Below are 57346 nucleotides of genomic sequence, written 5' to 3'. Positions count from 1 at the left end.
GCGGCGGCCTGCCGCAGCTGCGGCAGGAGCGCCTCCACCGCGGGCGCGGTGGGCAGGTCCGCGACGGACCGCTGCGGGTTGCGGGTGGCCCCGTGCGAGTGGCAACTGTCCACCACCGCCACCACGTGGCAGCCTGTGGCGGCGACCGCGCCGAGCAGGAGCAGGAGTTCCTTGTCGTACAGGTCGGGGACGCCGCCGTGGCGGCTGTCGTGGCAGAGCAGCGTCTGCAGCTTCTCGCCCGGCTCGAGGTGCCACAGCTGGGGCGGTACCGCCGCCCGGGAGCCGTGCCCACTGAACCAGAACAGCGCGGTGTCGCCCGGCCCGGCCTGGCCGAGATGCGTACGCAGCCCGTCGACCACCGCCTCGCGGGTGGCCTGCTCGTGCAGCAGCACCTCGATCGCCGGGCCCCGCTGCGCCGGGACGCGGCCCCGGAGGAACTCCGCCGCCTGCGCCACGTCGTTGCCGCAGCCCTGCAACGGGGTGACCGCCCGGTACCGGTCGATGCCGACCAACAGCGCGAAGAGCCGCCCGTTCACCCGCCCTCCCCGTGGGGCACGTGCAGCCAGCCGTGCTCGACGAACCGCTTCTCCGGCAGGTCGATGGTGACCGGCGTGAACCGGTCCGGCAGTGGGGGCACCCGCGAGTGCCGGATGACGTCCTGGTAGAGCACGTCCGGCACGCCCAGGACGAAGTCGACCTGCGGATTGTCGGTCAGGGCGGCCCGCAGGGGCGGGCTGTCCAGGATGCGGTGCACCGCGATCGCCGCGTCACCGACCCACCCGCCGTCCGCCGGCTTCATCAGGCCGCGGTGCAACGCGACCCGCAGGCGCATCCGCTCCGCCTGGCGCAGGCCGTCGTTGGTGCGCCGCAGCGCCGCCGCGAGACCGCCGACGAGCCGGGGGATGACGGTCGACTCGTCGACGCCGACCGGCAACACGCAGAACTCACCGTCGCCCTGCGGTTGCACGGCCACCGCCGCCTCGTCGACGCCGGCCGCGCGGCGCGCGTCGGCCAACGCCCGGACCAGCCAGGACTGGGTGCGTTCGGCCAGATGGTGGGGACGCCGGCTGTAGCCCGCCACGTCGGCGGCAAGGCAGAGCCGGACCGCTGCGGCGGTGGGTTCGGCCCGGTCGGGCAGCTCCTCGTGGAACGGCACCGCTTCGCGCACGGTGGCCAGGCGAACGCCGCCGGGGTGTCGCCGGCCCGGCCGGACCTGGACCCGTACGCCGAGCCGGCCGGTGAGCACGGTGGTGGCGGCGGGCACCTCGATCAGGGCATGCATGCCGTAGGCCAGGGGCAGCCCGGTGCCCTCGTAGTTCCACCCGAAGCGGTGGCGCTGGGCACCGAACGACCAGGCGCGGGGCCTTCCCGCCCGGGGGGCCAGCCGGGTGAGCCAGCCGGGACGGGCACCGGCGGCGGTGGCCGCCCGGTCGGCGGCGACGGTGGCCGCCCGGGGCGGGTCGGCGTCGAAGGTCAACCCGAGGGCGCCGCCGTCGGCGTCGAGCCGAACGGCACGGGCGGCCTCGTCGGTGAGGGTGACCTCGAACCGGACCGAGGTGTGCCGGCCCCCGTCCGGCAGCGGGTCCAGGTCGAAGGCGAAGAGCACACCGTAGTACCGCTGCTCGGTGGCCCGCGCCCGGAGCCGCAGGGGAGCGGGCAGCTCGTCGGCCGGCACCGGGAAGACCAGGGGGCGGCCCAGGCTGACCGCACCCGGATCGACGCCGACGTCGGGTACGCCGTCGCGGGACCCGCCGGGGCACAGCGGCGCCCGTGCCAGTACGTCGGCCGGGCGCAGCGGCGGGTCGATCAACACCGGGAGGCCCCCGTCCGGCGTCGCCCGCGCGGCCGCGCCCCAGCGTTCTCCAGTGCAGTGTGCAAGCGATTCGCCCCCGTCTTCCCGCAGTTCTCGCCCCAACGGCAACATCGGTTGCCGCACCCGGGCGCGCGCATTCGGTCGACCCGCCGACGGATACGCAAATGCTCGGTTCCCGCGCGGTGCCCGATCATCGCCGACGTTCCGGCCGTCGCGACCGCAGTGTCCGTCAATTGACACACCGGCACGTCGCAGTCGCATCGAATCACCCATCCCCGGCCACCCGTTGCCATGGTCGACCCGAACACCCGAGGGAATCCCGGAATTATCCGGGATCCCGCGGCCCGACCCGTGCGACGCTCCACCACAGAGCGCGCGGTTAGGAGTGACATGAGGGTCCGGTCGACAGCGGCGACCGCGTCCGTCCGGTGGACACCGGCCGGGCGCCCCACCACCGACGCATTGCGGCCGGGTCACCGGTACCGCAGACTTGCCGGGTCAGTCGGCGTCGAGGGTGCCCGCGAGGTGGGAGTGGACGGTGCCAGGTCGCGCCCGCGCACATGGCCGTCGAACGGCTTCCTCGGGCGGCTACCCGAGGAGACCCGGCAGGTGCTGCTCGGTCGGGGCAGCCCCGTCCGGTTCGAGCCGGGCGAACGGCTCCTCGCCGAGGGGGCCACGAGCAGTCACGTGGTGCTGCTGACCGGCGGCCTGGTCAAGGTCACCAGCCTGGCGGAGACCTTCGAGGCGCTCCTGGCCGTCCGCACGGCCGGTGACATCGTGGGCGAGACGGCGGCCCTGGCCGAGCATCCCCGCCGCATGGCCACCGTCACCGCCTGCGGTGTGGTCACCGGCAGGCTGCTCACCGCCGAGGCGTTCCGGCACGTCCTCGCCCGGCACCCCGAGGCGGCCCGCCTGGTCACCACCATCGTCGCCGAGCGGCTGCGCTGGGCCAACCGGCGGCGCACCGACTTCCTCGCGTACCCGGCGGAGGTGCGACTGGCCCGGGCACTGATCGAGATCGCCGATCGGTACGGCACGCGGGCCGGCGACGACGGCGTCGACATAGGGCTCTCGCTCAGCCAGCCGGAACTCGCCACCCTGGTCGGTGTCGCACCGGCGACGGTCCACAAGGCACTGCGGGCACTGCGCGAGGCGGGGGTGCTCCGCTGGGGATACCGCCAGATCACGATCGCCGATCCGACAGCCCTGGCCCGGGTGGCTCAGCACGCCGGGCCCACGACCGGGGACGAGCCCGCCACCTGACGGTCCGCCGACAGGAAACGAGTCGGCGGCCGGTATCCGATCGGCCGACTCTTCGACACATTCGGTCGACGCGACGTCCGGCCCCTGCCGGCAACCATCCACAGCAGCGGAATATCACCGCGCCAAATACCTCTGCGCCACGGGGCGCGAATTCACGTCACGCACACGGGACTCGGGTCGGCTCCTCACCATCGACGATTCCGGGCTCGCGGATCAATACCGATGGGCATTCACCAGCACATCGAAACCGGGGGAGCCATGTCCGAACTGAGAGCGGTAGAGAACATTCTGCGGCAGCAACGGCGCGACCTCGTCGCCATCAGCAACGCCGTCGGCGAGGTCGGCCTGCAGGTCAACGACATCGGGATCAAGCAGCGGATCACCCAGGACCAACTGGCGACGCTCCACGGGGCTGTGCTTCGCCTCGAACAGCAGGCACAGCGCACCAAGAACCTGCACAGCGCCGAGGCCAGGGTCGGTCAGCTCAAGAACGACATCGAGCAGCAGTTCGGCCACCACAAGGTGGTCCGCCGCACGGCGGTCGGCATGCTCCGCGCCTTCGACCAGGGGCTGGTCCGGGAGGAGACCGTTCGGGCGGTCAGCGAGGAGTTGCTGGTGCAGAACTCCCGCTACTGGCTGGCGCCCGTGCTGGTGACGCTGGCCGCCTGGGCCGGCGACGACCCGCAACTGTGCGTCCGCGCGGTGGAGGAGGCCTACCAGCACTCCCCCGAGCGGACCGCGTTGTTCATGGCGCTGGTGTTGCGCCGGCAGGATCGCGGGCCGGCCGCCGTACGGTGGCTGCGGCACTACCTCGACGCCCAGGACCCGGCAGCCCTGGGCCGGGAGTTCCCGGTCATCCTGGAGGCCACCGCCCAGGGTGCGTTCGGCCCCGCCGGGCTGGCCCTGGTCCAGGAGCGGCTCGACGGGTGGCGTCGGCTCCTGCTCGACGACGAGGCGGTGATCTCCGCCCAGGTGCGGCGTTGGCGGATCGAGTTGACCAGCCACGTCCGCGTCGACGGGCTGGACGAGGACTTCCCCAGGCTGGCCGAGGCGTCGCCGCAGTGGCCGCAGCTGCGGTTGATGCTGTCGCACGCCCAGGCGCACGGGTCGATCCTCGACCGGTACACCCCGGTGCTGGCCGCGGAGGCCACCCCGAGCAGCCGGATCGAGGATGCCGTGGACGAGCTGCTCGACCAACTGGTCACCGAGTACGACCGGGAGGAGCTGCCGTTGCGCCGGCAGCTGGCCGAGCAGGAGGCCATCGTCCAGGCCGACGGCGACCTGGCCGCGGCGGAGCAGGTCGCCCGCGCCCAGGTCGACGTCCTCGACGACACCCGCGACTACCTCAGCCTGCAGACCGACTGTGCCCTCGCCCCGCACACCCTGGCCGTCTCCGCACAGACCCAGCGGCTGGCGATGGCGGCCTGCCACGACTGGATCGGCGAGGCCCACGCGGGGTTCACCAACGACTATCGGATCGCCGCGCCGACGACCGTCGAGGTGGCCGTCGACCCGGGTGCGCTCAGCGGAGTGGCCGCGTTCCGGCCGCCCTCCTGGACGGGCTCCTTCGACCGGCCGATGGGCACCCTGGAACGCTCGCTCGACGCCCACTGGAACCGCTACGGTCGGCCCTTCGTCGACGGTCTCGCCTTCGACTGGGGCAAGAGCCTGATCGGGCCGCTGGTGGTGCTCTTCGTCGTGCTGCTGATCGGGCTTGCCGTCGGTGGCGCGGGGATCGGCCTGCTCGCCACCGCCCTGACCGGCGGCGTCTGGGCGGTGGTCCTCAAGGGTCGGGCGGAGGCCGCCGCCGCCGAGCAGGAGCGGGTCCGGAGGCTCATCGACGACGCCCGGGACGAGGCACTGCGCGGGCTGCGGGCCGCCGGCATGGAACTCGAAGCCTGGCGGGACCGGTTCACCGCCGCCGACAGCGACGCGAGCCGGGTCACCGCCCTGATCGCCGACCTGGCCACGGCGGGTGGGCCGGGAGCACCGCACGAACGTCGCGCGGTGGGCCGGACCGACAAGGGGGAGTGAAATGATCGACCGTGACGACGTTCCGGAGCCCCGACCCTGGGCCCGGCCAGCGTCCCCGCCGCCCGCCACCGACCGCCGGCGGCAGGTCGTCGAAGAGCTGCCCGACTGGGAGCCGCTGCCGCCCGGCGAGATCCTCGTGCGCCGGCCGCACCGGGCCGACCCGTGAACAGCCACGGCGACGACCTGCAGACCTGGGTGACGTTCCTACGCCGCTGGCGCACCGAGCAGTCGGCCGCCCCCGGCGGGCTGCCGAAGCTGGTCGAGGCGGCCCTGCCCGCCGACGGTTGGGCCCGCTTCGTGGCCATGCTCACCGGCGCGCTGGACCAGCGGCTGAAGCTCTGGGCGGACGGACTGCTGGCAGCCATGGCGGCCGCCGGGGACGAGTTCGAGTGGGCGCGAGCCCTGGTGCAGGGCCGCCGGGGACTGGCGTCGATCCGGGCGGTGGCCGGCAGCCCCGGGCTGCCCGAGCCGCTCGCCCGACACCTGCTCGGCCTCGTCGACGCCCAGATCGAGCTGGTCCAGCGGGCGCTGGAGGACGGTGTCGAGCAGCTGCGTCGGCAGGGCGGTGACGGCCCGCTGGTGCACACAAGGATGCGCACGGTGCGGGAGAACCCGCTGACCGCGTCCACCGCCCCGGGTTCCGGCCCGGTCGACGAGTGGGCCACCGACCCCGCCGGACCGGCTCGCCGCCGGATCATCGTCGCCGGCCCGGCGACCCCCGACTGAGGAAGCGATCATGTCCCGTTACCTGGAGGCCCGCAGGGACCTCGACAGTTACGTCGCCGCCCGGGTGCCGCTCATCAGCGTGCGGACCGTCGAGCCGCTGCGCGCCGTCCGGCTGCTGCGGGAGGTCGCCGGCAGCGCACGCCGCGCCGGCCTGCCGTTCTGGCTGCACACCAGGGCGGCCGGGCTGCGGGACCTACGCACCAACGCCCAGGTGCAGGAGGAGCGTTCGCTGGTGGCCGCGATGGACTTCGCCGCCGCCCAACTGTCCCGGCGGGCCCAGGCGACGATCGTCTTCGTCGAACCCGACGATCTGACGGCCGACTCCCCGGCCACCCGGCACATCGCGGAACTCGCGCGGCTCGCCGACGCCCGCTCCGGCAGCATCGTCCTGGTCACCGACACGCCGCTGTGGAGTGGCCTGCAACGTCTCGGGATGAGCATCGTCCTGGACCTGCCCGACGCCCCTGAGATGTACGGCATCGTCACCGACTTCCTCAGGGAGCAGCAGGGCGCGGTCACCATCGACTGGACCGACGCCGACGCCCGGCGTGCCGCCGAGTTCCTGGTCGGGGTTCCCGAGGGCACCGCGATCAACGTGCTGGCCACGATGGCCGCCAGCGGACACCTGCGCCGCGACGACGTGGCCCGGATGGCGGAGTTCAAGGACAAGCACTTCGGCGATCTCGCCGGCCTGGAACGGGTGCACGTCGACTCGGCTGACAGTGAACTCGGTGGGCTGACCAGCCTGCGGGCCTGGCTGCGTCGCAAGCACCAGGTGATGCTCGCCGACCTGAGCGAGACCCGGCTGCGTCCGCCGCGCGGGGTGCTGCTGGTCGGCGTGCCCGGCTGCGGGAAGTCCCGTTGCGCCAAGGCCGTCGCGGCCCAGTGGCGGATGCCGCTGTACCGGCTCGACTTCGCGACCATCCTCGGCATGTACGTCGGACAGTCCGAGACCCGGCTGCGGGAGGCGCTGGAGATGGCCGACCGGACGGCTCCCTGCGTGCTCTGGATCGACGAGATCGAGAAGGGGCTCGCCGGTCAGTACGACTCCACCGGGGTGAGCCGGCGTCTGGTCGGGCAGTTCCTGTACTGGTTGCAGGAATCCCGGTCCCGGGTCTTCGTCGTGGCCACCTCCAACGACGTGCGCTCGTTGCCGCCGGAGCTGCTCCGCAAGGGCCGCTTCGACGAGCTCTTCTTCGTCGACCTGCCCGACGACACCGACCGGGCGGAGATCATCCGGCTCTACTACCGACGCTACCTCGACACCGAACCGGACGGCGACCTGCTCCCCCGGCTGGTCGTCCTCTCCGACGGGTTCGCCGGCTCCGACATCGAGTCGGCCATGAACGAGGTGGGCACCGAGATGCTGCTGCGGGGCGACCGGTCCTGCCCACCGACCGAGTTCGTCGTCGACACCTTCGTCAACACCATCCCGCTGAGCCGCACCCAGCCGGAACAGATCGCGGAGATCCGCAGCTGGGGTCGGGACCGGGCGGTGCCGGCCGGCGCCCCGGTCACGGCCGCCACGTCCGACGGCGAGCCCCGCCGGCGGGTACTGGTGCCGGGCGACGCGTGATCGGGAGGCGAGGATGAGCGACGAGCGGCAGGGCGCGGAGAGGCCGATCTGGAACCTGCGGGAGCTGGTCGGCGACCTGGCCGACCAGATCCCGCAGCCGCCGCCCGGCCGCACCCGCCCCGAAGCACCGGCCCCCGCCTCCGCAGCCGCCGGCGCGGCGATCCGGGCCACGAGCGCCGAAGCGCCCGCCCGCACCGCTCCCGCCGAGCGGGACGAGCCCTCGGATCGGGACGAGCCGCTGGACCCGGCGGCCTTCGGGGGTCTGCCGGTGGTGCCGGTCGACCCGGCCACCGCACCGGAGCCTGTTCCCTGGCGTCCCCTCGAACCGCCGACCGGTAACCCGCAGCGGCCGGCAGGTGCCGCACTCCGGAAGGCGGCCGGGCTGGTCCTGGTCGTCCTGCTGCTCCTCGTCGGTACGGCCTACGGGGCGTACCGGATGGATCCGGGTGCCGCCGACGGAAGCACCTACGACGGGCCGGGGTCGTCTCCCGACCCGTACAGCGCGCCCAGCGCCCCGGGCGGCGACCCGCTCCCGTCGGCCGAAGGCTCCCTCGACACCGGCACCCCGACCACGACCCCGGCTCCCGAGGACCCCGAGGCGGCGGCCCTGACGGAGCTGAGCCGGCTCCACGAGCAGGATCTGCCCACCATCAGCCTCGATGGCCGGTACGTCGCCCAGCTCGCCTCGAAGAGCGTGGGCATCGTCGACCCCGAGCAGTGGGCGGCGAACGGCTCGCACACCTTCTACGCCACCGACATCCTCGCCGAGCACCAGCAGCTCCGCACGGAACTCGGCGGTGAGGCCCGGGTGATCCTCCTGCTCAGCACCGACTACGGTCGGCAACAACTGTACGAGGGGAAGCCCCTCTGGCTCACCTTCGCCGTCGTGCCGGCCGAGTCGAAGGACGGGGTCGACGCCTGGTGCCGGGCACAGTTCCCTCAGCTGGACGGGGCGGAGTTGCCGAACCGCTGCGTGCCCCGGCGGCTGCGCCCGCCGGGCACCTGATCGCCGCTGGCGGGGAGCGGACCCTTGGTGACGCGTCCGGTACCTCGCGCCGCCCGGCGGGGGCCGCAGCGTCCGGCGGGGCCTCAGCGTCCGGCGGGTGCGCGCTCCTTCGACGGGGGCAGGTCGCCGGGGCCGCGGACCAGGTACAGGCCCACGAGCAGGAGGTAGGCGACCAGGCTGAGCACCGGGTCGACGAAGACCACCGCGAAGGCGACCAGGTAGAGCAGCGGCCCGAGCAGGAACCGGCGGGCCACTGCCCGGGCCAGCCGGGGGTCCAGGTCCGGGTGCAGCAGGTTGCGCCGCCGCGCCCACCACCAGCTCAGGTTGAAGAAGAGCGCCTCGCCGAGCACCGTGCCCACGTAGAGGGCGGCGGTGAGCCGCTGGTCGCCGACCGGGCCGCGCAGGTTGTCCGAGAGCAGGTTCGCGGCGAACGGGATGGCCGCGACGAAGAGCAGCAGGAGCAGGTTCAGCACCAGCAGCAACTGGTCGACGCGGACCACGTACCGCCACATGTTGTGGTGGGTGAGCCACACCTGGCCGACGATCGCGAAGGTGATCACGTACGCCAGGTACGACGGCCACTCGTGGAACAGCGCGCCCGCCAGGTCCGGCCCGGTGGGGTTCTGCGGGGCGAACTGGAGCAGCTCGACCGCCATCAGGGTCAGCACGATGGCGATCACGGCGTCGCTGAACGCCTCCACCCGGGAGGCGTCGCGGGCCATCTCGCTGCGCCGCCCGTACCGGTAGCCGGCCGCCTCGTCCGCACCACCGGTCACGACGCCAACCCGCCGGTCACGACTCCGCCCCGCCCGTCACGACTCCATGGTCACCTGCGGGCGGGGCGGAACGGGAAGGAACGGGGCAGAAGGGGCGGAATGGGGCGGAACGCCGGGTCAGGGCGTCGGGGCGGACGCGTCCGCGCGGTGCGCCCGGACCTTGTGCCCGACGCTGGTCAGGCAGCGCCCGCTGGGCAGGTCGAACTTCCAGCCGTGCAGCTGGCAGGTGAGCTGGTCGCCCTCGACGATGCCGAACCGGGTCAGGTCCGCCTTCAGGTGCGGGCAGCGGCGCTGCACCACCCAGTCGCCGAGGGTGATGTCCTCGGCGTCGCTGGTGCGCTCGTGCTCGTCGTACCAGCCCTCGGCGTACTGGAGGCGCTCGGTGGACAGGCACTTGAAGAAGGCGTACACGAACTCGTTGTACTGGCCGATCCGGGCCGCCGAGAACCGGCAGGACAGGAAGAGCGAGTTGACCCAGTCGACCTCGCCGATGTGCAGCAGGTGCTCCACGAGGGCCCGCTCGGTGCGGAACCGGTAGCGGACCTTCTCGTCGGCGTACGGCCGCACCTCCTTGCCGGGGAAGTCCACCACGATCGACTCGACGCTCTCGCCGTCGTAGTCGACCAGGTCGAAGCGGACCGGGCCGCCGACGCCCTTGGCCAGGTAGATCGACTCCTCCAGCAGCGGCTCGATGCGGCGCTTCATCCCGGCCAGCACGTCGACCTCGGGGTGCCGCCAGGACGCCTTCTCCGCCTCGATGACGCCGCGCTTGCGCTCCCGCATCTCCTCCAGGTGGGCGGCCTTGTTCGCGAAGAACTCCTCGACCGGCTGCGGGTGGGTGGTGGTCGCCCCCGAGGTGGTCACCTCGGCGACGCTGCCCGGCAGCAGCACGATGCCGTTGGTGCCGCCGACCTTCGCGTACTCGGCGAGGAAGACCGACTGGTCGGGGAAGATGTTGCCCTCGTCGCCGTGGATGTCGTTGAACTGCCACAGGTCGTCGTCGAGGAAGCACGGCGGGCCGGCGATCGGGAAGACGTGGTCGGCCTTCAGGTCGGCGATGTAGCGCCAGGTGCGGTCGAACTGCCGCTCCCGCTTCTGCTTGCCGAACGCAGTCTTCGCCGACTGCGGCAGCTCGTAGACCATCGGATACCAGATCGCCCCGGAGAACTGGAGCAGGTGCGCGTGCACGTGACCCAGCTCGGCGAAGACGCTCAGGTCGGTCGGCCGGGCGTCGTTCTGGTTGAGCAGCCGCACCCCGTCGTACTCCACCCATAGCGAGGAGTCGCCGATCGGGCCGTCGGTCGGGCTGGTGAGCGCCTGGATCATGATCCGCAGGCCGCCGTCGAGCTCCACCACCTGCTCGTTCGGGGCCCGCAGGAACTTCGTGAAGCCCAGCGCCCGCAGCTCGTCCTCCATCTCCGAGGTGGGGAACTCGGGCAGCAGGACGGTGGCGTCCTTGGAGACGAAGTCGCGCAGGTGCGCGGCGTCGAAGTGGTCCCGGTGCAGGTGCGACACGTACAGGTAGTCGACGTCGCCGAGGGTCTCCCAGTCGAGCTGGGAGTTGTCGGGAAACGGGAACCACGAGGCGAAGTAGGCGGGATTGACCCACGGGTCGCACAGGATGCTGCCCGCGGCCGTGTCGATCCGCATGCTGGCGTGTCCCGTACCGGTCACTCGCACCGCAGTCCCCCTCAAAAAGACAATCAAGGTGTACGTCCCGACGCTACCGGAGGCAGTCTGGTCGCCGGCCCGCGACGCCGGTAGTGCCCTCCGGCCCGGGTCCTCCGGCCTCCGGCCGGTCCACTGGGCGCCGGTGGCCGGCACGGGGGCACCGGCGGTGGGTGCGGGCCGGCGGGTGCGGGGCCGGCGGGAAACCCCCACCGCACGAGGTCAGCCACGGGGCGTGCCAGACTAACCGGAGATCCGATCGCGAGGGAAGGACCGACAGTGGCAGGAAGCGAGCCGGTGACGTCGCCAGATCAGCACAAGCCCGGGCACCGCAAGGCCGGGCGGATCGGCGCGGTGGTCTCCGCGCTGGCGCTGCTGGCCATGCTGTGCGGCAACCACGAGGGCAGGGTCGAGGACATCTGGCTGGTGGGCCTGGCCGTGCTGCTGCTGGCCATCGTCGTCGGCGACACGGTGCTGCGCCGCAACGGCCTGCGGTCCTGACCCCGGCCGGACCGGCATCGCACGAAGGGCCCACCCCGGTCGGGGCGGGCCCTTCGTCGTGTACGTGTGCTGCGGCGCGGGCAGGTCTCCCGCGCCCACCGGGCGGTCAGCGGCCGAAGAGGATGTCCTGGACGTCCTTGAGCGCGGCGTCGACCTCGGCCTCGAAGTAGCCGCCCGGCACCAGGCCGAAGCGCAGGGTGTCCAGGTCCTTCGGGTTGACCGGCATCGGGCCCCGGCCGGCCATGCCGCCGAGGATGCCCTCGAAGAGCCGGTCGACCTGGTCCGGGTCGTACCCGCTGCCGAACCGGCGCACCTGGAAGCTGCGACGGATCTGGTCCACCCGGTGCAGGTCGCTGCCGGGCGGACCGGCCATCGGCGGGCCACCGACGGGCGGGCCACCGGCCGGGGGGCCACCCACGGGCGGGCCGGCCATCGGCGGCGGGCCCCCGATCGGCTGCGGCGGCATGGGCGGAGGGCCGGCGGGGCCACGGCCGCGCAGCTCGCGAAGGTCCCGCTCGGGCATCCGGATCTCGGCGGTCATGTCTGCCCGCCCGTGCCGCCCCGCCTCGAAGCCGTCGAAGCGCTGCTCGTCCGGACCGTAGCCGCCGGGGCCGGGGGGCAGGCCCCGGGGCGGCGGGCCGCCGTGCCCCATGCCGGGGCCGGGACCCATCGGGCCACCCGGACCCATCGGGCCACCACCCGGGCCACCCGGGCCGCGAGGTGCGTCGTAGCCGCCGCGCGGCCCGTCGTACCCGCCGGAGAAGCCGCCGGTCGGCTCGTCGTACCCGCCGGAGAAACCGCCGGTCGGCTCGTCGTACCGGCCGTAGCGGTCGCCGGGCGGACCGGCCTGCGCCGGCATCGGCCGGGGCGGCATGGGCTGCGGCATCGGCGCGGGCCCCCGGTCGTCACGCATGGTGAGCGGTCCCCGGTCGTCGCGCAGCGGGACGGGGCCCCGGTCGTCACGCAGCGGGACGGGCCCCCGGTCGTCTCGCAGCGGCGGGCCCATCCGGTCCGACGGACCCATCCGGTCGGGCATCCGGGGGTCTGCGCCGCGACCGGGCGAGCCGCCGCGCTCCTCCAACTCGGCCAGCTGCCGCTCGACGCGGTCGAGGTGCAGGTCGACCTGCCACTCGTCGTAGCCGTTGAAGCGGACCCGGAAGACGACGTCGTGGACCTCCTGGGAGGCCACGGGCGCGCCGACGGGCCGGCCGTCGAGCGTCGCCTCGACCCGGTCCAGGAAGGCGTCCACCTCGTCGACCTTGTATCCCCGGCGGAGCGCCTTACGCCGGAAACGCTGACCCTGACTCGCCACTATGTCTCCTGGTCTCGTTCGGTACGCCCCGTCACGCCGTTGCCTCCTGCGGCGTCTCGGTGTCCCTGTCCCCGGCGGCGGCGAGCTGCCCGCACGCGCCGTCGATCTCGCGCCCCCGGGTGTCCCGCACCGTCGTCGAGACCCCGGCGGCGCGCAGACGCCGGACGAACTCCCGCTCGACGGGCTTCGGGCTCGCGTCCCACCGACTGCCCGGGGTCGGGTTGAGCGGGATGAGGTTGACGTGCGCCAACCTGCCGGCCAGCAGCTGGCCGAGGAGGTCGGCCCGCCACGGCTGGTCGTTCACGTTTTTGATCATCGCGTATTCGATCGACACCCGACGCCCCGTGCGGGCCGCGTAGTCCCACGCCGTGTCCAGCACCTCGGCGACCTTCCACCGCTGGTTGACCGGCACGAGTTCGTCGCGCAGCTCATCATCGGGCGCATGCAGGGACAACGCAAGGGTCACCGACAGGTCTTCGCTGGCCAGCCGGCGGATCGCCGGGACCAGGCCGACCGTGGAGACGGTGATGTGCCGCTGGGACAGGCCGAGGCCCTCGGGGGCGGGGGCGACCAGCCGGCGGATCGCCGCGACGACGCGCGAGTAGTTGGCCAGCGGCTCGCCCATGCCCATGAACACGACGTGGGACAGCCGGGGCGGGGAGCCGGCGACCGCGCCGGAGGCGGCCACGCCGGCCAGGTAGACCGCCTGGTCGACGATCTCGGCCGTCGACAGGTTGCGGGTCAGCCCGGCCTGGCCGGTGGCGCAGAACGGGCAGGCCATGCCGCAGCCCGCCTGGCTGGAGATGCAGACGGTGACGCGGTCCGGATATCCCATCAGCACGCTCTCCACCAGCGAGCCGTCGTGCAGCCGCCAGAGCGCCTTGCGGGTGGCGCCGTCGTCGCAGGCGAGCTCGCGGACCGGGGTGAGCAGGGTGGGCAGCAGCTCGGCGGCCAGCCTGTCCCGGGTGGCCGCGGGCAGGTCGGTCATCGACGTGGGGTCGCGGACCAGACGGCCGAAGTAGTGGGTGGACATCTGCTTCGCGCGGAACGCCGGCTCGCCCAGCTCGGCCACCAGGGCCTGCCGGGCCGGCAGGTCGAGGTCGGCGAGGTGACGGGGCGGCATGGCCGCGCGGCGTGCGGCGGGGGCGTCCGAGGTGACAGGGATCAGGGGAAGGCTCGTCATGACCCGTCCAGTCTCCCACGCCGTTCGCCCGACGCACCTGGCCGGAGGTGCCGAATCGGACCCGACCACGCGGCCGGAACGGGCTGACCGGCGTGATTCATGCCTCAGCCCACCACCGGGACGAAAACCGCCAGCAACAGGTACGCGGTGGGCACCGCGAACAGGATCGAGTCGAGGCGGTCCATGAGGCCGCCGTGGCCGGGCAGCAGGTTGCTCATGTCCTTCACGCCGAGATCCCGCTTGATCATGGACTCGGCCAGGTCGCCGAGGACCGCCGCGCAGGACACGGCCACGCCGAACAGGGCGCCCCACCAGGGGGCCACGTCGAACAGCAGCCAGATCAGCAGGGCACTGCCCGCCGCCGCCGCGGTGACCGAGCCGGCGAAGCCCTCCCAGGACTTCTTCGGGCTGATCGAGGGGGCCATCGGGTGCTTGCCGAGGTTGGCCCCCGCCGCGTACCCGCCGGTGTCGGAGAGCACCACCGCGACCAGGGTGACCAGCACGCGCAGGTGCCCGTCGCCGGGCGCGGCGGCGAGCATCGCCGCGAAGCCGCCGAGGAACGGCACGTACACGGCGATGAGGGTGGCCGCCGTCAGGTCGCGCTGGTAGTCGCCCGGCCCGTCGCCCAGCCGCCAGATCATCGTGCCGAGAACGGTGACCAGCAGGCCGAGGCAGAGCGCGTCGGGGCCGGCGAACCAGGCCAGGCCGACCGTGAGCACGCCGCCGGCGACCAGCGGCACCAGCGGCGGGTGGGCCCCGCTGCGGCGCACCGCCCGGGCCATCTCCCAGATGCCGATCGCGATCGCGGCGGCGAGCACGAGGAGGAAGGCGGGCAGGTAGAAGAAGAGCGGCAGCAGGACGGCCGCGCCGAGGCCGACGCCCACCCCGATCGCCGCCGGCAGGTTGCGGCCGGCGCGGCCGGGCGAGGGCTGCTGGGTGGGCGGTCGCTCGGCGCTCGCCCGTCGCCGGCCGGGCCCGCGCCGCCCCCGGGGCGGCTCCGGCTCGGCACCGCCGCCGGGCGGGTACGCCGGGCCGGTCGACTCGTCGGGCGGGTACGCCGCACCGGCCGGCGGCCCGCCGGGGAGGGGCCCGCCGGGGCGCTCGGGAGAGGGCCTTCCGCCCGCCCCCGGGGCACCGGGCCAGCCCGGTCGGTCGACGGGGTCACCGGGCCGCGGCGGCTCGTCGGGCACCGGGCGGGCGCCGTACGGGTCGGTGGCGTCCGCGTCGAACGGCTCCGGTCGCCCCGCCGGGCGGCGCGTCTCGGGCCGGCCGCCCGGGACGGCGGGGGCGTACGCGTCGGTGGTGGCGCTGCGGGCCCTCTGCCCCGGCTCCAGATCACGGTCGGGCCAGGGGAGCGCGGCCGGGGCGTCCGGCCGGTCCCAGCTGCGGGACTCGGGGCTGCGGTAGGGGTCGAGGTGGGACATCACGCACCGAACGGACGCGGTACGGGGCTCACCACATGACGTACGACCAAGACCATCCCCTACGACGACTGTTCCGTCCGATTGACCGGCGCGACGGCCGGGCGATCCCGCCCGTTCACCGCGTGGTGGCCGGAATCGTGCCGAGCCTACTGCACGGGTCGCCCCGGCAGGGTGGACGAGCCCTCCGTGCCGCCACCGGCGGTGCGCCCCGGGTTCGCCCGGTTTCGGCCCGTGACGACGAGGGGCGATTCGGCCCGTGACGACGCAGGCACCGGCGCCGCCGCCCGACGACGGCGGCACACCGGTGCCACGGCAGGTCACGCGCGACGGCCCCGGGGGCCGTCGCGGCTCAGACCTCGAGCAGCTCGCTCTCCTTGTGCTTGACCAGCTCGTCGACGGTGGCGACGAACTTCTGGGTCAGGTCGTCGAGGTCCTTCTCGGCGCGCCGGCCCTCGTCCTCGCCGACCTCGCCGTCCTTGACCAGCCGGTCCAGCTCCTCCTTGCCCTTGCGGCGGATGTTGCGCACCGCCACCTTGGCTTCCTCGCCCTTGTGCCGGGCCACCTTGATCATCTCGCGGCGGCGCTCCTCGGTCATCTGCGGGAGCAGGATGCGCAGCTGGTTGCCCTCGTTGTTCGGGTTCACGCCGAGGTCCGAGTCGCGGATCGCCCGCTCCATGGCGCCGATCTGCGAGTTGTCGTACGGCTTGATGATGACCATGCGCGGCTCGGGGACCCCGATGGACGCCATCTGGGGCAGCGGCGTGGGGGTGCCGTAGTAGTCGATGATGACCTTGGAGAACATGGCGGCGTTGGCGCGACCGGTGCGGATGGCGCCGAACTCCTCCTTGGCGTGCTCGATGGCCCGCTCCATCTTCTCCTCGGCCTCGAGGAGGGTGTCGTCGATCACCGGTCTCCTCGCCTCCTTCTTTGTGCTCGTCGTGGGCTGTGCTGTGGTGTCGCGGGGCCGTCTCGCGCGGCCCGCGGCCGCTCAGGCGGTGATCAGGGTGCCGATCTTGTCGCCACCCACCGCACGGATGATCGTGTCGTCGCCCTGGGCGCCGAAGACCAGCATCGGCAGGCCGTTCTCCATGCAGAGGCTGAACGCGGCCGCGTCGGCGACCCGCAGGTTGCGGCGGAGCACCTCGGAGAAGGTGATCGAGTCGAGCTTGCTGGCGGTCGGGTCGATCCGGGGGTCGGCGGTGTAGACGCCGTCCACGCCGTTCTTGCTCATCAGCACCACGTCGGCCCGGATCTCCAGGGCCCGCTGGGCGGCCACCGTGTCGGTGGAGAAGTACGGCATGCCCGCGCCCGCCCCGAAGATGACCACCCGGCCCTTCTCGAGGTGCCGGATCGCGCGCAGCGGGATGTAGGGCTCGGCGACCTGGGCCATCGTGATGGCGCTCTGCACCCGGGTCTCGATGCCCTCCTTCTCCAGGAAGTCCTGCAGGGCCAGGCAGTTCATCACGGTGCCCAGCATGCCCATGTAGTCGGCGCGGGCACGGTCCATGCCCCGCTTCTGCAGCTCCGCGCCGCGGAAGAAGTTGCCGCCGCCGACCACCACGGAGACCTGCACGCCGCGGCGGACCACGGTGGCGATCTGCCGCGCGATGGCCTGGACGACGTCGGGGTCGACGCCGATCGCGCCGCCGCCGAAGACCTCGCCGGACAGCTTCAGCACCACCCGGCGGGCCCGGCCGGGCGGTGGGGCGGTCGGATCATCCGCCGCCAGGCTCCGGTCACTCACAACCTGCGTCATCCGCCCCGCCCTTCCCCGGCCGCACCCCACGTGCCCCGGTTACCGCGTACCTGCCGTCGCTGACCCTACGCCGCCGGTTCGGCGACACGGGCCAGGCATGGGACGAGGAGGCCGCGGTGCCTGTCACGTACACCAGCGGCCTCCTCGTCGATGTTCCCTGCCCCCGGGCGCGCGTCACGCGCCCGACCGGCGGCTCAGGCCTGGCCGACCTCGAACCGCAGGAAGCGGGTCACCTCGATGCCGGCCTCGGCCAGCACCTGCTTCACGGTCTTCTTGTTGTCGGCGACCGACGCCTGCTCGATCAGGACGTAGTCCTTGAAGAAGGCGTTGACCCGGCCCTCGACGATCTTCGGCAGCGCCGCCGCGGGCTTGTTCTCCTCGAGGGCGGTCTGCTCGGCGATGCGCCGCTCGGACTCGACGACGTCGGCCGGCACCTCGTCACGGGTGAGGTACTTCGGCCGCATCGCGGCGATCTGCATGGCGACACCGCGGGCGTCGGCGTCCCCGGCCTCGTCGGTCTTGCCGGCGTACTCCACCAGCACGCCGACCGCCGGCGGCAGGTCCTGGCTCTTGCGGTGCAGGTAGACCGCGACGGTGCCGTCCAGCTTGGCGAAGCGGTTGAGCACCAGCTTCTCGCCGATCTTGGCGGACTGCTCCTGGATCAGGTCGGCGACCGGCTTGCCGTCGATGCTGCTGGCGAGCAGCTCCTCGGCGGAGGTCGCGCCGCTGGCCTCGCCGTGCTCGACGAGCTGCTGGGCCAGCGCGATGAAGGCGTCGTTCTTGGCGACGAAGTCGGTCTCGCAGTTGAGCTCCAGCAGCGCCTTGCCCGAGTGGGCGACGAGGCCGTTGGCGGCCGTGCGGCCGGCCCGCTTGCCGACGTCCTTCGCGCCCTTGACGCGCAGGATCTCGATGGCCTTGTCGAAGTCGCCCTCGGCCTCGGTCAGCGCCTTCTTGGAGTCCATCATGCCGGCGCCGGTGAGGTCGCGGAGCTTCTTGACGTCCGCGGCGGTGAAGTTGGACATGACTCTCTCTTCGGTGTTGGGACTCGGTGGGTTGGTCTGGGGGCCGGGTGGGTCGAGCCGGGGCCGGTCACCCGGATCCGGGCCGGGCGTGCCCGGCGTACCCGCCACGCCCCGCCGCCCGGGGAAACGGGCGGCGGGGGCGCGGCGGCGCGGTCACTCCGCGGCGGCGGCCGCCGGCTGCTCGGCCGGCTGCTCGGCGGCGGGCTGCGCCGGCTGCTCGTCGGCCTTCTTCGGCTCCTCGAGCAGCTCGCGCTCCCACTCGGCCAGCGGCTCGTCGGCGCCGACCTGGCCCGGCTCCGGCTTCTCGTCGCCGCCCCGGCGACGGCCGGAGCGGGCGATGAGGCCGTCGGCGACGGCGGCGGCCACGACCCGGGTCAGCAGCTCGGCCGAGCGGATCGCGTCGTCGTTGCCCGGGATCGGGAAGTCGACCTCGTCGGGGTCGCAGTTGGTGTCGAGCACCGCGATCACCGGGATGCCCAGCTTGCGGGCCTCGTCGACGGCGATGTGCTCCTTCTTGGTGTCGACGATCCAGACCGCGGCCGGGAGCTTCTGCATGTCCCGCAGACCGCCGAGGGTCTTGGTGAGCTTGATCTTCTCGCGGGAGAGCTGGAGGGTCTCCTTCTTGGTGTAACCGGCGGCGGTGCCGCTCAGGTCACCCAGCGCCTCCAGCTCCTTCATCCGCTGGAGCCGCTTGTACACCGTCTGGAAGTTGGTCAGCATGCCGCCGAGCCAGCGGTGGTTGACGTACGGCTGGCCGACCCGGGTCGCCTGCTCGGCGATGGCCTCCTGGGCCTGCTTCTTGGTGCCCACGAAGAGGATGCTGCCGCCCTCGGCCACCGTGTTGCGCACGAAGTCGTACGCCTTCTCGATGTAGTCGAGGGTCTGGCGCAGGTCGATGATGTAGATACCGTTGCGCTCGGTGAAGATGAAGCGCTTCATCTTCGGGTTCCAGCGACGGGTCTGGTGCCCGAAGTGGACACCGCTCTCCAGCAGCTGACGCATGGTCACGACGGCCATGGTGGGGTACTCCTTGTGATCCCTGGTTGCGCCGCCCGGCCGGCGGCCGGGCGTCCTGGCGCCCGGTCGCCGGCCGTGGTGGGCCCGATCATGATCGGGACCAGGGAGGCCGCCGCCCCACGAGACGTGGAGAGGGCGCGCGAGGTCGACCGCGCGAGGCGGTCGCCAAGCGCCCAGTGTACGCCCCTGCCCGGCCCGCCGGTCAGCGGGCGGCGAGCGCGGCGGCTCAGCGGGCGGCGAGGGCGGCGGCGAGGAACAGCACCAGACCCACCGTCAGGTACGCCGTCGGCGGGCGGAGCCAGCCCCGGCCGCCGTCGGTGAGCGCGAGACCGCCCGTGCGCAGCCCGTAGAGCCCGATGCCGAAGATCGGCAGCCCGCCGACCAGGAAGGTGCCCACCACGACGTCGGCCGCCGACAGCGGGTCACCGAGCAGGCCGTGGCGCAGCACCCGCAGGGCCGGGACCTCGAAGACCACCACCAGCACCGCGATCAGCACGGCGAGCGCCGGGCGACGGGTGCGGTAGACGCCGTCGGAGGGCGCCGGGCCGGAGCGCCGCAGCCCGTCCGGGGCGTACGCCGGGTCCAGGCCGGGCGGCGGCAGGTCCGGACGGGGCGCCACCGGGGGCATGGGCCCGGTCGGCAGGTCCAGCGGATGCGGCGGCTCGGCGGGGCGGCCCGGGTCGGTGGCGCGCGCCGGCTCCGCCGCAGTGGCGGCGACCTCGGCCCGGTCGAGCGGGGCCCACTCCCCCGCGCCCCGGTCCGCCGGCCCGTCCGGGCGGCCGGGCTCGGCGTAGCGGCCCGACTCGCCGGTGCGGCCCGACTCGCCGGTGCGGCCCGGCTCGCCGGTGCGGCCCGGCTCGATGATCGGGTACCCGCCGAGCGGCGCGGGGCGCGGCGGCTCCGGCCCGCGCCCCACCGGGTCGACGCCGAGCGGGTCCGCGTCGAGCGGGGCGTCCCGGGGACCCGCCTCGCGCGGCGGACCGGACAGCAGAGCACCCTCGCGCGCCAGGCCGGGCAGCGACCGGTCCTCGCGCGCCGGAGCGGACAGCGCCCGGTCCTCGGGCGCCAGGCCGGGCAGCGACCGGTCCTCGCGCGCCGGGCCGGACGGGGAGCGGTCGTCGTGCCCCGGGGCGGAGACCGGCGTGGGGCGCTGGCCGATGGTCAGCGGGAACTCCACGGCCCGCTGGGCGGGCGGCAGCGGGAACTCGACGGAGTGCTGACCGGCCGGCAGCGCCGCGTCGGCGGACGGGGCCGGTTCGGCGGCCCGCGCCGCCCGGCGCGCCTCCCGCTCGGCGGCGAGTTCGTCCATCGACACCCCGAACGAGCCCGTGTCGGACCGGCGGGACCGCGCGGGGCGGTAACTGTCCGTGTCGGGTTCGGTGGCCCCGAACGCGTCGTCCGCGCCGTGCCGCCCGGTCTCGCCGTACCGGCCCACGGGCGGGTCGGTCAGCTCGTCGTAACGCCGCTCGCCCGTGTCGCCGCGCTGGTCAGAGACGCGGAACTCGTCCGCTCGATAGCGGTCGTCGCCCGCCGGACGCCAGTCCGACTCGCCGTACCCGCGCTCGCCGGGGTACCAACGCGACTCCTGATCTTCGGGAAAGCTCCGTCGTGCGTTCACGATCGGCACCGTATGTGACAGGCGCACCCCCGCGCCATCCGGACGGACGGCGCACCGGCGGCGACAAACCGCAGGAGTACGCGGAAACGGACACCGCCCGGCCGTCCGCACATAGCACAGCAAGGGCATGATCGTCCGTTCGTCCACAACCGCCTCCGTCGTCCACAGGCGTACGGCGGAGGCGACCACAACTCGGCATGGTGCGCCCCATGACGAAGCGGAACCAGGCCGTCGGCGCGTACGGGGAACGATGCGCCGTCCGGCACCTGATCGGAGCCGGGCTGCGCCCGGTCGCCCGCAACTGGCGCTGCCCCGCCGGTGAGATCGACATCATCGCCTGGGACGGCCCCGTGCTCGCCTTCTGCGAGGTGAAGACCCGACGCACCACCCACTACGGGACGCCGGCCGAGGCGGTCGTGCCGGCGAAGGCGCGGCGGCTGCGGGGGCTGGCGGCCCGCTGGCTCGCCGAGACCGGCACCACGGCCGGCGAGGTGCGCTTCGACGTCCTCTCCGTCGAGCTGCCCGACGCCGGCGCGGCCCGGGTCGAGCACCTCAAGGGCGCGTTCTGATGGGCGGCCGGGCGTGAGCTACGCGAAGGTGCTCTGCGTCGGCCTGGTCGGGGTGACCGGGCACGTGGTGGAGGTGGAGGCGGACCTCGCCCCAGGGCTGCCGGCCGTGGCGATCTCCGGGCTGCCGGACACCGCCCTGCACGAGGCCCGCGACCGGGTCCGCGCCGCGATCGTCAACTCCGGCCAGCGCTGGCCCAACCGGCGGATCACCCTCAACCTGCTGCCGGCCACGCTGCCGAAGTTCGGTTCGGCCTTCGACCTGGCCATCGCGGTGGCGCTGCTCGGCGGCTCCGGCGAGCTGCCGCTGCTGCCGCTGGAACGGGTGGTCGTCCTCGGGGAGCTGGGGCTCGACGGCACCGTCCGGCCGGTGCGCGGGGTGCTGCCCATGGTGGCCGCCGCCGCGCGGGCCGGGCTGCACCGGGTGGTCGTCCCGGTGGGCAACGCCGCCGAGGCGGCGGTCGTCCCGGGCGTCCGGGTGCGCGCCGTGGACACGCTGCACCGGATGGTCGACTTCGTCCGGGACGGCACGCCGCTGATCGAGCCGCCCGGCCCCGCACCGGCGGAGGGGCCGGACGGGCCGGACCTGTCGGAGGTGGCCGGGCAGGCGCTGGGCCGGCGGGCCCTGGAGGTGGCCGCCGCCGGCGGGCACCACCTGGCGCTGTTCGGGCCGCCCGGCGCGGGCAAGACCATGCTCGCCGAGCGCCTGCCGTCGATCCTGCCCGCGCTGGACGACGACGCGGCGCTGGAGGTCACCGCGCTGCACTCGATCGCCGGGCTGCTGCCGGCTGGCGGTCGCCTGCTGCGCCGCCCGCCGTTCCAGGCCCCGCACCACACCGCCACGGTGGCCTCGCTGGTCGGCGGCGGGTCCGGGCTGGCCCGCCCCGGCGCGGTGTCGCTCGCCCACCGTGGGGTGCTGTTCCTCGACGAGGCGCCGGAGTTCGGCAAGGGTGCCCTGGAGGCGCTGCGGCAGCCATTGGAGCACGGCCGGGTGCAGCTCGCCCGCAGCCGGGGCGGCACCGAATACCCGGCCCGGACGCAGCTCGTGCTGGCGGCCAATCCGTGCCCCTGCGCGCGGCCGGCCGGCGACGCGTACTGCGAGTGCGCGCCGCTGGTGCGTCGGCGCTACCTCGGCCGGCTCTCGGGCCCACTGCTGGACCGCATCGACGTGCAGGTGACCCTCCCGCCGCTGCGGGCGGCGGAGCTGATGGAGGCGGGGGCGACCGGCGAGTCGTCGGCCACGGTCGCGGCCCGGGTGGCGGCCGCCCGCCGGGCGGCGGCCGACCGCTGGGCGGGCAGCGGCTGGCGGGTCAACGCGGAGGTGCCCGGCCCCTGGCTGCGCCGGCCGCCGTGGCGGCTGCCCGGGCGGGACACCCGGGAGCTGCGCGGGCGGCTCGACTCCGGGTCGCTGTCGGCGCGCGGCTTCGACCGGGTCGTCCGGATGGCATGGACGATCGCCGACCTCGACGGGCGGGACCGCCCGCACGCCGACGACGTCCGGGAGGCGATGCAACTGAGGATGGGGGACGGGGCGTGAACGGCGACGACGACCGGCTGGCCCGGGTGGCGTTGACCTGGTTGGCCGAGCCGGGCACCCGGTCGGTACACCGGCTGGTCGACGAGCTCGGCGCGGCCGGCGCACTGGACCTGCTGCTGCGCGGCGGGGCACCGGACGACCGGCTCCGCGCGGCCGTGGCCGCCCGCTGCCGGGACGGGGACGCGCGGGCGGTGGCGGCCGACGCCCTGGCCCGCGCGCAACGGCTGGGCGCCCGGCTCGTCACCCCCGACGACGGGGAGTGGCCCGCCACCGTCGAGCACCTGCGCCGGCTGGCCCTGCCCGGCGCCACCCGCCGGGTGGACGTCGAGACCGCGCCCCCGCTCTGCTTCTGGGTGCGCGGCGGGTGGCCGCTCGGCGACGCGCTGGACCGGGCGGTCTCGGTGGTCGGCGCGCGGGCCGCCACCCCGTACGGGGTGCACGTCGCCACCGAGCTGGGCTACGGGCTGGCCGACCGGGACTGGACGGTGGTCTCCGGCGGCGCGTTCGGCATCGACGCGGCGGCGCACCGGGGCGCCCTCAACGCGGGCGGGCTGACGGTGGCGGTGCTCGCCTGCGGGATCGACCGGCCGTACCCGATGGGCAACACCGCGCTGTTCGACCGCATCGGCGAGACCGGGTTGCTGGTCAGCGAGTGGCTGCCCGGGGCGGAGCCCCTGCGGCCCCGGTTCCTCATCCGTAACCGGGTGATCGCGGCGGCGACCCGGGGCACGGTGCTGGTGGAGGCGTCGGCCCGCAGCGGCGCGACGCAGACCGTCAACCGGGCCCTCGCCGCCGGCCGGCACGCCATGGTGGTGCCGGGGCCGGTCACCTCCGCCATGTCGGTCGGCGCCCACGAGCTGCTGCGCGAGCACCCGTCGGCCCGGCTGGTCACCGGCGTGGCGCACGTGCTGGAGGAGGTCGGCCGGATCGGCGCCGACCTCGCCCCGCCCGCACGCGCCCCGCAGCGTCCCCGGGACCTGCTCGACGACGAGGCGACGCAGGTGCTGGAGTCGATGCCCCGCCGCGGGGCGGTCGGCGTCGACCGGTTGGCCGCCCGCGCCGGCGTGGACGTCAGGACCGCCCTGCGCAAGCTCTCCCTGCTGGAGGAGCTGGGCCTGGTGCGCCGGCGCGACGACGGGTACGCGCTGGCCACCGGCCCCGCCCGCGCCCCGGCGAGGCCCCGGTGAGCCGCCGGTGCCCCGTACCGCCCGCCGCACCGGCCCGGCCGCGTCGGTGCCCGGCCGGGCTCGCCGCGCGCTCGTAAGCTGAGCCGGTGCGAGGCTACGGACGGGCGCGGCGGCGGGCGGCGGGCGCGCGGGGCGGTCCCCGGTGAGCCGGGCCGGTCCCGACAGCAGGGCGACGCACGCGGCCCTGCCGACGCCGATGCGGGAGGCGGTCGACGACTTCGCCGACCACCTGGCCCGGGTGCGCAACCGCTCGGCGCACACCGTCCGCGCGTACGTCGGCGACCTGGTCTCCCTGCTCGACCACGCCGCCCGGATGGGCTGCGCCGAGGTGGCGGACCTCGACCTGGGCGTGGTGCGCAGCTGGCTGGCGAAGCAGCGCACGACCGGGGCGGCCCGCACCACGATGGCGCGCCGGGCCGCCGCGGCTCGCGCCTTCAGCGCGTGGGCCCACCGCGCCGGGCTGATGCCGACCGACGTGGCCGCGCCGCTGGCGAGCCCTCGCGCCCACCGGGAGCTGCCGACCGTGCTCCGCGCCGACCAGGCGGCCGCCCTGATGCGGGCACCGGCCGGCCCCGGGGACCCGGGAGGCGGAGTGCCCCCGCTGGGGCCCGGTTCCGCCGACGTCCGCCCGGCCGACCCGGCCGGCGGCGGGGAGCGGGAGGCGACGGTGGCGCGCGGGGTGCTGCTGCGCGACCGGATCCTGCTCGAACTGCTCTACGCCACCGGCGTACGGATCAGCGAGGCGTGCGGCCTGGACACCGCCGACGTGGACCACGGCCGCCGCGTGGTGCGGGTGCTCGGCAAGGGCTCCCGGGAGCGGTCCGTGCCGTACGGGGTCCCGGCGCAACGCGCCCTCGACGAGTGGCTGCGGGCCGGGCGGCCAGCCCTGGCCGGCCCGGGTTCCGGGGACGCGCTGCTGCTGGGGGCGCGGGGCGGGCGGCTGCACCCGACGACGGCGCGGCGGGTCGTCGCCGGGTATGCCGAGGCCGCCGGCCTGCCCCGGACCACCCCGCACGGCCTGCGCCACTCGGCCGCCACCCACCTGTTGGAGGGCGGCGCGGACCTGCGGGCGGTGCAGGAGCTGCTGGGGCACTCGTCGCTGGGCAGCACGCAGATCTACACCCATGTGTCGGTCGAGCGGCTGCGGGCCGCGTACCGGCAGGCCCACCCGCGCGCCTGAGCGGGCCGGTCCCACCCCGGCCGACGGGGGCCGACCCCGCTGCGGTCCGGTCCTCGTCGCAGGGCGCGGCCCACCGTGCCGGGCTACGATCATGCGATGAGCGCGCCGCAGCCGCCCGAGCCCATCCCCGGCGCCCGGCTGCTCTTCTCGCTGGACCCGGCGGTGAGCCACCTCAACCACGGCTCGTTCGGCGCGGTGCCGGTCAACGTGCAGCGCGTCCAGCAGCGGCTGCGCGACGAGATGGAGGCGAACCCGCTGCGCTTCTTCGGGCTCAGCCTGGTGGACCGGATCACCCACACCCGCCGGCACCTGGCCGCTTTCCTCGGCGCCGACCCGGACGGCACCGCCCTGGTCGGCAACGCCACCACCGGCGTCGCCGTGGTGCTGCAGTCGCTGGGCCTGCGCCCCGGTGACGAGGTGCTCACCACCGACCACGGCTACGGCGCGGTCGGCTTCTCCGTCGACCGCGAGTGCCGGCGCACCGGGGCGACCAGGCGGATCCTGCCGGTGCCGTTGACCGCGACCGACGAGCAGGTCGTCGAGATCGTCCGCGCCGGGCTGCGCCCCGGCCGCACCAAGCTGCTCGTCGTCGACCAGCTCACCTCCGCCACCGCCCGCCTGTTCCCGGTCGCGGCGATCGTCGCGGCGGCCCGCGCCCACGGGGTGCCGGTGCTCGTCGACGCCGCCCACGCGCCGGGCATGCTGGCGACCCCCGTGGCGAGCGTCGGCGCGGACTTCTGGGTGGGCAACCTGCACAAGTGGGGGTACGCCCCGCGCGGCACCGCCGCGCTGGTGGTGGCGCCGCCGTGGCGGGACCGGATGGAGCCGCTGGTGGTCTCCTGGGAGCAGGATGCCGGCTTCCCGGGCAACGTCGAGTGGCAGGCGACCCTGGACTACACGTCGTGGCTCGCCGCGCCGGCCGGCGTCTGGACCCTGCGCAGCCTCGGCGTCGAGCGGGTACGCGCGCACAACGCCGCGCTGGCCGCGTACGGGCAGCGGGTGCTGGGGGACGCGCTGGGGGTGGCACCGGCCGACCTACCGGAGCCCGGCGGGCCGACGGTGGCCATGCGGATCGTCCCGCTGCCGGCCGGGCTGGCCACCACGATCGAGGCCGCCCGCGCGCTGCGCGAGCGGATCGCCGAGGAGCTGTCGGCCGAGGTGGCGGTGATGTCCTGGGACGGTCGCGGCTGGCTGCGGCTGTGCGGCCAGGTCTACAACGCCCCGCACGAGTACGAACGCCTCGCCGCCCGGCTGCCGGCGCTGCTCGCCCAGCGCTGACCACCGGCCCTTGCTGCCCCCTGCCCCGCCATGCCGGCGACATGGGGGCATCGGTGAGGCCGGGATGCCGCCATGTCGCCGCCATGACGCCGACCGGGCGAGCGCGCCCGGTGCAGCCGAGCGACCCGGGCCGGGCGAGCGCGCCCGGGGCAGCCGAGCGCCCCGGGCCGGGGCGACGGTCAGAGCGGCAGCAGCCGGACGGGGCCGAGGCCGAGCAGGGCCGTCGGGTCCAGGTATTCCTCGCCCCGGCGCAGGCCCCAGTGCAGGCAGGCCCGGTCCGGGCAGCCCACGTGCCCGGGGTGCAGCCGGCCCAGCGGCGCCCCCACCGCCACCGGGTCACCGGACCGTACGCCGGGTGCCACCGGCTCGTAGGTGGTCCGCAGCCCGGCGCTGTGCCCGACGGTGATCACGGGACGGCCGGCGACCTGCCCGGCGAAGAGCACCACCCCGGGCCCGGCGGCGCGGACCACGGCCCCCGGGTCGGCGCTCAGGTCGACGCCCCGGTGACCGGGCAGCCATGGCTGCGGCGGCGGCTCGAAGCGGCGGGTGAGGCGCGGCACCCCGTCGAGCGGCCACCTGAAGGCAGGGGATCCGGAACCGGAGCCGGCACCGACCGGGCCAGGACCGACCGAGTCGGAAGCGACCGGGCCGGGACCGAGCGGGCCGGGACCGAGCGGGCCGGGACCGAGCGGGCCAGAAACAACCGGGCCAGGACCGGCCGGGCCGGCGCCGGAGGTGGCGGAAGCGACCGACACGAAGCTGGAGGTGGCCGCGAGGAGGAACCCGCACAGGACGGTCCCGGCCACCGCCGCCGAACGTGACCGGCTCAGGATCGGCGCGCCACCGCTCCGGTGCGCGCCCCCGCCCGCGCCGGGGCCACCCGCGCCGGTGCTCCTGCCCAGGCCGGTGTCGCCCGGCGCGTGCCTCGTCCACATGCCAGGCAGCGTGCCGGAATCCCGGGGTGCCGGCCACCGCCCGCGGCTCGCCTGTGGACGACCGACGTCGTTGTGGACAACCCCCGCCCGGCCCGATGATCTGCTATGCGCCGGTGGGCGCGAACCGCCTGCCACGCGGTACCGGTGGGGGTGATCACCGTCGGTGGGCGACGTGGGCGCCGACGGTGGTGGATCCGCCGGCCGGCGGTGCGCGGGGCGGGGCGGCGATGGCGCTTCGCGGGGCTGGCGCAGCCGGGAGGACACGTGCTGGGCGAGCCCGGGTGCCGGGCGGTGCGGTGCGGTGCCGGTGCGGGGCCGTCAGCCGCCGAAGCCGGAGTCGGCCGGCAGGGAGATGTCGGGCTTCTCCAGCTCCTCGACGTTGACGTCCTTGAACGTCATCACCCGGACATTCTTGACGAACCGGGCCGGACGGTACATGTCCCACACCCAGGCGTCGTGCATCTCGACCTCGAAGTAGACCTCGCCGTCGGAGTTGCGCACGTGCAGGTCCACCTGGTTGGCCAGGTAGAAGCGGCGCTCCGTCTCCACCACGTACGAGAACTGACGGACGATGTCGCGGTACTCCCGGTAGAGCTGGAGCTCCATCTCGGTCTCGTACTTCTCGAGATCTTCCGCGCTCATCGCACTCCGCCTTCCATGACCACATCCTCCCCCACCGGCGCGGGAGGTCGGGGCTGCTCGCCCAACGCCACGCCGACGGTACCCCCTGACGCCTCGAAACGCTCCATCGGCTCGACCGGCCGCGCACCCACCGGTCGGCGGGATCTGGGTGGCCGCCCGTCCAGGCCGGAAACGGTGGCCACATTGACGTACGAGAACCTGTGCTCCCGGCACGGGCCGAGCTCCCGCAGGGCCGCCGTGTGCTCCGCGGTGATGTAGCCCTTGTGCTCGGCGAAGCCGTAGCCGGGGAACGCCGCGTCCAGCTCGACCATCATCCGGTCCCGGGTGACCTTGGCGAGCACGCTGGCCGCCGCGACGCAGGCCGCCACCCGGTCGCCCTTCCACACCGCCAGCCCCGGCACGTCCAGGCCGTCAACGCCGAAGCCGTCGGTCAGCACGTAGTCGGGGCGGGTGGCCAGCGAAGCGAGGGCCCGGCGCATCGCGGCGAGGTTGCACACGTGCAGGCCACGGGCGTCGACCTCGTCGGCCGGGATCACCACCACCGCGTACGCGAGGGCGCGGGCGACCACCTGTTCGTAGACGCGCTCCCGGCTGGCCGGGGTGAGCAGCTTCGAGTCGGCCAGCCCGTCGATCTCGCCGCGTCGCCCCTCCGGCAGCACCGCCGCCGCGGCCACGAGCGGGCCCGCGCAGGCGCCCCGCCCGGCCTCGTCGGCGCCGGCCACGTGCCGGAAGCCCCGGCGTTGCAGGGCGCGCTCCAGCGCGTACAGCCCGGCCTCGCGACGCACGACGGTGCGCGGTGGGGTCAGCACGGCGTACCCCCGGTGGTGGACCCGACGCCGGCGGACCCGGCGGGTGCGTCGGCCGGGGCCGGCGGGCCGGACACCTCGGGGCGCGCGGCGAGCGCCCGGCGCAGCAGCGCCGGCAGGTCGGCCGGGTAGTAGCGCTCGGTCGTGGCCGCCAGCTCGTCGAGCGGCCACCAGCGGTGCCCGGTGATGCTGGCCCGCTCGACGGCGTCGAAGCCCGCCGTGTCGACCTCCCACCCGGGGACCCGGACCAGGAAGAACTGCTGCTCCTGCTCGTAGTGGACGGCGCCGAACGGGAACCGGATCCGCTCCTGCGCCACGGGCTCGCCCAGCTCGGCCGGGGTCAGCCGCAGGCCCGTCTCCTCGGCCAGCTCCCGGGCGGCGGCGGCCGCCGGGGACTCGCCCGGCTCCAGCCCGCCGCCGGGGGTCAGCCAGTATCGGTGGTCGGGCCGCGCCGGGTCGTGCCCGGCGAGGAGCAGCACCCGGCCGGCGGCATCGACGAGCAGCACGCGCGCCGCGCGTCGGGGGGTGTAGACCGTCACCGTCCCAGCCTGCCAGACGCGGCCCCCGACGCCCACGCCCACCCGGGAGCCGCTGGGGTCGCGCGGGCGGGTCAGGGGTTCGGCACGTCGTCGAACGACTTCGGCACGGTGAGCCACGTGGCCCGGTCGACCGGCCAGAAGACGGTGAACGCCCGCCCGACCACCTGGTCCTCGGGGATGGTGGCGCTGTCGATGTTCTGGCCCGACTGCTGCCAGTGCTCCAGCGAGTCGCCGGACGCCGAGCGGTGGTCGCCCATCACCCACAGCCGCCCCTGCGGCACGGTGATGTCGAACTCCTGGTCGGCCGCCTTGTCCTGCTGGCCGTTGGCGGAGTAGATGTACGGCTCGTCGATCGGCTTGCCGTTGATCATGATCCGCTCCTGCGGGTCGCAGCAGACCACGTGGTCGCCGCCGACGCCGATCACCCGCTTGATGAAGTCCTCGCCGTCGGGGTTGCCGCTCCACTCGGTCGGTGCCTTGAACACCACGACCTCGCCCCGGTGCGGTGACCGGAAGTCGTAGACCAGCTTGTTGACCAGCACCCGATCGTTGATCTGAAGGGTGTTCTCCATGGACGGCGACGGGATGTAGAAGGTCTGGAGCACGAAGGCCCGCACCAGCACCGCTACCAGGATCGCCACGCCCAGGAGGATGGGCAGCTCCTTCCAGAAGGAGCCGCTCTTCTTGTCGGTCTGCTCGTCAATCACGGGTGGAGCCTACGTCGCCGCGGGCGGACCGGCCGCCCGGAACGCGCGAGAACGGACAGCGCAGCCGACACCGGGACGAGCAGCAGCACACCACCCGTGCCGCTGGGCCGCACCGGGGCCAGGGGCTGCCCGGCCGCCGGGGTGGGCCCGGTGACCGTGGCGAAGGTCTCCGGCACCGGCAGCGACGCCCACCGCGACGACGGCCAGACCACCGCGAACGCCCGGCCGACGACGTTGTCGATCGGCACCGGGCCCTGGCAGCGGGCGTCCTGGGAGACGAGCCGGTGGTCGCCCATGACGAAGATCTGGCCGGGCGGGACGACCACCTCGTCGAAGCGCCGCGACCGGCACTCGGCGGGGTTGGGCGGCAGGTCCAGCGGCGAGTCGCGGACCACGTACGGCTCGTCGAGCGGGATGTCGTTGACGGTGACCCGGCCCTGGGCGTCGCAGCAGCGCACCCGGTCCCCGGGCAGGCCGATCACCCGCTTGATGAAGTCCTTCTCGCCGGGGCGGCTCACCCCGACCAGGTCGCCGACGGTGCGGCCGAACTTGCCGACGATCCCGGGCTCGGGCTCCTGGACCTCCTGGGCGACCCACTTGTCGGTGCCCCGGAAGACCACCACCTCGCCGCGTTGCGGGTCGCGGACGTCGTAGACGACCTTGTTGACCAGCACCCGGTCGTTGATGAGCAGCGTGTCCTCCATGGAGCCGGAGGGGATGAAGAACGCCTGGAGCAGGAAGGTGCGGATCAGCACCGCCAGGCAGAAGGCGACGATCAGCAGCAGCGGCAGCTCCTGCCACAGCGGCATCTGCCGGCGGGAACGTCTTTCCCGCCGACGCCACGGATCGACCGCGTCGCCCTCGTCAAGCGTGCGCACCATGCCACTCCCCGGTTCGCAGAAACGCCACTACCGCCCGGGAGCCTCGACGAGGCCCCACGGGCGGTAGTGGGACGATCCGCGACCGCGGCTCACGCCGCGACGCATCGATGCCCGCCTGCGCCCGTGCGACCAGCGTAACCGGGCCGGGCCCGTACGACATCCGCGCAGCTCAGGCGGCGTGGCGAGCGGGAAGTCAGCTCGGCTGCTTCTCGCGGCGCTCCTTGATCTTGGCCTTCTTGCCCCGCAGCTCGCGCAGGTAGTAGAGCTTGGCGCGGCGCACGGCACCACGGGTCACGATCTCGATCCGGTCGATCGCCGGGCTGTTCACCGGGTAGGTCCGCTCGACACCCACGCCGAAGCTCATCTTGCGGACCGAGAAGGTCTCGCGCAGGCCGTCACCCTGGCGGCGGATGACGACGCCCTGGAAGATCTGGACCCGGGACCGGCTGCCCTCGACGACCCGCGCGTGCACCTTGACGGTGTCACCGGCGCGGAACTGGGGGATGTCGACCCGCTTCGACTGGGCGTCAAGGGCGTCCAGGATGTTCATCGCTGCGTCCTCGTGAGGCTCACGGCGCACCGTCAGTCGGTGCGCGGATGGGTGATTCTGATCCCCGGGTGGCGACCGCGGACGGCCCCGGTCGAGGATCCTCGCAGCCGCCCGCGGCGCGGGCGGTCACGGCAACCTCCCTACTTTGCCACATCCCCCGCCGGCAGCGGAAATCCGGCCCGGTCCAGGGCCGCCCGGTCCCGTTTGTCCAGGCTCGCCGGGTCGAGCGCGGCGAGCAGGTCGGGCCGGCGGGCGGCGGTGCGGGTCAGCGCCTCGTCGCGCCGCCAGCGGGCGATCCGGCCGTGGTCGCCGGAGCGCAGCACCTCCGGCACCTCGTGCCCGCGCCAGGTCGCCGGCTTGGTGTACATCGGCGCCTCCAGCAGCCCGTGGGCGTGCGACTCCTCGTCCAGCGAGCCGGCGTTGCCGAGCACCCCGGGCAGCAGCCGGGTCACGGCCTCCAGGATCACCAGCACGGCCACCTCGCCGCCGAAGAGCACGTAGTCGCCGAGGGAGACCTCGGTCACCCGCATCCGGGTCGCGGCGTGGTCGAGCACCCGCTGGTCGATGCCCTCGTACCGGCCGCAGGCGAAGAGCAGGTGCGACTCGGCGGCCAGCTCGTGCGCCATGGCCTGGGTGAACGGCTCGCCGGCCGGCGACGGCACCAGCAGCCGAGGCAGGGTGACGCTGTCCGGGGCCAGCTCGGCCGGGGCGAGGGCGTCGAGCGCCTCGCCCCACGGCTCGGGCCGCATCACCATGCCGGGCCCGCCCCCGTAGGGGGTGTCGTCGACCGTGCGGTGCACGTCGTGGGTCCAGCTCCGCAGGTCGTGTACGGCCAGCCGCAGCGTCCCGGCGGCCCGGGCCCTGCCGATCAGCGACAGGTCGAGCGGGGCGAGGTACTCGGGGAAGATCGACACGACATCGACGCGCATGCGCGGGTGCTCCAGGGGCCTAGAGGTCGAGCAGGCCGCCGGGCGGGTCGACGACGACGCGACCGCCGGCGAGGTCGACCTCGGGCACGATCGCCCTGACGAACGGGATCAGCGCCGTGCGCCCCTCGGGGCGGCGCAGCACCAGCAGGTCGGACGCGGGCGCATGGTCGATCTTGACCACCTCGCCGAGGTGTTCGCCGGCGGGGGTGACCGCCGCCAGCCCGACGAGCTGGTGGTCGTGGAACTCCTCCGGGTCCTCCGGCGGGGCGACGTCGGCGCTGTCCACCCCCAGCAGGGTGCCGCGCAGCGCCTCGGCGACGTCGCGCTCCAGGATGCCTGCGAAGGCGACCAGCATCCGCCCCTGGTGCCAGCGGGCGGACTCCACGGTCAGCGCGGCCGGGACCCGGAACGGCACGCCGGGGCCGGGAGCGGGGTTGGCCGGCGGCGCCGCGCCCGGCTCGGTAGCGAGTACCGAACCGGGCGCGAAGCGTGCCTCGGGCTCGTCGGTGCGCACCTCGACGGTGACCTCACCGCGGATGCCGTGCGGCTTGCCGATCCGGCCGACGATGAGCCGCATCAGTACGAGTCGACGATGTCGACGCGCACGCCGCGCCCACCGATGGAGCCGATCACCTGGCGCAGCGCCTTGGCGGTCCGGCCGGACCGCCCGATCACCGTGCCGAGGTCCTCCGGGTGCACGCGGACTTCCAGCCGCTTGCCCCGACGGTTGTCGACCAGCCGGACCCGGACGTCGTCCGGGTGGTCGACGATGCCCTTGACCAGGTGCTCAAGCGCCGGACGCAGTGCCATGTCAGGCCTGCTCGCCGGCGGCGTCCGCGGCGGGCTGCTCCTCGGCCTTCGGCGCCTGCTCGGCGGCCGGGGCCTCGGCCTTGGCGGCCTTCTTGGCCGGCTTCGCCGGGGCATCGGCCAGGCCGGCGGCGGCCTTCGCCTCGGCCTCGTACGCCGCCTTGCGGTCGGCGCGCTCGGCGGCGACCTTCAGCGGCGGCGGGGCCGGCAGGCCCTTGAACTTCTGCCAGTCACCGGTCAGCTCCAGCAGGCGCTGCACGGCGTCGCTCGGCTGCGCGCCGACGGACAGCCAGTACTGGACCCGCTCCGACTTGACCTCGATCACCGAAGGGTCCTCCTTCGGCTGGTACACACCGACGAACTCGATCGCGCGACCGTCACGCTTGGAGCGCGAGTCGGCGACGACGATGCGGTACTGCGGGTTGCGGATCTTGCCCATCCGCAGGAGCCGGATCTTTACGGCCACAGTTGTTTCGCTCCTGTTGCGATCTCACCGGCCCGGTCCGGGCGGTGCACGGGTGAGTGTCGACCGGCACAGTGGGGTTGGGCCGGAGACTGCTCGGTGGACTGGCGACGCGCCCGGGGTAGAGGGCGCCGGACGCGCGCCGGATACCAGCGACCCATTCTGCCAGATCGGGCCGGGATTCCTCACATCGGCCGGCCGGGCCGCCGCCCGACGGCACCAAAAAGAGCACTTCGCGCCGTTTGCGGTGATTCGTGTCAGCGGGCAGGTGGGCGGTCCCAGCCGGGCGGCAGCGCCCCGGGCACGTCCCACCCGGGCGGCGGGACGAAGTCGCACCAGGTGCCGTCGAACGGGAACTCGCCGGCCTCGGCGCGGGCGATCACCCGCTTCCCCTCGGCCCGGACCGCGGCCTCGTCGGCCACCCAGTAGTCGGCGGGGAAGGCCAGCCGCTCGGCGAACTCCTCCTCGTCCTTCCACTCCCAGGTGCGGTCGGGCCGGATCACCACGTCGAGGTCCTGGTCGACCATGTCCACCCCGGCCAGGTCACCGTCGTCCCAGCGCACGCCGGGCTCCTCCAGGTTGACGTACCAGTGGCTGAACCGGCCGGCGGCGTCGGAGAACCACCAGACGGAGTGCGCCTCGCCCACGGGCAGGAACTTCAGCAGCGCCGGCCCGTTCCACCGCCCGCGGGCCAGCCGGTACGACGAGGTGGCCCACTCGGCGAACGGCACCGCCCGCAGGCCGAGCCCCGCCGCGGTCACCTCGTTGGCCACCGGCGAGTCGCGGGCGACGTAGAGCAGCAGGCCGCGCTCGTCGTCGCTGACCACCCGCCCCGTCCGGGCCCAGCCGATCCGGCCGCGCCGGACGTTGCGGTGCACGATCAACCGGCCGGGCGCGAACCTCATGGCACCGACCCTATCGGGCGACGCTCCCGGCCCGCGGCGGCACCGGCGGCGGACGACGGGCCGGGAGCCCATGTTCCGACACCCGATCGGCCGTTGCGGGCTGTCGATCCCCGTCGCTGAATCGCTACCGTGTGATGGACGCGCGTCGTCGAGGGAAGGACGGGCCTGTGTCGGAGGACGTGCGGGTCCCGCAGCCGGGCCGGCGCGGGGGCGGGGCCGTCCGCCCCGTGTCCGCCGGGGCGCACGACTGAGGGGCGACACCATGGGAGCTCCACTGGTCACCGACGGCTTCGACGATCTCGGCCGGGTCCTGCGCTCCACCGTGCTCGAGGTGCTTCCCGGCGCCGACATCCCCGGCGGCACCGCCTTCTTCGTCGCCCCCGGCTTCGCGCTGACCTGCGCACACGTGGTGGGCGGCCGGCAGGGTGACGTGCTGCCGGTGCGCTGGGACGGGCGGGCGCTGACCGCGCGGGTGGTGCACGCCGCCCCGTCCTCGCCCGGCGGCCAGCCGGTCTGGTCCCCACCCGACCTCGCCGTGCTGCGGGTCGCCGACGCGCCCGCCGGGCACCCGTGCGTCTGGCTCGGCGAGCAGCCGCCGCCGGAGGGCACGCCGCTGCACACCGTGGGCTTCGCCGGGGAGCACGCCACGGCGGAGGCCACCCCCGCCTGGCCCCGGTCGGCGGGCCCGCAGGGCGTCCGGGGGGCCGCCGCGCTGCGGTTGCGCGGCGACGAACTCGCCAAGGGCAGCCCCGGCAGCCCGGTGCTGGACCTCACCACCGGTGAGGTGTGCGCGATGGTGCAGACCCCCCACCGACCGGGTGACGCGTACGGCGGGCTGGCCATCCCCCTGGCCGAGCTGCGCGGGCTGCCCATCGCCCTGCTGCGCGAGCTGTGGCGCGGGCACGACCGGCACCACGGGGCCGACGGCAGCTGGGCGTACGCCATCGACCGGCTGCGGGACCGGCGGACCGAGACGGTCCGGCCCGAGGTCGCGGAGTTGCTCGACCCGGCGGCCCGGCTGCCGGTGCTGCGCGCCACCGAGGAGGCGCGGCTGCGGGGGCTGCTGGCCCTGCTGCCGGCGGCCGAGGACGCGTACCAGCTCTACGAGCGGGCCTGCGGCGGGCCCGCCGCGCCGATGCCGGCGCAGCCGCTGCTGGACCGGCGCGACGTCATCGGCGCCCTCGACGACGTGGCCCGGGCCCGGCGCGGGGAGCTGCACCCGCTGCTGGTGCTCGCCACCGAGCTGATCCCCCGCTACCTGGCCGCCGAGCGGGCCGTGCTCCGGGCCTGGATCGACGACCTGGCCGTGCGCCTCGGCCAGCGGGCGCAGCTCGCGAGGCACACCACCGCGTGGACGCCGACACCGGCGGAGCTGTCGTCCGTGCTGCTGGAGGTCACCCCGGCGGGCCACGACCAGCAGCGGTACCTGCTGTCGATGTCGGTCTACCGCAGCCGCGACGACGTCCGCTGCCTCGCTCAGCAGGACGAGCCGATCCCCGTGCCGGAGCTGGAGGCGGCGCTGCGGCGGCTGCTGCGCCTCGGGCTGGGCCACCTCGGTTGGGGCCGCCGGGTGATGGTCGAGCTGACCCTGCCGCCGGAACTGCTGGACCTGCCGGTCGACGAGTGGGTCCTCGACCACGACCCCGTCCCGCTCGGGTTGGTCCGGCCCGTGCTGGTGCGGCTCTCCGACGAGGAGGAGTCGGGCTCCCGGCCGGAGGCCGAGGAACGCTGGGACGCGCTGTCGGCGGACGGCGACGGCATGTCGTTCGCCACCGTCGGCTGCGGGGTCGACGTCGGGCCGACCTGGTTCTACGCCCACCTCACCCGCACCAACCCGGCGGGCGTGCTGCTGCCCGGCCCGACCACGGACCGGGCCCGGCGCACCCTGCTGGAGGTGGCGTTGCGGGCCGGGACGCCGGTGGCGCTGTGGAGCCGGGTCGGCTGCGAGCGGCACGGCGGCCCGGGCGGCGCGGGCACCTGCCGGGGCGAGGCGTTCCTCGCGGACCTGGAGCCCCGGCTGCGGCACCGGCCGATCGGGGCGCTGCCCCTGGACGTGCGGCAGCTGCGGGCGGCGGCGGTGGAGGCCCGCGACGAGAACCACTGCGGGCACCGGCTGGTCCTGCTCTGGGACAACCCGTTCCGGCGTTTCCGGGGCACCTCGACGCTCGACGCGCAGTGGTGAGACCGGCGCGGGCCGGCCGACAGGAGGGAAGAGACGTGCAGGACTGGTGGATCTACCGGGGCACGGGTCGGCCCCACTCCGGGATACTCCGGCTCCCGCCTCCCCCGCCCTGGCGGGTGTTCGACGGCACCCCCCTGGTGCCGCCGCCGTCGAGCCTGGACGGTGGCGTCGGGCGACGGCTCGGCGAGCAGCACCGGGCGGTGAGCTACCGGCCCCGCCCGGACGAGCTGGAGCTGATCAACGCCGCGCTCTACCTGCGCCGACCGTTGTTGATCACGGGCAAGCCCGGCGTGGGCAAGTCGACCCTCGCGTACGCGGTGGCGCACGAGCTGGCCCTGGGCCCGGTGCTGCGGTGGCCGGTCACCAGCCGGTCCACCCTGGCCGACGGGCTCTACAGCTACGACGCGATCGGCCGGCTCCAGGAGGCCAGCCTGCACCACCAGCTCGGCACGACGGGCGACCTGCAGATCGGCCGCTACCTGCGGCTGGGGCCGCTGGGCACGGCCCTGCTGCCGTACGAGCACCCGAGGGTGCTGCTGATCGACGAGATCGACAAGAGCGACGTCGACCTGCCGAACGACCTGCTCAACATCTTCGAGGAGGGCGAGTACCCGATCCCGGAGCTGCAACGGATCGCCGCCAGCCAGCCCCGGGTGGAGCTGCCGGTCGAGGGCAGCGACGACCTGGTCGGGGTGCACCGGGGCGTGGTGCGGTGCAACGCGTTCCCGCTGGTGCTGATGACCAGCAACGGTGAGCGGGAGTTCTCCCCCGCGTTCCACCGGCGGTGCCTGCGGCTCGATCTGGGGCAGCCGGACGCCGAACAGCTCGGCGCCATCGTGGCCGCCCACTTCGGCACCGAGCCGACGGCGGACACCGCCGAGCTGGTGGAGCTCTTCCTGGCCCGGCGCGAGCGCGGCACCCTCGCCACGGACCAGCTCCTCAACGCCATCTACCTCACCGTCCAGGCGCCCGACGGCGGGCCGCCCGACCGGGAGCGGCTGGCGGACCTGGTGCTGCGGCAACTCGACGCGGGACCTGATTCCTGATGCGCACGGCCCGGCTGGTGGAGGCGCTTCGCGGCGGCGGCCTCGACGCCCTGCCGAGGGAGGTCGCGGAGGCGCTGTGGCTGGCCCGGTTCCTCCCCGGGGACGGCGCGTCGCCGTCGCGGGGGGAACCGTCGGCGCATCCCCCGCCGGGCTCCTCCCCGGGGTCGGCCGCGCCCGGGGAGGCCGACCCGCCGGAGGCGGCCGACCCGACGGCAGGGCCGGGGCCAGGCTCCCGGGTCCACCCGGCCGGGGGCGGGGTCGACCCGCCGCCGGGGCCCGGGGCGGCCGACCCGCGGCGCTGGGTCGAGCTGCACCTGCCGGGCCCGGCGGCCCCCGGCGCGGGCGCAGGCCACGGGGGCGGCGGAGGGCTGCCGGTGCGCGCCCCCGAGCCGCCCGCCCTGGACGCCCGCGCGCTGACCCGCAGCCTGCGGCCGCTGCGGCGGCGGGTGCCGGACCCGCGCGCCGTGGTCGTCGACGAGGAGGCGACCGCGACGAGGATCGTCGAGGAGGGCCTGTGGCTGCCCGTCCTGCGGCAGGTACGCCGACCGTGGTTCGACCTGACCCTGGCCGTGGACGCCGGGGCGTCGATGGCCGTGTGGCACCCGCTGGTCGACGACCTGGCGGCGGTGCTGGCCCGGCTGGGGGCGTTCCGGCGCGTGGAGCGGGTACGGCTGCCGTCCGGGCCGGGGCAGCGGTTCGAGGTGGGGGCGGCCGGCGGCCCGGGCGTTCCCGGGCACTCGATGCGGGAGCTGCTCGACCCGAGGGGACGCCGGCTGATCCTCGTCGTCAGCGACTGCGCCGGGCCGCAGTGGCACGACGGCTCGATGTTCCGCACCCTGCAGGACTGGGCCCGGCGGGAGACGGTGGCCATCCTGCAACCGCTGCCGCAACGGATGTGGCGGCGCAGCGGCCTGGTCCCCGTGCGCGGCCGGCTGACGGCGACGGACGGCGGTGCCGCGAACCGGCAGCTCCGGTTCGCGCCCCGGCAGTGGCGGCCCGGCCGCGACCTGACCGGGATCGTGCCGGTGCCGGTGCTGCAGATCCAGCCGGACTGGCTGGCCGGGTGGGCCCGGCTGACCGGGACGGGAGCGGGTTCGATCGACGCCGTGATCACCCTGCCGCCGCAGCCCGGTCCGCCGGCCGCCGCCGAGCCGCCGGCCGGAGGCGGCCCGGAGGAGGCCACCCATCGGCTGCGCCGGTTCCGGGCCACCGCCAGCCCGGAGGCGCTCCGGCTCGCCACCCAGCTCGCCGAGCTGCCGGTCACCCTGCCGGTCATGCGCCTGGTGCAGCAGGCCTCGGCGACGCCGACCCACCCGGCGCACCTGGCGGAGGTGCTGCTCGGCGGGCTGCTCGTGCGCCAGCCCGGCCCGGCGGGCGACCTGCGGTTCGACTTCCACGCAGGCGTCCGGCCGATGCTTCGGGAGCTGCTGCTGCACACCGACCTGGTGCGGCTGCGGCACGAGATCGCCCGGTTCCTGGCCGGGCAGATGGGCATCAGCATGCGGGAGTTCGCCGCGGCGCTGAGCGGGCCGCCGGGGACGACCGGCCACGCGGCCCTCGGCGCGCCCATCGGCCGCCTCCCGGCCACCGTGCTGACCCGGCTGGGCGGCCGGCACCGGGAGCTGATCGCGTTCGTCGAGGACGGGACCCCGGAGCCGCAGCACAAGGTCAACGGGAAGCCCCCGACCGTCCCGCCCGCGTCCGGCGCGGCCGGGCAGGACCCACCCGTGCAGGAGCGGGACCTCGCCGGCCTGGACGCGGCCATCGGGTCGCTGCGGCGGGCGACGGCCCGGGACCCGGCCCATGCGGACCTGCCGGAGCTGGCCCGCGCGTTACGGGCCCGGTTCCGGCTGACCGGGGCCTCCGCCGACCTGCTGGAGGCGGCGTCCATCCTGGAGCAGGTGGTGCGCGGCGGCCGGGAGGTGGGCGACCCCGAGCTGGTGCTCGACCTCGCCGAGGTCCGGTTGGCACTGTTCGCCGAGCGCGGCACGGCGGGCGACCTGACCGCGGCGGTCGGCCTGTTCCGCGGCGTCGTCGCCGCCGGCGGGCCCGGGTCGGGGGCCTCGCGGGCCGCCGTCGGGTTGGCCCGCGCGCTGGTGGTGCGGGCCGACCGGCTCGGCGCGGCGGCCGACCTCGACGAGGCGGTGCAGCTCTATCTCGCGGCGGCCGGGACGGCCACCGGCGCGGACCGGGACGACCTGCGGCTGCGGGCGGTCGACGCGCTGCTGCGCCGCTTCGTGCTGACCGGCGACCGGGCCGCGCTGCACCGGGCGGACGCGGTGGCCGGTGCCGCCGCGGACACCCCGGCGCGGCTCAGCCGCCAGGTGCGCCTGGCCGAACTGCTGCGCCGGGCCGCCGACGGCGAGCCGGGCGTCCTGCACCGCGCGGCGCAGCTCTACGCGGAGGCCGCCGGCCGCGACGGCGACGCCCGGGTGCTGCGGGGCCTCGCCGAGACGCACAGCGAGCTGTTCGCCGCGACCGGCGACCCGGCCGAGCTGGACGCGGCGCTGGCGGCCGCGCGGTCCGCCGTGGCGGCCAGCGACGGGGACGACCTGGCGTACGCCGAGTGCCTGGCCACCCTCACCCGGGTGCTGCGGCCCCGCGCCGCCCTGGACCACCGCGGCGCCGACCTGGACGAGCTGGTCGACGCCGCCCGCCGGTTGCTCGACGCGGTGCCCGGCTCCCACCCGGACCGGCACCACCACCTCGCCACGCTGGGCGACGCCCTCCGCCTGAGGTACGGCGCGGAAGGCGACGCTGGCGACATCCAGGAGGCGTGCGCCCGGTTCGAGGAGGCGGTGCGGGTCTCGCCGCCGACCGGCCCGGGGCTCGCGGGGCTGCTCACCGACCTGAGTGACGCGCTGCGGGCGCGGGCCGAGCGGTTCGGCTCCCGCGCCGACCTGGACGCCGCGCGTCTTGCCCTGGTTCGCGCGGTCGACGTGACGCCCGCCGCCGACCCCCGCTCGGCCGACCGGGTCCGGCTGCTGGCGGAGGTGCTGGTCGCGCTGCGAGAACGCGCGGCGGCGGTCGCGTGCTACCGGCGCGCGGTCGAGCTGTACGGCCGCCGGCACGGCCCCGACGGCGACCGGACCGTGGAGGTGCGGGCCGCGTTCGGCGGGGCGCTGATCGACGCGGACCGGTTCACCGAGGCGCGGGACGAGCTGCGGGCGGTGGTCGACGTCCTGACCCAGCGGCTCGGGCCGGAGCACCGCCGTACCCTCGCCGCCCGGCACGCGGCGGCGCGGGCGCTGGTCGGGCTCGGTGACCTCGACGGCGCCCGCCGTGAGCTGCGGGAGGTGCTCGCCGGGCAGGCTCGCGGCGGGGGCGAGGACGACCCGGACGCGGTGGCGACCCGGGAGCTGCTGGACCGGCTGGCCGGGGACGACTGACCGCACCGGCCGGGGCGGGCGGGGCCGGGTGCCCGGCCCGCTCGGGCGCTTCGGCGGGCGCACAGGAGATATCCTCGGCTTCTGGCATCGAAGTTCATATCTTGGTCGCCCGTCGGAGCGCGGCCTGCGGCACTTGGCGGAAGGATGGCCGAGCGCATGAGGGAAGCCGAAGTCGGGCCCGCACCGACGATCCTGCCGGACGAACTCCTCGACGAGTTGGAACGCACCGGCCCCGACGTGCTCCGACACGCGATCCGGCGGGTGCGGGCCGAGGCGGTGGCCGGGGCCCTGGTCGTCGCCCGGTTCAACAACCAGAACGGCGGGGTGCCCACGGTTGCGCACACGGCGGGCCGGGGCGACCCGACCGCCGGGCCCGACGAGCACCGGCGGTGAGGGCCGACGGCCCGCAGGACGCGCCGGTGCCGTTCCAGGAGTTCGTGCTGAAGGTGCACAGCCGGTGCAACCTGGCCTGCGACTACTGCTACGTCTACGAGATGGCCGACCAGAGCTGGGCCCGCCGGCCCCGGGTGATGAGCACCGCGGTGGTGCGGCGCACCGGGGAGCGGATCGCCGAGCATCTGCGCGGGCACGGGCTCACCGCGGCCAGCGTGGTGCTGCACGGCGGGGAGCCGCTGCTGGCCGGGGCGCACCGGCTGGAGCAGCTGGTGACGGAGCTACGCCGGCTGGCCGGGCCACGGATCACGCTCTCCTTCGTGGTGCAGACCAACGGCACCCTGCTGGACCGGCGGATGCTGGAGCTGTTCCGGCGGCACGACGTCCGCGTCGGGGTGAGCCTCGACGGCGACCGGGCCGCGACGGACCGGCACCGCCGCCGGCCGGACGGCGGCAGCAGCCACCCGGCGACGGTCCGGGCCCTGGAGCTGCTGACGGGGCCGCGTTACCGGCCGCTCTTCGCCGGTCTGCTGGCCACCGTGGACCTGGCCACCGACCCGGTACGCGCCTACGAGTCGCTGCTGGAGTTCGCCCCGCCGACTGTCGACTTCCTGCTGCCCCACGGCACCTGGTCCACCCCGCCGCCGGGCCGACCCGCCGATCCGGCCCGCACGCCGTACGCCGACTGGCTGATCGCGGTCTTCGAGCGCTGGTATGCCGCGCCGCGCCGGGAGACCGGGGTGCGGATGCTGGAGGAGATCCTGGTGCTGCTGCTGGGCGGGGCGAGCCGGATCGAGTCCGTGGGGCTCTCCCCGGCGGCGTACGTGGTGGTGGAGACCGACGGCGAGATCGAGCTGGTCGACACGCTCAAGGCGGCCTATCCGGGCGCTGCCGCGACCGGGCTGACCGTGCACGCCGACCGGTTCGACGCGGCCCTGGCGCACCCTGCGGTGCGGGCGGGCCAGCGCGGCGCGGCCAGGCTGCCCACGGCGTGCCGGGTCTGCCCCGCGCAGCGGGTCTGCGGCGGCGGCCTGTACCCGCACCGGTTCCGCGCCGGGCGGGGCTTCGACAACCCGTCGGTCTACTGCCCGGACCTCTACCGGCTGATCGACCACCTGGCCCGGCGGGTCGCGGGCGCCGCCGCCCCGGGTGCCACCCGTCGTCCGGCCCGGCCCGGCGGGTCCCGGGCGACGCCCGACCGGCCCGCTGTCGGGTTCCCGATAGGACGGACGGGCGCTGCGGTGGGGACGGCGGAAACTATCCTCGGAGCTCCGGACCGCGCCAACCGGGCCGCGGTGCGCCCGACGGCCGGCACGGGGGAGGCTCGATGACCGCTCAGCGCAGCGCCGCCGAAGGCCGGCGACGGATCGTCGTGGCGCACGTCGGCACGGACCGCCTGTGGGCGGAGTGGCTCGGCGAGCAGCTCGAACGCGGCGGGGCCGACGCCGTCGCGCGGCGGATCGAGCCCCGGGCCACCGACGATCCCGCCGCGCTGCTGCGCGACGCCGCGGGCGACGACGCCGGCCTGCTGCTGGTGCTCAGCGACGCGCTGCTGCGCGGGGGCGCGGGGCCGGCGCCCGGGTGGGCGGAGGCGGTGACCGCGCTGCGGGCGGAACGGGGCGACGCGTTCCGCCCGGTCTCGGTCGGCTCCCGCCGGCCGGCGTTCCTCACCCCGGCGCAGTGCCCGGTGCTCGGCACGATGGACGAGGCCGACGCCCGGGGCGAGGTCCTCGCCCTGTTCGGGCTGGCCGCCCCGGAGCAGCAGCGGCCCTCCGGCACGCCCTGGCCGCCCGACCAGCCCCGGCACTGGAGCCAGCCCTTCCCGTCCCGCAACCCGCACTTCACGGGGCGGGAGGAGCCCCTGACGGAGCTGCGGGACCGGCTCACCGAGGGGGTGACGTCGGTGGTGCCGACCGCCGTGCTGGGCACGGCCGGGGTCGGCAAGACCCAGCTCGTGATCGAGTACGCCTACCGCTTCGCCGCCTGCTACGACCTGATCTGGTACGTGCGCAGCGAGCAGCTCGCCACCGTGCGGGCCGACCTCGCCGGGCTGGCCGCCTCGCTGGGCCTGCGGATCAGCGACGACCTCGGGGTGACCGCCGACACCGTGCTGGACGCGTTGCGCCGCGGCGAGCCGGTACGCGACTGGCTGCTGATCTTCGACAACGCGCCGACCCCGCAGGAGCTGACCCGGCTGCTGCCCACCGGCCGCGCGCCCCGGGGGCGGTGCCACGTGCTGGTGACCTCGCGGGACGAGGGCTGGCGGTCCAGCGCCGACGTGCTGGAGCTGGACGTCTACCGGCGGGCCGAGAGCGTCGAGTTCCTGCGCCGGCGCGCGCCCCGGCTGACCGAGCCGGACGCGGTGGAGCTGGCCGACCGCTTCGGGGACCTGCCGCTCGCCCTGGACGCCACCGCCGGCTACCTGTCGACCTCGCACCTGCCCGTGCGCGACTACCTCGCCGAGAGCGAGCAGCGGATGACGGCGCTGCTGAGCCAGGCCCGGGTCGCGGCGTACGAGCGGCAGGTGGTGATGGCCTGGGTGCTGCCGATGAACCGGCTGCGGGAGCGCCGCCGGTCGGCCGCCCAGCTGCTGCGGCTGTGCGCGTTCCTCGGCCCGGAGCCGGTGCCGCTGACCCTGCTGCTGGGCCCGCCGGGCGGCAGCCGGCCGGCCGTCGAGCTGCCCGCCCCGCTCGACGAGGAGATCGGGGACGTGATGTCCCGGGGCGACATCTTCCGGGAGATCAGCGCCTGCGGGCTGGCCCGCATCGGCGAGCGCGACGGCCGGGAGACGGTGCAGCTGCACCGGGTCTTCCAGCAGTTCCTCCGCGAGCAGCTCACCGAGGCCGAGCGCCGGATGTACGCCCGGGCGGCCCGCCGGCTCCTCGCCGCCGCCGATCCGGGCGAGCCGGACCAGATCGCCCACCGTCCCCGGTACGCCGACCTGCTGGTGCACGCCGAGGCCGCCGACGTGGCCGCCGCCGCGGACGACCCGGCCGTACGCGCCCTGGTGATCAACCTGTGCCGCTACCTCTTCTCCCGGGGCGAGTACACCGCCTGCCAGCGCCTGGGCAGCCGGGCGCGGGCGGCCTGGGTGGAGGTGATCGAGCGCAGTCACCCCGACGTGGTGGCGCTGAGCGTCACGCTGGCCAACGCGCTGCGCAGCCGGGGCGAATACCGGGCCGCCCGGGCGCTGGACGAGGCGAACCTGACCCGCGCCCGCGCGGAGCTCGGCGAGGGGCACCCGGAGACGCTCGGCGCGGCGAACGGCCTGGCGGCCAGCCTGCGTCGGCTCGGCGACTGGCGGACGGCGTACGAGCTGGATCGGCAGGCCCACGGGCAGGCGCTGCGCGCCCTCGGCCCGGACCACCCGCGGGCGCTGCTCACCGCGCACAACCTCGCGGTGTCGCACCGGATGATGGGCGAGTTCCCCCAGGCGCTGGAGCTGGACCAGGAGGCGCTGCGCCGCTACCGGATCCGGTTCGGCGGCGAGGAGAACCGGTCGACCCTGTTCTCCGCCAACAACGTCGCCCGGGACCTGCGCGAGTGCGGCGAGTACGCACGGGCGTGGGAGATGCAGGAGGGCGTCTACCAGCGGTACGGCGTGTTCTTCGGCCCCGACCACCCGGACTCGCTGCGGGCGATGAAGAACCTCGCGGTCACCCGACGTAAGGCGGGACAATACCTCGACGCGTACCGGCTGGCCAGCAGCTGCCTGGCGCGGCACCGGCACCGGTTCGGGCCGGACTACGCCGAGACGCTGGCGGCGGCCACGAACCTCGCCAACGACCTGCGCTGCCTGGGCGAGGTGCCGGGGGCGCGGGCCCGCGCCGAGGAGGCCGTGCACCGGCTGCGCGCCACCGCCGGGGACGAGCACCCGTACACCCTGTGCGCGGCGGTGGACCTGGCGATCTGCCTGCGGCTGGCCGGCGAGCCCGAGGAGGCCCGCCGGCTCGACGAGCGCACCCGGGCGGGGCTGGCGGAGGTGCTCGCCCCGGATCACCCGTACACCCTGGCCTGCGCCACCAACCTGGCCAGCGACCTGCGGGCGCTGGGCGAGGTGGGCGCGGCGCGGCGACTCGGCGAGGAGCTGCTGGAGCGCCTACGCCGGGTGCGCGGCGCGACGCACCCGTACACCCTGGCCTGCGCGTCCAACCTGGCCGACGACCGGCGGGCCGACGACGACCACGAGGGGGCCCGCGAGCTGCTGCGGGAGACCATGGCCGGCTACGAGCGGACGCTGGGGGTCGGCCACCCCGAGGCGGAGGCGGCGGCGGCCCGCACGCGGCTGGACTGCGACGTGGAGCCGCCGCCGACCTGAGCCGGGTCCGCCGGTCCGGCCCGGCCGGTCAGCCCTCGCGGCCGGTCAGCTCGCCGGCCCGGTCGGCGGGGTCGGGCGGCGGGTAGCGCCGGGCCGTCCAGCGGCGCGGCACGCGGGCCGTCCCGGCGGGCTGGCGCTCGCGGGGCCGGCCGGCCGCGCGGCGCGGCGGGCGTCGCCCGGACGGTGCCGGGGCCCGGCCGGCGGGTGGCCCGGAGGCCGGCGCCCGCGGCCCGACCACGGCGGGTCCGCGCAGCGCGCTGCCGGGGGCCGGTGGGTCCTCCGAGCGGTCCCGCAGCTGGCTGCGGTAGAGGGTCCGGTCGCCGACGACCAGGCAGGCGATGCCGGTGGCCAGCATGGCCGGGAAGAGCAGGCTCAGGTTGCCGGTGGTCTCGGCCGCCATCACGACCAGCGCGAGCGGCGCGTGGGCGATGGAGCCGAGGCACGCCGCCATCCCGATGATCACGTACGGGGCCGGGGAACCGGGGGCGAGCCCGAGCGGTTCCAGCAGCCGCCACACCGCCGCCCCGGCGGTCGCGCCGATCACCAGCCCTGGGCCGAAGATGCCGCCGGAGCCGCCGGAGCCGACCGACAGCGAGGTGGACACGATCTTGACGAGCGGGATCGCCAGCAGCACCCACACGGAGGTCGACAGCATCGCCTCGGCGTCGAAGGCGCGCTGGGCGGTGCCGTAGCCGGTGCCCAGGACGCCCGGCACGGCCAGCCCGATCGCCCCGACCACCAGCCCTGCGAGGGTGGGCCGCAGCACGCGGGGCAGCCGCCGCATCCGGGCCGAGGAGAAGAAGCCGGCCGTCGCGTAGAACGCCCAGGCGTAGAGCCGGCCGAGCAGGCCGGCGAGCAGGCCCAGCAGCGGGACGACCAGCCACTGGGCCGGATGGTCCCACCCCGTGCCGGCGACCGTGCCGAAGATCGGCTCGAAGCCGTGGAACAGGCCGAACACCAGGAAGGACACCGCCGAGGCGAGCAGCGCCGGCACGACCACGCCGGCCGCGACGTCGGCCCGGTAGAGCAGCTCCGCCCCGAGCAGCGCCCCGCCCAGCGGGGACCGGAAGATGGCGCCCACCCCGGCCGCGAGGCCCATCGCCACCGTGATGCGGGCCTGCTCGTAGGTCAGCCGGGACCGCCGGGCCACGACCGACGCCAGGGCGGCGGTGATCTGCGCGGTGGGCCCCTCGCTGCCGCCCGAGCCGCCGGAGCCGATCAGCACCGCGGAGGCGAGCATCTTGACCGCCGGCACCCGGGCCCGCATGCCGGTCGGGTCGTGGTGGGCGGCGTGGATCGCCGCGTCCGTGCCGTGCCCGCTGGTCTCGGGCGCGACCCAGACGACGAGGGCGGTGGCGACGAACGCGCCGGCGGCGACGAGCAGGGGGATGAGCAGCGGGGTCGGGAAACCGCCCGCCTCGGCCGGGCCGCCCTCGCCGGCCAGGCCCGGCACCTCGTGCCCGCCGATGCCGCGCAGCAGCAGCTCGTTGCCGAGGTGCAGCAGCTCGGCGAACGCGGCGGCGGCCAGGCCGGAGAGCGCGCCGGTGAGCGTGGCCAGGGGAAGCCACCGGCGCAGGGCCCCCGGCCCGCGGCTACCGCTCATCGGCAAAACTCCATCACCAGCGTGCCTCGGAGCACGAGGCGGTGCGTCGCCCGCCTCGTCGAGCAGCTGGCAACCGAACCTGTGCCGGGGTGACCGTCCATCGTCGACCGCCACTCGCCTGCCCGATGATAGCGACCGATCCGTCGCCTCGTGGCCCGCTCGACGAGTCGGCATCCCGACCGGACCAACGCGCGCCCCCGCGCCCGGGTGACGCCGGCCCGCCGGCCCGGGACGCGCCGAGGGGCGGCCGGCGGGTGCCGGCCGCCCCTCGGCGGAAGCGGTGGGTCAGTAGGCGCGGGCCAGGATCGCGACCAGGTCCGGCTCGTCCTCCGAGTCCGGGACGGAGCCGTCGGCGCGCAGCAGGCAGCGCACCGTCACGCCCTGGCCGTTCGCCTCGGCCTCGCCGGCCACGCCGACCGCCGACCACGGCACGCGGGCCCAGCCGGTGGCGGCCGCCTCGATCGCCTCGGCGAGCGTGGCCACCTCCACGGTGCGGGACTGGCGGTGGGCCAGGGCCTGGTCGTGCAGGGCGCGCTGGTCGGCCTCCAGGGCGGCCAGCACCGCGCCGACCACGTCGGCGACCGGGGTCGGGGACTTCGAGCCGTCCGTGCGCCGGACCACGACCGCGTTGCCGGCGGCCAGGTCGCGGGGGCCGACCTCGACGCGTACCGGATAGCCGCGCAGCTCGGCGTCGACGGCCCGGCGGCCGAACGCGGTGTCCGTGCGGTCGTCGAGCGCGACCCGGACCCCGGCGTCGCGCAGGCCGTCGCGCAGCTTGGCCGCCGCCTCGCCGACGCCCTCGCCGTCCTTGACGATCATCACGTACGCCTGCACGGGCGCCAGCTTCGGCGGGACCCGCAGGCCGTTGTCGTCGCCGTGGGCCATGATCAGGCCGCCGAGCATCCGGGTGGAGGTGCCCCAGGACGTCGTCCACGCGTGCTCCCGGCCGCCCTCGGCCGAGGAGTAGCTGATGTCGAACGCCTTGGCGAAGTTCTGCCCCAGCTCGTGGCTCGTGCCGAGCTGGAGGGCCTTGCCGTCGCCCATCATGCCCTCGCACGTGTACGTGGCGGTGGCCCCGGCGAAGCGCTCCCGGGCGGTCTTGAGGCCCACCACGACCGGGATGCCGAGCACGTTGACCATCAGGTCCTCGTACGCCTCGTGCAGGATCTTGCGGGCGTACGCGCGGGCGTCTTCCCGGGTGGCGTGGGCGGTGTGCCCCTCCTGCCAGAGGAACTCGCTGGTGCGCAGGAAGATGCGCGGGCGAAGCTCCCAGCGGACCACGTTCGCCCATTGGTTGAGCAGCAGCGGCAGGTCCCGGTAGGAGTCGATCCACTTGGCCATGAACTCGCCGATCACCGTCTCGCTGGTGGGGCGCACCACCACCGGCTCGGCGAGCTGCTTGCCGCCGCCGTGGGTGACCACCGCCAGCTCCGGCGAGAAGCCCTCGACGTGCTCGGCCTCGCGCTTGAGGTAGCTCTCCGGGATGAACAGCGGGAAGTACGCGTTCTCCGCGCCGGCCGCCTTGATCCGGGCGTCCATCTCGGCCTGCATCCGCTCCCAGATGGCGTAGCCGGCCGGTCGGATGACCATGGTCCCCCGGACCGGGCCGTTGTCGGCCAGCTTCGCCTTGGCGATCAGGTCCTGGTACCAGCGGGGAAAGTCCTCCGCACGGGGAGTGAGCACGCGTGCCATGACCGCACATCCTATGCGCCCCGCCCCGCGACGCCGTCATCGGGCGCGCTACCGCCCCGCGCCGTCCCGCTGGGACTGGATCGTCACCCGGCACGACAGGGCTCGTTCGTGGCCCGTGACGCGGCACAGTCCCACCCACCGGCAGCACCGCCTCGTCGTACGCCCCGGTGTCCACCACCGATCAGTGCACCCTTTGCTCTGCACCCACATACGCAACGGTCTACGCAGCGCAGGACGACCTCGCGCACCTCCCCCGCCGCATTCTGCTTTCAGCCTGTCGGGACAGGGTGTTGCGTCGGTGGGTGCAGAGCAAAGGGCGCAGGACGTCATGTGCGGCCAGGAGAGCGTGACGGACGGTAGGGACGGTCGGCCGCGCGGGCCACGACACCACCAAGCCGGCCGTAGACTTCGACCACCATGGGTGAAGTGAGGGACGCCGCCCGGCAGCGGCTGCGGGACAGCATCGTCGACGCCGCCCGGACGCAGACGATCGCCGGGGGCTGGGACGGCGTGCGGATGGGCGGGGTCGCCGCGGCGGCCGGGGTGAGCCGGCAGACGGTCTACAACGAGTTCGGCACCAAGGCGGGGCTGGCCGAGGCGCTGGCCCGGCGCGAGGTGGACCGGTTCGTCACCGACGTGCGGGCCCGCCTCGACGAGCACGGCGACGACCTGCGGGCGGCGGCGTACGCGGCGATCGCGCACACCCTCGCGGCGGCGGCCGACAACCCGCTGATCAAGGCGATCCTGACCAGCGCCCGGGGCGGGTCGGACGAGCTGCTGCCCTACCTGACGACGCGCGCCGAGCTGGTGCTCACCGAGTCGACCGCCGTGCTGCTGGAGTGGGCCGCCGGCCACCTGCCCGCCGCCGACCCGGCCGCGCTGGCGTTCGCCGCCGACACCGTCGTCCGGCTGGTGGTCAGCCACATCGTGCTGCCCCGCTCCCCCGTCGAGCAGACCGCCGACGCCCTCGCCACCCTGGCCACCCGCCTCTTCGCCCCGCTCCCCTGACCCCCGCCGCCGCGCGGCCAGCCTCACAGTCAGCGCAGGACCCGGCCGCGCAGGACGATGCGGCTCGGGGTGCGCACCACGCTCAGGTCGCGGCGGGGGTCGGTCGGATAGACCGTGAGGTCGGCGAGGCCGCCCTCGACCAGGCCGGGGAAGCCGAGCCACTCCCGGGCCCGCCAGGAGGCGGCGGCGAGGACGTCCACCGCCGGCATGCCGGCCTGCGAGTGCAGCAGCAGCATCTCCTCGGCGGCCAGCCCGTGGTCGATGCCGCCGCCCGCGTCCGTGCCGACGTAGATCGGCACCCCCGCCTCGTACGCCGACCGGACCACCTCGGGGAAGCGGTCGCGCAGGGCGAGCATGTGGTCGGCGTACCCGGGGAACTTCGCGCGGGCCTGCTCGGCGATCCCGCCGAAGGTCCGGATGTTGATCATCGTGGGGACCAGGGCGGTGCCCTGCCGGGCCATCAGGTCGATGAGGTCGAGGCTCAGCCCGGTGCCGTGCTCGACGGAGTCCACCCCGGCCCGCACCATGATCTCGACGCCCGCCTCGGAGAACGTGTGCACCGCCGCCCGGGCCCCGGCGGCGTGCGCGGCGGCGACGGCGGCGGTCATCGTGTCGGCGTCCCAGGCCGGCGCGAGGTCGCCGGCGCCCCGGTCGATCCAGTCGCCGACCAGCTTGACCCAGCCGTTGCCGGCGGCGGCCTGTGCGGCGACGGTGGCGGCCACCTGCGGCGCGTCGACCTCGACCCCGATGTCGCGCAGGTAGCGGCGCGGCGGGGCGACGTGCCGGCCCGCGCGGGCCAGTCGCGGCAGCCCCGGGTCGTCGTCGAGCTCGGGGTACGGGTACGGCGAGCCCGCGTCCCGGATGGCGAGGACCCCGGCGTCGACGTCGACGTGGGCCGCCGCGCGGGCCTGGTCGAGGGAGGTGATTGGGGCGCCGCCCCGGGCGATGCCGAGGTGACAGTGGGCGTCGGTCAGCCCGGGGAGCACGAAACCGCCGTCGACGACCGTCTCCGCGCCGGGCACCGGGTCGAAGGTGACCCGGTCGCCGACCAGCCACAGGTCCCGGACCTCGTCGTCGGGCAGGAGCACACCGCGCACATGCAGAGCCATGCGCACAGTCCTACCGGATCACTCCCCGTCCGTGGCGAGCAGCCCGTCCCGACGGACGGTCAGGGCCGGCAGGTCGACGGAGACCTTCCACGGCAGCTCCGTGACGAAGAGGTCCTCGGTGTGGGTGACCTGCTCGTACTCGCGGCCACCGGCGGCGAGCGTGTACTCGGTCAGCGTGACGCGCTCCTGGAGCGGGTCCACCACCCAGTACGACCGGACCCCGGCGTGCGCGTAGACCTTCGCCTTGTCGTACATGTCGCGGAAGGTGGAGGTCGGCGAGACGACCTCCACGGCGAGCAGCGCGTCCTCGACGGGGACGGGCGAGCGGTCGGCGTGCCGGCGGCGGATGACGACGACGTCGGGGCGCGGCTCGTTGCGACGGTCGACCCGCATCGACAGGTCGAAGCTCACCAGGTACTCCGGCGGGCAGTTGACTCGAAGCGTGAGCAGCAGCTCCACGCACAGCTCTTGGTGCAGGGCAGTCGGTGACGGCACGATCAACCTTCCGTTGATCAGTTCGTACGGAAGGTCCTTCGGCAGGTCGCCGAGGTCGTCGACCGTCCACTCGTGCCGTTCGGGCAGGATGGGCGCTGCGGTCATGACATCTCCTCCCAGGGGGCGACGACCACCCTAAGCGTCGAAGCCGTCGCCCACCGTCACCGACACGCGTCAGCGGGGCCGGTTGTCGCCCTTGCCGAGCTTGTTGAAGTCGATCTTCGGGAGCTTGAAGCCCGGGGGCAGGCCCTGGCCGCCGGCCAGGTCGCCCGGGTCCAGGCCCGGCGGGAGCTGGGGCATGCCGCCCGGGAAGCCGCCCGGCATGCCCGCGCCCGCCCCGGTACGCGGCCGGTTGCCGCCCTTGGTGCCCTTGCGCTTGTTCTTCGGCGACTTGGTCGCCTTGCGCCGGCCGCCGCCGGGCAGGCCCATCATGCCGCCCATCTGCTTCATCATCTTCTGCGCGTCGGCGAAGCGGTTGAGCAGCTGGTTGACGTCCATCACGGTGACGCCGGAGCCGTTGGCGATGCGGGCCCGACGCGAGCCGTTGATGATCTTCGGGTTGGTCCGCTCGGCCGGGGTCATCGACCGGATGATCGCGGTGACCCGGTCGAAGTGCTTGTCGTCCAGCTCGGCGAGCTGGTCCTTCATCTGCCCCATGCCGGGCATCATGGCCAGCACGTTGGCGATCGGGCCCATCCGGCGCACCGCGATGAGCTGGTCGAGGAAGTCCTCCAGGGTGAACTGCTCGCCGCCCATCAGCTTGGCGGTCATCTTCTCCTTCTGATCGGAGTCGAAGGCCGCCTCGGCCTGCTCGATCAGAGTGAGGACGTCGCCCATGCCGAGGATCCGGCTGGCCATCCGGTCGGGGTGGAAGACGTCGAAGTCCTCCAGCTTCTCGCCGGTGGAGGCGAACAGGATCGGCTGCCCGGTCACCTCGCGCACCGACAGCGCGGCGCCGCCCCGGGCGTCGCCGTCGAGCTTCGACAGCACCACGCCGGTGATGCCGACGCCGTCGCGGAACGCCTCGGCGGTGCGGACGGCGTCCTGACCGACCATCGCGTCGATGACGAAGATGACCTCGTCGGGGTCGACCGCGTCGCGGATGTCGGCGGCCTGCCGCATCATCTCGGCGTCGATGCCGAGCCGGCCGGCGGTGTCGACGATGACGATGTCCCGGGCGGCCCGCTTCGCGTGCTCGATCGAGGCGCGGGCCACCTGCACGGGGTCGCCGGTGCCGTTGCCGGGCTCCGGGGCGTACACCTCGACGCCGGCCCGGCCGCCGAGCACCTGGAGCTGCCCGACGGCGTTGGGGCGCTGGAGGTCGGCGGCGACCAGCAGCGGCTGGTGGCCCTGGGCCTTGAGCCAGCGGGCCAGCTTGCCGGCCAGGGTGGTCTTGCCGGAGCCCTGGAGGCCGGCGAGCATGATCACCGTCGGCGGCTGCTTGGCGAACTGGAGTCGCCGTCCCTCGCCGCCGAGGACGTTGATCAGCTCCTCGTTGACGATCTTGACGATCTGCTGGGCCGGGTTGAGCGCCTGGGAGACCTCCGCGCCGCGCGCCCGCTCCTTGACGTTCGCGATGAAGCCCTTGACCACCGGCAGGGCGACGTCGGCCTCCAGCAGCGCCAGGCGGATCTCGCGCGCCGTGGCGTCGATGTCGGCGTCCGTGAGCCGGCCCTTGCCGCGGAGCTTGGTGAAGATCCCGGAGAGGCGGTCACTCAAGGTGTCAAACACGCGAACATCCCGTTTGTCAGTGTTTCGGCGGGCACAACGCGACCGGGCGCAGGTGTCCGGCCATGGCTAGGGTAGCCCGCCGGCCGCACCCGCGCTCCGGCCCGCCCGGCACCCGTGCTCCCGGCGGCGGTGGTCAACAGGGGCCCTTCCAATACCGAAAGCGTCAACAAGGGGCCCCTCCTCACACGGCGGCGAGGACCGCGGCCTCCAGACGGGCCCGCTCGTCGTCCGCCGGCCAGCCGCCCACCAGGTAGAACGCGTCCACCACGTCCCCACCGAGGGTGGAGATCCGGGCCGCGCGCACCTGCGCGCCGGCCTCGTCGAGGGCGCAGGTCACCCGGTAGAGCAGGCCGGCCGCGTCGGCGGCGCGCAGCTCCAGCAGCACCGCGTCGGTGGCTGCGTCCCGGTGCCACACGACCCGGGGGGCCGCGCCGGAGCCGCGCGCGGCGAGCGCCCGGCCGCGCAGCCGCTGGGTGACCGAGACGTCCCCGGCGACCGCCCGGCGCAGGTCGCCGCCGAGGGCGATCGGGTCGGGCGGCAGGCCGTAGCGGGGCTGCACCCGGCACTCCACCAGGGCCCGGCCGTCGACGGTGGAGGCGTCGGCGGAGAGCACCTCCAGCCGGTGCAGGGCCAGGCACCCGGCCACCGTCGCGAGCAGGCCGCGCCGGTCCGCCGCGGCCACCGCCACCCGGTCCCCCGTCAGGTGTACGACCGGCAGCGGCCCGTCGAGCAGCGCCGGGTCGGGGGCGGGCGGGGCGGGCAGCACGCCGGTGTCCAGCGCGGTGCGGACCCGGGCGACGAGTTCGGCGACGAGGCGGCCCTTCCAGTCCGACCAGGCGGCCGGGCCGGTGGCCGCCGCGTCGGCGCGGACCAGGGCGTGCAGCAGGTCGAGGGTGGTGCCGTCGCCGACGGCCTCGGCGACCCGGGCGATGGTCACCGGGTCGGACAGGTCACGGCGGGTGGCCACGTCGGGCAGGAGCAGGTGCAGCCGGACCAGCGTGCCGATGAGCGCCACCTCCGGCCCGGGCAGGCCGATCCGGGCCGCCACGGCCTCGGCCAGCGGCGCGCCGGCGGTGCTGTGGTCCCCGGGCAGCCCCTTGCCGATGTCGTGCAGGAACGCGCCGAGCAGCAGCAGGTCCGGCCGGTCCACGTCGCGGGTGTGCCGGCTCGCCTCGTACGCGGTCTGCACCAGGTGCCGGTCGAGGGTGTAGCGGTGCACGGGGTTGTGCTGGGGCAGGCTGCGCAGCCGGGTCCACTCGGGCAGCCAGCCGTCGATCAGCCCGTACCGGTCGCAGGTCTCCCAGGCGGGGACGAGGCCGGGCCCCGCGCCGAGCAGGGTGATGAGGGCGGCGCGGGCGTCCGGCGGCCAGGGCGACGGCAGCGGCGGGCAGTAGGCGGCCAGCCACTCGCAGGTGGCGCGGGCGATGGGCAGCCGCGTGGTGGCCGCGGCGGCGGCCATCCGCAGGGACAGGCTCGGGTCAGGGCGCGCGCCGATGGCGGTGCGGGCCAGCACCAGTTCACCGTCGTGCTCGACGACGTCCCGGGCGACCGGGCGGCGCACCGGGCGGGGGTCGGACCCCCGGCGGCGGGAACGCAGCCGGTCGGCGGCCCGCCAGGCGTCGTCGAGGGCGTGGCTGACGGTGCGGGCGTCCCCGGCGACGCGGCGCAGCAGCACGTCGCCGTCGTGCGGGGCCACGGCCCCGGAGGCGGCGTCGCCCGCCGGCTGACGCAGGCCCAGCCGGGCGGCGACGCCGTCGCGTTCCTGGGCGACCAGCCGGTCGACGCGGCGGCCGGCCTGCTCGTGCAGGGCGTCGCGGGTGTCGAGCAGGCGCAGGTGGGCGGCCCGGACGGCGGGGCGCAGCGCATCGGTGATGCCGGCGGTGGCGATGGCGCGCAGGATGCCCACGTCGCGCAGCCCGCCGGCCGCCTCCTTGAGGTCGCCTTCGAGCAGGAAGGCCAGCTCGCCGTGGGCCTGCCAGCGGGCCTCGGTGATCTCCCGCAGGGCGGGGAGCTGCCGGACGGCGGTGCGCCGCCAGTGGTCGGCGGCGGTGCGGGCCAGGGTGTCGGCGAGTTCCCGGTCGCCGGCGACGTACCGGGCGTCGAGCAGGCCGAGGGCGACCTTCACGTCGTCCTGGGCCACGGACAGGGCCTCGGCCAGGGTCCGCACCGAGTGGTCGAGCCGCAGGCCGGCGTCCCAGATCGGATACCACAGCTGGGGGGCCAGCTCGTCCATGCCGGGCACCCCGGCGTGCACGAGCACCAGGTCGAGGTCGCCGTACGGGGCGCACTGCCGCCGCCCGAGCCCGCCCACGGCGACCAGCGCGACGCCGGGCCGGTCCGGCAGCAGCGGCACCAGCCACCGCTCGAACGCGGCGGCCCGCGCCCTGCGCGCCGCCTCCCCGATCCCCCCGGGTACGCCGACGACCTCGTTGATCAAGAGGTTCGCGTCGCCGTCGCCGTCGCCGGCGTTGCCCGACGCGTTCCCCTTGATCAACGAGGTCATCTGGTCGTGCCGGCCTAGAGGGCGTCCAGGCCGCGTTCGCCGGTGCGGACCCGCACGACGTCCTCGACGCCGGTCACCCACACCTTGCCGTCGCCGATCTTGCCGGTCCGGGCGGCACCCACGATCGCGTCGACGATCTTCTCGACGTCGATCTCGTCGGTGAGCACCTCGACCCGGATCTTCGGCAGGAACTCGACCGTGTACTCGGCACCCCGGTAGACCTCGGTGTGCCCCTTCTGCCGGCCGTAGCCCTGGACCTCGCTGACGGTCAGCCCGGCCACGCCGAGGGCGTGCAGGGCCTCCTTCACCGCGTCCAGCTGGTACGGCTTGATGACCGCGGTCACCAGCTTCATGTCCAACCCCTCCATCCCAGGAACGTTAACCGGCGACCTTCTCGCTGACCGGCTCGGACTCGTCCGAGGCCGGCTTGGTGCCGGCGGCGCCCGCCGGCGTCCCGATCCCGGCGAGCGCGAACGCGCTGCCGCCGCCGCTGCCACCGGCCACGGAGAGGTCGTAACCGCTCTCGGCGTGCTCGGCGAGGTCGATGCCCTCGACCTCGGCCTCGGGCTTGAGGCGGAAGCCGATCGTCTTCTCGATCGCGAAGGCGAGCAGCCAGGCGATCCCGAAGGACCAGACCGTCACGATCAGGCCGGCGATGGCCTGGCGGCCGAGCTGGGTGACCCCGCCGCCGTAGAACAGGCCGTCGGAGGCGCCGACCACGTCGGTGATCGCGGAGTTGACCGAGTTGGTGGCGAACAGGCCGAGCCAGAGCGAGCCGATCCAGCCACCGACGAAGTGCACGCCGACCACGTCGAGGGAGTCGTCGTAGCCGAGCTTGTACTTCAGGGCGATGGCGAGCGCGCAGACCGCACCGGCGACGATGCCGAGCAGGACCGCGGCCCACGGGGCGATGAAGCCACAGGCCGGGGTGATGGCGACCAGACCGGCGACCGCGCCGGAGGACGCACCGACCATGGTCGGCTTCTTGTCCTTGATCCACTCCACCGCGAGCCAGCCGAGCACCGCCGCGGCGGTGGCGAGCTGGGTGTTGATGAAGGCGAGGCCGGCGACCGAGTCGACGGTCAGCTCCGAGCCGGCGTTGAACCCGAACCAGCCGAACCAGAGCAGGCCCGCGCCGAGCGCGACCAGCGGGATGTTGTGCGGCTTCATGCCCTCGCGGGGCCAGCCGAGCCGCTTGCCGAGCACCAGCGCCACGGCCAGGGCCGCCGCACCGGCGTTGATGTGCACGGCGGTGCCACCGGCGAAGTCC

The 57346-nt window shown here is 75.1% G+C and carries 50 protein-coding genes and 1 pseudogene (2 of these 51 only partly in view); 19 read left to right on the top strand and 32 right to left on the bottom strand.

The annotated features are described in order from the left end of the window. Positions 1 to 536, bottom strand: the start of a protein-coding gene (locus LPU61_RS03395; protein ID WP_229404087.1) for a caspase family protein. 1447 nt of this gene lie to the left of the window's left edge; 536 of the gene's 1983 nt are visible here — the first part of the coding sequence; the start codon lies at positions 534 to 536; its stop codon lies off the left edge, out of view. Continuing rightward, on the bottom strand, positions 533 to 1813 hold the full coding sequence (locus tag LPU61_RS03390) for a hypothetical protein (RefSeq protein WP_229404085.1): 1281 nt from the start codon (positions 1811 to 1813) through the stop codon (positions 533 to 535). Before LPU61_RS03390 ends, LPU61_RS03395 begins: the two co-directional genes overlap by 4 nt. Positions 1814 to 2422: 609 nt before the next feature. On the opposite strand from LPU61_RS03390, the gene LPU61_RS03385 reads away from it, so the two are divergent. The 6 genes from LPU61_RS03385 to LPU61_RS03360 all read left to right on the top strand — a co-directional run bounded on the left by LPU61_RS03385 (position 2423) and on the right by LPU61_RS03360 (position 8418). Continuing rightward, entirely contained in the window at positions 2423 to 3076 is a 654-nt protein-coding gene (locus LPU61_RS03385) for a Crp/Fnr family transcriptional regulator (RefSeq protein ID WP_229404083.1), read from the top strand. Positions 3077 to 3334: 258 nt separating this feature from the next. After that, complete coding sequence (locus tag LPU61_RS03380; RefSeq protein ID WP_229404082.1) at positions 3335 to 5110, top strand: hypothetical protein; 1776 nt, start codon at positions 3335 to 3337, stop codon at positions 5108 to 5110. A gap of 1 nt (position 5111) precedes the next feature. Next, entirely contained in the window at positions 5112 to 5276 is a 165-nt protein-coding gene (locus tag LPU61_RS03375) for a hypothetical protein (RefSeq protein ID WP_158229388.1), read from the top strand. Next, entirely contained in the window at positions 5273 to 5836 is a 564-nt protein-coding gene (locus LPU61_RS03370; protein ID WP_229404080.1) for a hypothetical protein, read from the top strand. Before LPU61_RS03375 ends, LPU61_RS03370 begins: the two co-directional genes overlap by 4 nt. A 10-nt stretch (positions 5837 to 5846) precedes the next feature. Beyond that, a complete protein-coding gene (locus LPU61_RS03365; protein WP_043962367.1) occupies positions 5847 to 7412 on the top strand; it encodes an AAA family ATPase in 1566 nt (521 codons plus the stop codon). Positions 7413 to 7425: 13 nt separating this feature from the next. Beyond that, positions 7426 to 8418 (top strand): hypothetical protein, encoded by a 993-nt coding sequence (locus LPU61_RS03360; RefSeq protein WP_229404079.1) that lies wholly within the window; start codon positions 7426 to 7428, stop codon positions 8416 to 8418. A gap of 83 nt (positions 8419 to 8501) precedes the next feature. On the opposite strand, the gene LPU61_RS03355 is transcribed toward LPU61_RS03360, so the two are convergent. Both LPU61_RS03355 and LPU61_RS03350 read right to left on the bottom strand, forming a co-directional pair. Then, positions 8502 to 9140 carry a TMEM175 family protein gene (locus LPU61_RS03355; RefSeq protein WP_043964150.1) on the bottom strand — a complete coding sequence of 213 codons (639 nt, stop codon included), beginning with the start codon at positions 9138 to 9140 and terminating at the stop codon, positions 8502 to 8504. Between the two features lie 171 nt (positions 9141 to 9311). Then, positions 9312 to 10874 (bottom strand): Rieske 2Fe-2S domain-containing protein, encoded by a 1563-nt coding sequence (locus LPU61_RS03350; protein ID WP_043962366.1) that lies wholly within the window; start codon positions 10872 to 10874, stop codon positions 9312 to 9314. 267 nt (positions 10875 to 11141) lie between these two features. On the opposite strand from LPU61_RS03350, the gene LPU61_RS03345 reads away from it, so the two are divergent. After that, a complete protein-coding gene (locus LPU61_RS03345) occupies positions 11142 to 11363 on the top strand; it encodes a DUF2631 domain-containing protein (protein ID WP_096761598.1) in 222 nt (73 codons plus the stop codon). A 106-nt stretch (positions 11364 to 11469) separates the two neighbouring features. On the opposite strand, the gene LPU61_RS03340 is transcribed toward LPU61_RS03345, so the two are convergent. The 8 genes from LPU61_RS03340 to LPU61_RS03305 form a co-directional block, all read right to left on the bottom strand. Beyond that, positions 11470 to 12675 (bottom strand): DivIVA domain-containing protein, encoded by a 1206-nt coding sequence (locus LPU61_RS03340; protein ID WP_229404077.1) that lies wholly within the window; start codon positions 12673 to 12675, stop codon positions 11470 to 11472. A 31-nt stretch (positions 12676 to 12706) separates the two neighbouring features. Continuing rightward, on the bottom strand, positions 12707 to 13858 hold the full coding sequence (gene rlmN, locus LPU61_RS03335; protein ID WP_043962362.1) for a 23S rRNA (adenine(2503)-C(2))-methyltransferase RlmN: 1152 nt from the start codon (positions 13856 to 13858) through the stop codon (positions 12707 to 12709). 104 nt (positions 13859 to 13962) lie between these two features. Further along, positions 13963 to 15282 carry a phosphatidate cytidylyltransferase gene (locus LPU61_RS03330; RefSeq protein ID WP_229404075.1) on the bottom strand — a complete coding sequence of 440 codons (1320 nt, stop codon included), beginning with the start codon at positions 15280 to 15282 and terminating at the stop codon, positions 13963 to 13965. 349 nt (positions 15283 to 15631) lie between these two features. Next, entirely contained in the window at positions 15632 to 16189 is a 558-nt protein-coding gene (gene frr / locus LPU61_RS03325; RefSeq protein WP_043962359.1) for a ribosome recycling factor, read from the bottom strand. 81 nt (positions 16190 to 16270) lie between these two features. Continuing rightward, positions 16271 to 17038 (bottom strand): UMP kinase, encoded by a 768-nt coding sequence (gene pyrH / locus LPU61_RS03320; RefSeq protein WP_043962358.1) that lies wholly within the window; start codon positions 17036 to 17038, stop codon positions 16271 to 16273. Positions 17039 to 17232: 194 nt separating this feature from the next. Then, complete coding sequence (gene tsf / locus LPU61_RS03315) at positions 17233 to 18060, bottom strand: translation elongation factor Ts (RefSeq protein ID WP_043962357.1); 828 nt, start codon at positions 18058 to 18060, stop codon at positions 17233 to 17235. 153 nt (positions 18061 to 18213) lie between these two features. Further along, positions 18214 to 19077 (bottom strand): 30S ribosomal protein S2, encoded by an 864-nt coding sequence (gene rpsB / locus LPU61_RS03310; RefSeq protein ID WP_043962356.1) that lies wholly within the window; start codon positions 19075 to 19077, stop codon positions 18214 to 18216. A gap of 226 nt (positions 19078 to 19303) precedes the next feature. Further along, positions 19304 to 20695, bottom strand: coding sequence for a hypothetical protein (locus LPU61_RS03305; RefSeq protein WP_229404073.1), 1392 nt, complete (start codon positions 20693 to 20695; stop codon positions 19304 to 19306). 209 nt (positions 20696 to 20904) lie between these two features. Here LPU61_RS03305 and LPU61_RS03300 point away from each other — a divergent pair, with 209 nt between their 5' ends. The 5 genes from LPU61_RS03300 (at position 20905) to LPU61_RS03280 (ending at position 26443) form a co-directional block, all read left to right on the top strand. Beyond that, the gene (locus LPU61_RS03300; RefSeq protein ID WP_043962354.1) at positions 20905 to 21264 is read left to right on the top strand and encodes a YraN family protein; all 360 of its coding nucleotides are present in this window, start codon (positions 20905 to 20907) and stop codon (positions 21262 to 21264) included. A 13-nt stretch (positions 21265 to 21277) separates the two neighbouring features. Continuing rightward, a complete protein-coding gene (locus LPU61_RS03295; RefSeq protein ID WP_043962353.1) occupies positions 21278 to 22798 on the top strand; it encodes a YifB family Mg chelatase-like AAA ATPase in 1521 nt (506 codons plus the stop codon). After that, positions 22708 to 23985 carry a DNA-processing protein DprA gene (locus LPU61_RS03290; protein WP_374199579.1) on the top strand — a complete coding sequence of 426 codons (1278 nt, stop codon included), beginning with the start codon at positions 22708 to 22710 and terminating at the stop codon, positions 23983 to 23985. The genes LPU61_RS03295 and LPU61_RS03290 overlap by 91 nt, the downstream gene beginning before the upstream one ends. A 196-nt stretch (positions 23986 to 24181) precedes the next feature. After that, positions 24182 to 25165, top strand: a complete 984-nt coding sequence (locus tag LPU61_RS03285) for a tyrosine recombinase XerC (RefSeq protein WP_374199616.1) — start codon at positions 24182 to 24184, stop codon at positions 25163 to 25165. Positions 25166 to 25261: 96 nt separating this feature from the next. After that, the gene (locus LPU61_RS03280) at positions 25262 to 26443 is read left to right on the top strand and encodes an aminotransferase class V-fold PLP-dependent enzyme (protein WP_043962350.1); all 1182 of its coding nucleotides are present in this window, start codon (positions 25262 to 25264) and stop codon (positions 26441 to 26443) included. Positions 26444 to 26622: 179 nt separating this feature from the next. On the opposite strand, the gene LPU61_RS03275 is transcribed toward LPU61_RS03280, so the two are convergent. The 12 genes and pseudogenes from LPU61_RS03275 to LPU61_RS03220 form a co-directional block, all read right to left on the bottom strand. Next, positions 26623 to 27249 (bottom strand): murein hydrolase activator EnvC, encoded by a 627-nt coding sequence (locus LPU61_RS03275; RefSeq protein ID WP_229404554.1) that lies wholly within the window; start codon positions 27247 to 27249, stop codon positions 26623 to 26625. Positions 27250 to 27696: 447 nt separating this feature from the next. Beyond that, on the bottom strand, positions 27697 to 28020 hold the full coding sequence (locus LPU61_RS03270) for a DUF2469 domain-containing protein (RefSeq protein ID WP_007075222.1): 324 nt from the start codon (positions 28018 to 28020) through the stop codon (positions 27697 to 27699). After that, positions 28017 to 28829: a ribonuclease HII gene (locus tag LPU61_RS03265; protein WP_043962349.1), complete on the bottom strand. Its 813-nt coding sequence runs from the start codon at positions 28827 to 28829 to the stop codon at positions 28017 to 28019. Before LPU61_RS03265 ends, LPU61_RS03270 begins: the two co-directional genes overlap by 4 nt. Then, complete coding sequence (locus LPU61_RS03260) at positions 28823 to 29365, bottom strand: NUDIX hydrolase (protein WP_043964146.1); 543 nt, start codon at positions 29363 to 29365, stop codon at positions 28823 to 28825. The genes LPU61_RS03265 and LPU61_RS03260 overlap by 7 nt, the downstream gene beginning before the upstream one ends. A 71-nt stretch (positions 29366 to 29436) precedes the next feature. Beyond that, positions 29437 to 30072 carry a signal peptidase I gene (lepB, locus tag LPU61_RS03255; RefSeq protein ID WP_043962347.1) on the bottom strand — a complete coding sequence of 212 codons (636 nt, stop codon included), beginning with the start codon at positions 30070 to 30072 and terminating at the stop codon, positions 29437 to 29439. 9 nt (positions 30073 to 30081) lie between these two features. After that, positions 30082 to 30953, bottom strand: a pseudogene (lepB, locus tag LPU61_RS03250) (signal peptidase I). Positions 30954 to 31146: 193 nt separating this feature from the next. After that, positions 31147 to 31503, bottom strand: coding sequence for a 50S ribosomal protein L19 (gene rplS, locus LPU61_RS03245; RefSeq protein ID WP_043962345.1), 357 nt, complete (start codon positions 31501 to 31503; stop codon positions 31147 to 31149). Between the two features lie 140 nt (positions 31504 to 31643). After that, a complete protein-coding gene (trmD, locus tag LPU61_RS03240; RefSeq protein WP_229404067.1) occupies positions 31644 to 32432 on the bottom strand; it encodes a tRNA (guanosine(37)-N1)-methyltransferase TrmD in 789 nt (262 codons plus the stop codon). Positions 32433 to 32451: 19 nt separating this feature from the next. Further along, complete coding sequence (gene rimM, locus LPU61_RS03235) at positions 32452 to 33009, bottom strand: ribosome maturation factor RimM (protein ID WP_229404065.1); 558 nt, start codon at positions 33007 to 33009, stop codon at positions 32452 to 32454. Then, positions 33009 to 33242, bottom strand: a complete 234-nt coding sequence (locus tag LPU61_RS03230; protein ID WP_036374728.1) for an RNA-binding protein — start codon at positions 33240 to 33242, stop codon at positions 33009 to 33011. Before LPU61_RS03230 ends, rimM begins: the two co-directional genes overlap by 1 nt. Position 33243: 1 nt before the next feature. Further along, on the bottom strand, positions 33244 to 33705 hold the full coding sequence (gene rpsP / locus LPU61_RS03225; RefSeq protein WP_043962341.1) for a 30S ribosomal protein S16: 462 nt from the start codon (positions 33703 to 33705) through the stop codon (positions 33244 to 33246). A 254-nt stretch (positions 33706 to 33959) separates the two neighbouring features. Beyond that, positions 33960 to 34607: a DUF402 domain-containing protein gene (locus tag LPU61_RS03220; protein WP_229404063.1), complete on the bottom strand. Its 648-nt coding sequence runs from the start codon at positions 34605 to 34607 to the stop codon at positions 33960 to 33962. Positions 34608 to 34869: 262 nt separating this feature from the next. On the opposite strand from LPU61_RS03220, the gene LPU61_RS03215 reads away from it, so the two are divergent. From LPU61_RS03215 to fxsT, 6 genes are all read left to right on the top strand, one after another. Continuing rightward, positions 34870 to 36789, top strand: a complete 1920-nt coding sequence (locus tag LPU61_RS03215; RefSeq protein WP_229404061.1) for a trypsin-like peptidase domain-containing protein — start codon at positions 34870 to 34872, stop codon at positions 36787 to 36789. Between the two features lie 35 nt (positions 36790 to 36824). Continuing rightward, entirely contained in the window at positions 36825 to 37835 is a 1011-nt protein-coding gene (locus tag LPU61_RS03210; protein ID WP_043962337.1) for a MoxR family ATPase, read from the top strand. Then, the gene (locus LPU61_RS03205) at positions 37835 to 41224 is read left to right on the top strand and encodes a tetratricopeptide repeat protein (RefSeq protein ID WP_229404059.1); all 3390 of its coding nucleotides are present in this window, start codon (positions 37835 to 37837) and stop codon (positions 41222 to 41224) included. Before LPU61_RS03210 ends, LPU61_RS03205 begins: the two co-directional genes overlap by 1 nt. 156 nt (positions 41225 to 41380) lie before the next feature. Then, a complete protein-coding gene (locus LPU61_RS03200; protein WP_043962335.1) occupies positions 41381 to 41617 on the top strand; it encodes a hypothetical protein in 237 nt (78 codons plus the stop codon). After that, the gene (locus tag LPU61_RS03195) at positions 41614 to 42948 is read left to right on the top strand and encodes an FxsB family cyclophane-forming radical SAM/SPASM peptide maturase (RefSeq protein ID WP_063838558.1); all 1335 of its coding nucleotides are present in this window, start codon (positions 41614 to 41616) and stop codon (positions 42946 to 42948) included. The genes LPU61_RS03200 and LPU61_RS03195 overlap by 4 nt, the downstream gene beginning before the upstream one ends. Continuing rightward, on the top strand, positions 42945 to 45935 hold the full coding sequence (gene fxsT, locus LPU61_RS03190; protein ID WP_229404057.1) for an FxSxx-COOH system tetratricopeptide repeat protein: 2991 nt from the start codon (positions 42945 to 42947) through the stop codon (positions 45933 to 45935). The genes LPU61_RS03195 and fxsT overlap by 4 nt, the downstream gene beginning before the upstream one ends. 28 nt (positions 45936 to 45963) lie before the next feature. On the opposite strand, the gene LPU61_RS03185 is transcribed toward fxsT, so the two are convergent. Then, entirely contained in the window at positions 45964 to 47538 is a 1575-nt protein-coding gene (locus LPU61_RS03185) for a chloride channel protein (RefSeq protein ID WP_052503670.1), read from the bottom strand. 285 nt (positions 47539 to 47823) lie between these two features. Continuing rightward, positions 47824 to 49230, bottom strand: a complete 1407-nt coding sequence (gene proS / locus LPU61_RS03180; protein ID WP_229404056.1) for a proline--tRNA ligase — start codon at positions 49228 to 49230, stop codon at positions 47824 to 47826. Positions 49231 to 49647: 417 nt separating this feature from the next. On the opposite strand from proS, the gene LPU61_RS03175 reads away from it, so the two are divergent. Then, positions 49648 to 50238: a TetR/AcrR family transcriptional regulator gene (locus LPU61_RS03175; RefSeq protein ID WP_043962331.1), complete on the top strand. Its 591-nt coding sequence runs from the start codon at positions 49648 to 49650 to the stop codon at positions 50236 to 50238. Between the two features lie 29 nt (positions 50239 to 50267). Here the strand turns inward: LPU61_RS03175 and LPU61_RS03170 are convergent, their stop codons facing one another. The 6 genes from LPU61_RS03170 to LPU61_RS03145 all read right to left on the bottom strand — a co-directional run. Further along, positions 50268 to 51347 carry an amidohydrolase family protein gene (locus LPU61_RS03170; protein WP_229404055.1) on the bottom strand — a complete coding sequence of 360 codons (1080 nt, stop codon included), beginning with the start codon at positions 51345 to 51347 and terminating at the stop codon, positions 50268 to 50270. Between the two features lie 18 nt (positions 51348 to 51365). Beyond that, positions 51366 to 51947: a Uma2 family endonuclease gene (locus LPU61_RS03165; RefSeq protein WP_229404052.1), complete on the bottom strand. Its 582-nt coding sequence runs from the start codon at positions 51945 to 51947 to the stop codon at positions 51366 to 51368. 69 nt (positions 51948 to 52016) lie between these two features. Then, positions 52017 to 53573: a signal recognition particle protein gene (gene ffh / locus LPU61_RS03160; protein ID WP_043962327.1), complete on the bottom strand. Its 1557-nt coding sequence runs from the start codon at positions 53571 to 53573 to the stop codon at positions 52017 to 52019. Positions 53574 to 53754: 181 nt separating this feature from the next. After that, on the bottom strand, positions 53755 to 56076 hold the full coding sequence (locus tag LPU61_RS03155) for a [protein-PII] uridylyltransferase (protein WP_229404050.1): 2322 nt from the start codon (positions 56074 to 56076) through the stop codon (positions 53755 to 53757). A gap of 14 nt (positions 56077 to 56090) precedes the next feature. Further along, complete coding sequence (locus tag LPU61_RS03150) at positions 56091 to 56429, bottom strand: P-II family nitrogen regulator (RefSeq protein ID WP_176734061.1); 339 nt, start codon at positions 56427 to 56429, stop codon at positions 56091 to 56093. A 25-nt stretch (positions 56430 to 56454) separates the two neighbouring features. After that, a protein-coding gene (locus LPU61_RS03145) for an ammonium transporter (RefSeq protein ID WP_043962325.1) crosses the window boundary here: on the bottom strand, positions 56455 to 57346 show its 3' portion. It continues 518 nt past the right edge of the window; only the last 892 of its 1410 coding nucleotides appear in the window; its start codon lies off the right edge, out of view — the gene reads right to left on this strand; the stop codon is at positions 56455 to 56457.

This window comes from Micromonospora sp. NBRC 110038 (genome assembly GCF_020884815.1).
Taxonomy (GTDB): domain Bacteria; phylum Actinomycetota; class Actinomycetes; order Mycobacteriales; family Micromonosporaceae; genus Micromonospora; species Micromonospora haikouensis.
The sequence above is the reverse complement of the archived record's forward strand: the minus strand, read 5'-3'. Positions and strand labels throughout refer to the sequence as shown.

What these genes read in the sequence shown, in the direction of transcription:
- LPU61_RS03380 (WP_229404082.1), top strand. Translation starts at nt 3,335, where the DNA reads ATGTCCGAACTGAGAGCGGTAGAGAACATTCTGCGGCAGCAACGGCGC.
- LPU61_RS03375 (WP_158229388.1), top strand. Translation starts at nt 5,112, where the DNA reads ATGATCGACCGTGACGACGTTCCGGAGCCCCGACCCTGGGCCCGGCCA.
- LPU61_RS03365 (WP_043962367.1), top strand. Translation starts at nt 5,847, where the DNA reads ATGTCCCGTTACCTGGAGGCCCGCAGGGACCTCGACAGTTACGTCGCC.
- LPU61_RS03360 (WP_229404079.1), top strand. Translation starts at nt 7,426, where the DNA reads ATGAGCGACGAGCGGCAGGGCGCGGAGAGGCCGATCTGGAACCTGCGG.
- LPU61_RS03355 (WP_043964150.1), bottom strand. Translation starts at nt 9,140, where the DNA reads ATGGCCCGCGACGCCTCCCGGGTGGAGGCGTTCAGCGACGCCGTGATC.
- rlmN (WP_043962362.1), bottom strand. Translation starts at nt 13,858, where the DNA reads ATGACGAGCCTTCCCCTGATCCCTGTCACCTCGGACGCCCCCGCCGCA.
- LPU61_RS03330 (WP_229404075.1), bottom strand. Translation starts at nt 15,282, where the DNA reads ATGTCCCACCTCGACCCCTACCGCAGCCCCGAGTCCCGCAGCTGGGAC.
- pyrH (WP_043962358.1), bottom strand. Translation starts at nt 17,038, where the DNA reads ATGACGCAGGTTGTGAGTGACCGGAGCCTGGCGGCGGATGATCCGACC.
- tsf (WP_043962357.1), bottom strand. Translation starts at nt 18,060, where the DNA reads ATGTCCAACTTCACCGCCGCGGACGTCAAGAAGCTCCGCGACCTCACC.
- rpsB (WP_043962356.1), bottom strand. Translation starts at nt 19,077, where the DNA reads ATGGCCGTCGTGACCATGCGTCAGCTGCTGGAGAGCGGTGTCCACTTC.
- LPU61_RS03300 (WP_043962354.1), top strand. Translation starts at nt 20,905, where the DNA reads ATGACGAAGCGGAACCAGGCCGTCGGCGCGTACGGGGAACGATGCGCC.
- LPU61_RS03290 (WP_374199579.1), top strand. Translation starts at nt 22,708, where the DNA reads ATGGACGATCGCCGACCTCGACGGGCGGGACCGCCCGCACGCCGACGA.
- LPU61_RS03285 (WP_374199616.1), top strand. Translation starts at nt 24,182, where the DNA reads ATGCGGGAGGCGGTCGACGACTTCGCCGACCACCTGGCCCGGGTGCGC.
- LPU61_RS03280 (WP_043962350.1), top strand. Translation starts at nt 25,262, where the DNA reads ATGAGCGCGCCGCAGCCGCCCGAGCCCATCCCCGGCGCCCGGCTGCTC.
- LPU61_RS03270 (WP_007075222.1), bottom strand. Translation starts at nt 28,020, where the DNA reads ATGAGCGCGGAAGATCTCGAGAAGTACGAGACCGAGATGGAGCTCCAG.
- rplS (WP_043962345.1), bottom strand. Translation starts at nt 31,503, where the DNA reads ATGAACATCCTGGACGCCCTTGACGCCCAGTCGAAGCGGGTCGACATC.
- trmD (WP_229404067.1), bottom strand. Translation starts at nt 32,432, where the DNA reads ATGCGCGTCGATGTCGTGTCGATCTTCCCCGAGTACCTCGCCCCGCTC.
- rimM (WP_229404065.1), bottom strand. Translation starts at nt 33,009, where the DNA reads ATGCGGCTCATCGTCGGCCGGATCGGCAAGCCGCACGGCATCCGCGGT.
- LPU61_RS03230 (WP_036374728.1), bottom strand. Translation starts at nt 33,242, where the DNA reads ATGGCACTGCGTCCGGCGCTTGAGCACCTGGTCAAGGGCATCGTCGAC.
- LPU61_RS03220 (WP_229404063.1), bottom strand. Translation starts at nt 34,607, where the DNA reads ATGAGGTTCGCGCCCGGCCGGTTGATCGTGCACCGCAACGTCCGGCGC.
- LPU61_RS03215 (WP_229404061.1), top strand. Translation starts at nt 34,870, where the DNA reads ATGGGAGCTCCACTGGTCACCGACGGCTTCGACGATCTCGGCCGGGTC.
- LPU61_RS03205 (WP_229404059.1), top strand. Translation starts at nt 37,835, where the DNA reads ATGCGCACGGCCCGGCTGGTGGAGGCGCTTCGCGGCGGCGGCCTCGAC.
- LPU61_RS03200 (WP_043962335.1), top strand. Translation starts at nt 41,381, where the DNA reads ATGAGGGAAGCCGAAGTCGGGCCCGCACCGACGATCCTGCCGGACGAA.
- fxsT (WP_229404057.1), top strand. Translation starts at nt 42,945, where the DNA reads ATGACCGCTCAGCGCAGCGCCGCCGAAGGCCGGCGACGGATCGTCGTG.
- LPU61_RS03185 (WP_052503670.1), bottom strand. Translation starts at nt 47,538, where the DNA reads ATGAGCGGTAGCCGCGGGCCGGGGGCCCTGCGCCGGTGGCTTCCCCTG.
- proS (WP_229404056.1), bottom strand. Translation starts at nt 49,230, where the DNA reads ATGGCACGCGTGCTCACTCCCCGTGCGGAGGACTTTCCCCGCTGGTAC.
- LPU61_RS03175 (WP_043962331.1), top strand. Translation starts at nt 49,648, where the DNA reads ATGGGTGAAGTGAGGGACGCCGCCCGGCAGCGGCTGCGGGACAGCATC.
- LPU61_RS03170 (WP_229404055.1), bottom strand. Translation starts at nt 51,347, where the DNA reads ATGGCTCTGCATGTGCGCGGTGTGCTCCTGCCCGACGACGAGGTCCGG.
- LPU61_RS03165 (WP_229404052.1), bottom strand. Translation starts at nt 51,947, where the DNA reads ATGACCGCAGCGCCCATCCTGCCCGAACGGCACGAGTGGACGGTCGAC.
- LPU61_RS03155 (WP_229404050.1), bottom strand. Translation starts at nt 56,076, where the DNA reads ATGACCTCGTTGATCAAGGGGAACGCGTCGGGCAACGCCGGCGACGGC.
- LPU61_RS03150 (WP_176734061.1), bottom strand. Translation starts at nt 56,429, where the DNA reads ATGAAGCTGGTGACCGCGGTCATCAAGCCGTACCAGCTGGACGCGGTG.